This is a genomic window from Dyella sp. OK004 (assembly GCF_900114495.1).
Lineage (GTDB): Bacteria > Pseudomonadota > Gammaproteobacteria > Xanthomonadales > Rhodanobacteraceae > Dyella_D.
The window spans coordinates 1,140,382-1,197,419 of sequence record NZ_FOZI01000002.1 but is presented as its reverse complement, the minus strand read 5'-3'; the positions used below and the strand labels follow the sequence as shown (position 1 = coordinate 1,197,419).

Annotated in this window: 53 protein-coding genes and 1 tRNA gene (2 of these 54 only partly in view); 44 read left to right on the top strand and 10 right to left on the bottom strand. The window is 62.9% G+C overall.

Annotation, left to right across the window (positions count from 1 at the left end; translation table 11 throughout):
• The 4 genes from dusA to BM338_RS11945 all read left to right on the top strand — a co-directional run.
• Positions 1–840, top strand: the 3' portion of a protein-coding gene (dusA, locus tag BM338_RS11960) for a tRNA dihydrouridine(20/20a) synthase DusA (protein ID WP_090451082.1). 177 nt of this gene lie to the left of the window's left edge; 840 of the gene's 1,017 nt are visible here — the last part of the coding sequence; its start codon lies beyond the left edge, outside the window; it ends in the stop codon at positions 838–840.
• 114 nt (positions 841–954) lie between these two features.
• The gene (locus BM338_RS11955) at positions 955–1,251 is read left to right on the top strand and encodes a PepSY domain-containing protein (RefSeq protein WP_255367281.1); all 297 of its coding nucleotides are present in this window, start codon (positions 955–957) and stop codon (positions 1,249–1,251) included.
• Positions 1,251–1,943 (top strand): response regulator transcription factor, encoded by a 693-nt coding sequence (locus BM338_RS11950; RefSeq protein ID WP_090451080.1) that lies wholly within the window; start codon positions 1,251–1,253, stop codon positions 1,941–1,943. Before BM338_RS11955 ends, BM338_RS11950 begins: the two co-directional genes overlap by 1 nt.
• Positions 1,909–3,327, top strand: coding sequence for an ATP-binding protein (locus BM338_RS11945; protein ID WP_090451276.1), 1,419 nt, complete (start codon positions 1,909–1,911; stop codon positions 3,325–3,327). The genes BM338_RS11950 and BM338_RS11945 overlap by 35 nt, the downstream gene beginning before the upstream one ends.
• Before the next feature lie 7 nt (positions 3,328–3,334).
• Here the strand turns inward: BM338_RS11945 and BM338_RS11940 are convergent, their stop codons facing one another.
• Together BM338_RS11940 and BM338_RS11935 are read right to left on the bottom strand one after the other, a co-directional pair.
• Complete coding sequence (locus BM338_RS11940) at positions 3,335–4,102, bottom strand: M90 family metallopeptidase (protein WP_090451079.1); 768 nt, start codon at positions 4,100–4,102, stop codon at positions 3,335–3,337.
• Between the two features lie 8 nt (positions 4,103–4,110).
• Entirely contained in the window at positions 4,111–4,428 is a 318-nt protein-coding gene (locus BM338_RS11935; protein ID WP_255367280.1) for a hypothetical protein, read from the bottom strand.
• Between the two features lie 241 nt (positions 4,429–4,669).
• On the opposite strand from BM338_RS11935, the gene BM338_RS11930 reads away from it, so the two are divergent.
• The 11 genes from BM338_RS11930 to BM338_RS11880 all read left to right on the top strand — a co-directional run bounded on the left by BM338_RS11930 (position 4,670) and on the right by BM338_RS11880 (position 12,178).
• A complete protein-coding gene (locus BM338_RS11930) occupies positions 4,670–5,641 on the top strand; it encodes a biotin--[acetyl-CoA-carboxylase] ligase (protein WP_090451078.1) in 972 nt (323 codons plus the stop codon).
• Complete coding sequence (locus BM338_RS11925) at positions 5,638–6,396, top strand: type III pantothenate kinase (protein ID WP_090451077.1); 759 nt, start codon at positions 5,638–5,640, stop codon at positions 6,394–6,396. The genes BM338_RS11930 and BM338_RS11925 overlap by 4 nt, the downstream gene beginning before the upstream one ends.
• Before the next feature lie 37 nt (positions 6,397–6,433).
• Positions 6,434–7,150, top strand: coding sequence for an SPOR domain-containing protein (locus BM338_RS11920; protein ID WP_090451076.1), 717 nt, complete (start codon positions 6,434–6,436; stop codon positions 7,148–7,150).
• 56 nt (positions 7,151–7,206) lie between these two features.
• A tRNA-Thr gene (locus tag BM338_RS11915) sits at positions 7,207–7,282 on the top strand.
• Positions 7,283–7,363: 81 nt separating this feature from the next.
• Positions 7,364–8,368 carry a patatin-like phospholipase family protein gene (locus BM338_RS11910; RefSeq protein ID WP_177229306.1) on the top strand — a complete coding sequence of 335 codons (1,005 nt, stop codon included), beginning with the start codon at positions 7,364–7,366 and terminating at the stop codon, positions 8,366–8,368.
• A gap of 93 nt (positions 8,369–8,461) precedes the next feature.
• Complete coding sequence (locus BM338_RS11905; protein ID WP_090451074.1) at positions 8,462–8,908, top strand: rhodanese-like domain-containing protein; 447 nt, start codon at positions 8,462–8,464, stop codon at positions 8,906–8,908.
• 22 nt (positions 8,909–8,930) lie between these two features.
• Positions 8,931–9,845, top strand: a complete 915-nt coding sequence (gene rocF, locus BM338_RS11900) for an arginase (RefSeq protein ID WP_090451274.1) — start codon at positions 8,931–8,933, stop codon at positions 9,843–9,845.
• Positions 9,846–9,900: 55 nt separating this feature from the next.
• Positions 9,901–10,131 (top strand): type II toxin-antitoxin system CcdA family antitoxin, encoded by a 231-nt coding sequence (locus tag BM338_RS11895; protein ID WP_090451273.1) that lies wholly within the window; start codon positions 9,901–9,903, stop codon positions 10,129–10,131.
• Positions 10,131–10,448, top strand: a complete 318-nt coding sequence (locus tag BM338_RS11890; RefSeq protein ID WP_090451073.1) for a CcdB family protein — start codon at positions 10,131–10,133, stop codon at positions 10,446–10,448. The genes BM338_RS11895 and BM338_RS11890 overlap by 1 nt, the downstream gene beginning before the upstream one ends.
• Positions 10,449–10,452: 4 nt before the next feature.
• Positions 10,453–11,820, top strand: coding sequence for a tryptophan--tRNA ligase (locus tag BM338_RS11885; protein ID WP_090451072.1), 1,368 nt, complete (start codon positions 10,453–10,455; stop codon positions 11,818–11,820).
• A 31-nt stretch (positions 11,821–11,851) separates the two neighbouring features.
• Complete coding sequence (locus BM338_RS11880; protein WP_090451071.1) at positions 11,852–12,178, top strand: hypothetical protein; 327 nt, start codon at positions 11,852–11,854, stop codon at positions 12,176–12,178.
• 6 nt (positions 12,179–12,184) lie between these two features.
• Here the strand turns inward: BM338_RS11880 and BM338_RS11875 are convergent, their stop codons facing one another.
• Positions 12,185–12,568, bottom strand: a complete 384-nt coding sequence (locus BM338_RS11875) for a VOC family protein (protein ID WP_090451070.1) — start codon at positions 12,566–12,568, stop codon at positions 12,185–12,187.
• 871 nt (positions 12,569–13,439) lie between these two features.
• Between BM338_RS11875 and BM338_RS11870 the strand changes: the two genes are divergently transcribed.
• Both BM338_RS11870 and BM338_RS11865 read left to right on the top strand, forming a co-directional pair.
• Positions 13,440–15,662 carry an ESPR-type extended signal peptide-containing protein gene (locus BM338_RS11870; RefSeq protein ID WP_090451069.1) on the top strand — a complete coding sequence of 741 codons (2,223 nt, stop codon included), beginning with the start codon at positions 13,440–13,442 and terminating at the stop codon, positions 15,660–15,662.
• 162 nt (positions 15,663–15,824) lie between these two features.
• Positions 15,825–18,098 carry a glycoside hydrolase gene (locus tag BM338_RS11865; RefSeq protein WP_090451272.1) on the top strand — a complete coding sequence of 758 codons (2,274 nt, stop codon included), beginning with the start codon at positions 15,825–15,827 and terminating at the stop codon, positions 18,096–18,098.
• A 31-nt stretch (positions 18,099–18,129) separates the two neighbouring features.
• On the opposite strand, the gene BM338_RS11860 is transcribed toward BM338_RS11865, so the two are convergent.
• The 3 genes from BM338_RS11860 to pdhA all read right to left on the bottom strand — a co-directional run bounded on the left by BM338_RS11860 (position 18,130) and on the right by pdhA (position 21,766).
• Positions 18,130–19,524, bottom strand: a complete 1,395-nt coding sequence (locus BM338_RS11860; protein ID WP_090451068.1) for a dihydrolipoamide acetyltransferase family protein — start codon at positions 19,522–19,524, stop codon at positions 18,130–18,132.
• A 172-nt stretch (positions 19,525–19,696) separates the two neighbouring features.
• Entirely contained in the window at positions 19,697–20,677 is a 981-nt protein-coding gene (locus BM338_RS11855) for an alpha-ketoacid dehydrogenase subunit beta (RefSeq protein WP_090451067.1), read from the bottom strand.
• A 3-nt stretch (positions 20,678–20,680) separates the two neighbouring features.
• Positions 20,681–21,766 carry a pyruvate dehydrogenase (acetyl-transferring) E1 component subunit alpha gene (gene pdhA, locus BM338_RS11850; protein ID WP_090451066.1) on the bottom strand — a complete coding sequence of 362 codons (1,086 nt, stop codon included), beginning with the start codon at positions 21,764–21,766 and terminating at the stop codon, positions 20,681–20,683.
• A 215-nt stretch (positions 21,767–21,981) separates the two neighbouring features.
• Here pdhA and BM338_RS11845 point away from each other — a divergent pair, with 215 nt between their 5' ends.
• Complete coding sequence (locus BM338_RS11845; RefSeq protein WP_090451065.1) at positions 21,982–22,830, top strand: tryptophan 2,3-dioxygenase; 849 nt, start codon at positions 21,982–21,984, stop codon at positions 22,828–22,830.
• Positions 22,831–23,348: 518 nt separating this feature from the next.
• Positions 23,349–24,848: a peptide MFS transporter gene (locus BM338_RS11840; protein WP_090451064.1), complete on the top strand. Its 1,500-nt coding sequence runs from the start codon at positions 23,349–23,351 to the stop codon at positions 24,846–24,848.
• Positions 24,849–24,900: 52 nt separating this feature from the next.
• On the opposite strand, the gene BM338_RS11835 is transcribed toward BM338_RS11840, so the two are convergent.
• The gene (locus BM338_RS11835) at positions 24,901–25,389 is read right to left on the bottom strand and encodes a MarR family winged helix-turn-helix transcriptional regulator (protein ID WP_090451063.1); all 489 of its coding nucleotides are present in this window, start codon (positions 25,387–25,389) and stop codon (positions 24,901–24,903) included.
• Between the two features lie 84 nt (positions 25,390–25,473).
• Between BM338_RS11835 and hppD the strand changes: the two genes are divergently transcribed.
• The gene (gene hppD, locus BM338_RS11830) at positions 25,474–26,568 is read left to right on the top strand and encodes a 4-hydroxyphenylpyruvate dioxygenase (protein WP_090451062.1); all 1,095 of its coding nucleotides are present in this window, start codon (positions 25,474–25,476) and stop codon (positions 26,566–26,568) included.
• Positions 26,569–26,619: 51 nt separating this feature from the next.
• Here the strand turns inward: hppD and BM338_RS11825 are convergent, their stop codons facing one another.
• Positions 26,620–27,015 carry a DUF5362 domain-containing protein gene (locus BM338_RS11825; RefSeq protein ID WP_090451061.1) on the bottom strand — a complete coding sequence of 132 codons (396 nt, stop codon included), beginning with the start codon at positions 27,013–27,015 and terminating at the stop codon, positions 26,620–26,622.
• 128 nt (positions 27,016–27,143) lie between these two features.
• On the opposite strand from BM338_RS11825, the gene hmgA reads away from it, so the two are divergent.
• The 19 genes from hmgA (at position 27,144) to BM338_RS11730 (ending at position 50,302) form a co-directional block, all read left to right on the top strand.
• The gene (hmgA, locus tag BM338_RS11820; protein WP_090451060.1) at positions 27,144–28,442 is read left to right on the top strand and encodes a homogentisate 1,2-dioxygenase; all 1,299 of its coding nucleotides are present in this window, start codon (positions 27,144–27,146) and stop codon (positions 28,440–28,442) included.
• Between the two features lie 5 nt (positions 28,443–28,447).
• Positions 28,448–29,044: a lectin gene (locus BM338_RS11815; RefSeq protein ID WP_090451059.1), complete on the top strand. Its 597-nt coding sequence runs from the start codon at positions 28,448–28,450 to the stop codon at positions 29,042–29,044.
• Positions 29,045–29,066: 22 nt separating this feature from the next.
• Complete coding sequence (locus BM338_RS11810) at positions 29,067–30,053, top strand: fumarylacetoacetate hydrolase family protein (RefSeq protein ID WP_090451058.1); 987 nt, start codon at positions 29,067–29,069, stop codon at positions 30,051–30,053.
• A gap of 237 nt (positions 30,054–30,290) precedes the next feature.
• The gene (locus BM338_RS11805) at positions 30,291–30,755 is read left to right on the top strand and encodes a low molecular weight protein-tyrosine-phosphatase (RefSeq protein ID WP_090451057.1); all 465 of its coding nucleotides are present in this window, start codon (positions 30,291–30,293) and stop codon (positions 30,753–30,755) included.
• Complete coding sequence (locus tag BM338_RS11800) at positions 30,752–32,956, top strand: polysaccharide biosynthesis tyrosine autokinase (protein ID WP_090451056.1); 2,205 nt, start codon at positions 30,752–30,754, stop codon at positions 32,954–32,956. The genes BM338_RS11805 and BM338_RS11800 overlap by 4 nt, the downstream gene beginning before the upstream one ends.
• Before the next feature lie 309 nt (positions 32,957–33,265).
• On the top strand, positions 33,266–34,543 hold the full coding sequence (tviB, locus tag BM338_RS11795; RefSeq protein ID WP_090451055.1) for a Vi polysaccharide biosynthesis UDP-N-acetylglucosamine C-6 dehydrogenase TviB: 1,278 nt from the start codon (positions 33,266–33,268) through the stop codon (positions 34,541–34,543).
• A gap of 2 nt (positions 34,544–34,545) precedes the next feature.
• Positions 34,546–35,586 (top strand): NAD-dependent epimerase, encoded by a 1,041-nt coding sequence (locus BM338_RS11790; RefSeq protein WP_090451054.1) that lies wholly within the window; start codon positions 34,546–34,548, stop codon positions 35,584–35,586.
• An 11-nt stretch (positions 35,587–35,597) separates the two neighbouring features.
• Positions 35,598–36,581: a Gfo/Idh/MocA family protein gene (locus tag BM338_RS11785; protein WP_304529041.1), complete on the top strand. Its 984-nt coding sequence runs from the start codon at positions 35,598–35,600 to the stop codon at positions 36,579–36,581.
• Entirely contained in the window at positions 36,578–37,168 is a 591-nt protein-coding gene (wbpD, locus tag BM338_RS11780) for a UDP-2-acetamido-3-amino-2,3-dideoxy-D-glucuronate N-acetyltransferase (RefSeq protein ID WP_090451053.1), read from the top strand. Before BM338_RS11785 ends, wbpD begins: the two co-directional genes overlap by 4 nt.
• A complete protein-coding gene (locus tag BM338_RS11775; protein ID WP_090451052.1) occupies positions 37,165–38,259 on the top strand; it encodes a DegT/DnrJ/EryC1/StrS family aminotransferase in 1,095 nt (364 codons plus the stop codon). The genes wbpD and BM338_RS11775 overlap by 4 nt, the downstream gene beginning before the upstream one ends.
• Before the next feature lie 6 nt (positions 38,260–38,265).
• Positions 38,266–38,757 (top strand): acyltransferase, encoded by a 492-nt coding sequence (locus tag BM338_RS21865; RefSeq protein WP_090451051.1) that lies wholly within the window; start codon positions 38,266–38,268, stop codon positions 38,755–38,757.
• Position 38,758: 1 nt separating this feature from the next.
• On the top strand, positions 38,759–39,973 hold the full coding sequence (locus BM338_RS11765) for a glycosyltransferase (protein WP_090451050.1): 1,215 nt from the start codon (positions 38,759–38,761) through the stop codon (positions 39,971–39,973).
• Entirely contained in the window at positions 39,970–41,406 is a 1,437-nt protein-coding gene (locus BM338_RS11760) for a lipopolysaccharide biosynthesis protein (RefSeq protein ID WP_090451049.1), read from the top strand. The genes BM338_RS11765 and BM338_RS11760 overlap by 4 nt, the downstream gene beginning before the upstream one ends.
• A gap of 25 nt (positions 41,407–41,431) precedes the next feature.
• The gene (locus BM338_RS11755; RefSeq protein WP_090451270.1) at positions 41,432–42,688 is read left to right on the top strand and encodes a glycosyltransferase; all 1,257 of its coding nucleotides are present in this window, start codon (positions 41,432–41,434) and stop codon (positions 42,686–42,688) included.
• Entirely contained in the window at positions 42,685–44,001 is a 1,317-nt protein-coding gene (locus BM338_RS11750; protein ID WP_090451048.1) for a hypothetical protein, read from the top strand. The genes BM338_RS11755 and BM338_RS11750 overlap by 4 nt, the downstream gene beginning before the upstream one ends.
• Positions 43,998–45,083, top strand: a complete 1,086-nt coding sequence (locus BM338_RS11745) for a glycosyltransferase family 4 protein (RefSeq protein ID WP_090451047.1) — start codon at positions 43,998–44,000, stop codon at positions 45,081–45,083. The genes BM338_RS11750 and BM338_RS11745 overlap by 4 nt, the downstream gene beginning before the upstream one ends.
• Complete coding sequence (gene asnB, locus BM338_RS11740; protein WP_090451046.1) at positions 45,083–47,101, top strand: asparagine synthase (glutamine-hydrolyzing); 2,019 nt, start codon at positions 45,083–45,085, stop codon at positions 47,099–47,101. The genes BM338_RS11745 and asnB overlap by 1 nt, the downstream gene beginning before the upstream one ends.
• Complete coding sequence (locus BM338_RS11735; RefSeq protein ID WP_090451045.1) at positions 47,098–48,306, top strand: glycosyltransferase family 4 protein; 1,209 nt, start codon at positions 47,098–47,100, stop codon at positions 48,304–48,306. Before asnB ends, BM338_RS11735 begins: the two co-directional genes overlap by 4 nt.
• 544 nt (positions 48,307–48,850) lie before the next feature.
• On the top strand, positions 48,851–50,302 hold the full coding sequence (locus tag BM338_RS11730; protein ID WP_090451044.1) for a glycoside hydrolase family protein: 1,452 nt from the start codon (positions 48,851–48,853) through the stop codon (positions 50,300–50,302).
• Positions 50,303–50,969: 667 nt separating this feature from the next.
• Here BM338_RS11730 and BM338_RS11725 read toward each other — a convergent pair.
• Both BM338_RS11725 and BM338_RS11720 read right to left on the bottom strand, forming a co-directional pair.
• Complete coding sequence (locus BM338_RS11725) at positions 50,970–51,704, bottom strand: YdcF family protein (RefSeq protein ID WP_090451043.1); 735 nt, start codon at positions 51,702–51,704, stop codon at positions 50,970–50,972.
• A gap of 11 nt (positions 51,705–51,715) precedes the next feature.
• Positions 51,716–52,765 (bottom strand): undecaprenyl/decaprenyl-phosphate alpha-N-acetylglucosaminyl 1-phosphate transferase, encoded by a 1,050-nt coding sequence (locus BM338_RS11720; protein ID WP_255367279.1) that lies wholly within the window; start codon positions 52,763–52,765, stop codon positions 51,716–51,718.
• 359 nt (positions 52,766–53,124) lie between these two features.
• On the opposite strand from BM338_RS11720, the gene BM338_RS11715 reads away from it, so the two are divergent.
• From BM338_RS11715 to BM338_RS11695, 5 genes are all read left to right on the top strand, one after another.
• Positions 53,125–53,418, top strand: a complete 294-nt coding sequence (locus tag BM338_RS11715) for a hypothetical protein (protein ID WP_090451041.1) — start codon at positions 53,125–53,127, stop codon at positions 53,416–53,418.
• 169 nt (positions 53,419–53,587) lie between these two features.
• A complete protein-coding gene (locus BM338_RS11710) occupies positions 53,588–54,688 on the top strand; it encodes a polysaccharide biosynthesis/export family protein (RefSeq protein WP_090451040.1) in 1,101 nt (366 codons plus the stop codon).
• An 11-nt stretch (positions 54,689–54,699) separates the two neighbouring features.
• Positions 54,700–55,374, top strand: a complete 675-nt coding sequence (locus tag BM338_RS11705) for a YjbF family lipoprotein (protein ID WP_177229305.1) — start codon at positions 54,700–54,702, stop codon at positions 55,372–55,374.
• Complete coding sequence (locus BM338_RS11700) at positions 55,371–56,156, top strand: capsule biosynthesis GfcC family protein (RefSeq protein ID WP_090451038.1); 786 nt, start codon at positions 55,371–55,373, stop codon at positions 56,154–56,156. Before BM338_RS11705 ends, BM338_RS11700 begins: the two co-directional genes overlap by 4 nt.
• Positions 56,153–57,038 carry the start of a YjbH domain-containing protein gene (locus tag BM338_RS11695; RefSeq protein WP_343124157.1) on the top strand. Its footprint extends 1,283 nt past the window's final position, so the window shows 886 of its 2,169 coding nt (coding positions 1–886); it begins with the start codon at positions 56,153–56,155; its stop codon lies off the right edge, out of view. The genes BM338_RS11700 and BM338_RS11695 overlap by 4 nt, the downstream gene beginning before the upstream one ends.

The following is a 57,038-nucleotide window of genomic DNA, read 5'->3' as shown; positions in this document are numbered from 1 at the left end:
GTGCGCGGCAAACAATTGCGCCTGCTCGAACACAGTCAGCAGGAACACCCGGTGGCGTTGCAGTTGGGCGGCAGCGAGCCAAAGGAATTGGCGGAAGCGGCGCGCCTCGGTGCCGAGGCCGGCTACGACGAGATCAACCTCAACGTGGGCTGTCCTTCGGATCGGGTGCAGTCGGGCAAATTCGGTGCCTGCCTGATGCGCGAGCCGGCCTTGGTCGGCGACTGCGTGAAGGCGATGCGCGATGCGGTGGATGTGCTGGTGACGGTGAAGTGCCGCATCGGCGTGGACGATCAGGATGATTACGCTGGCCTGCAGCATTTCACTGAAACTATGATCGCGGCTGGTATCGAGATTCTGGCGGTGCACGCACGCAAGGCGTGGCTGCAGGGGCTGAGCCCGAAGGAGAACCGCGAGATTCCGCCGCTGGATTATGAGCGCGTCTATCGGCTAAAGCGCGAGTTTCCGCATCTCACCGTCATCATCAACGGCGGCATCACTACGGTCGAGCAGGTGCAGGCGCACCTCGCCCAGGTAGATGGCGTGATGCTGGGCCGTGCGGCTTATCACGATCCTTATCTGCTGGCGCGGGTGGAGGCGGCGCTCTACGGCGAGCCGCTGCCGGAGCGCGACGAGGTGTTGCGCCATATGCGCCCCTACATCGAGGCCGAGCTGGCGCGCGGCACTTCGCTCAAGCACATCAGCCGCCATCTGCTGGGGCTTTATCAGGGTGAGCCGGGCGCGCGCGGTTTCCGGCGCCTGATCAGCGAAGGCGCCCATCTGCCGGGCGCGGGCTGGGACCTGATCGAGCAGGCCATGGCGCCGAGGCGTGTCGCTGCGTGACAGCGCACGGCTGTCGGGTCAGTATTCAGGCCCGGTTTCATAGGCTGAACGAGCATAGCCGTCCTTAAGGCGTTTCCACGAGGTTTTGTTGTCGAAATGAAGACAATGCTCCGCATGCCGGCCCTTTTGTTGCTCCTGGCGACCGTTTCGGTGGCCGCACAGGCGCTGGAGCCGTCCATGACGCTGGAAGAGGCGGTGAACCAAGTGCAGCACGACACCGGCGGCAAGGTGCTGTCGGCCAGCACGGTGCGGCGCGGGCGCAATGCGTTCGAGCACCGCATCAAGGTGCTCACGCCCGACGGGCATGTACGCGTGGTCACTTTGAACACGGAAGCGGGCAAGGGCCCGGCTTCCTCGGATTCCACCAAGAACTCCGCCGGCGACGGCGAGGGCAACAAGGAGAAACACTGATGCGCATCCTTTTGGTAGAGGACGAGGCGCCGCTGCGCGAGACGCTCGCCGCACGCCTGAAGCGCGATGGTTTTGCCGTCGACGCGGCGCAGGACGGCGAAGAGGGCATTTACCTCGGTCGCGAAGTGCCGTTCGATCTGGCCATCATCGACCTGGGCTTGCCCAAGATGTCCGGCATGGATCTGGTCAAGGCGCTGCGTGAAGCAGGCCAGCGTTACCCCATCCTGATCCTCACCGCGCGCGGCAGCTGGCAGGACAAGGTCGAAGGCCTCAAGCACGGTGCCGACGATTACCTGGTCAAGCCGTTCCATGTCGAGGAACTGCTGGCGCGCATCAACGCGCTGGTGCGTCGCGCCAGTGGCTGGTCCAAGCCAGTGCTGGCCTGCGGCCCGATCAAGCTGGACACCACCGCGCAGACGGTGTCGGTGGAAGGCAAGCTGGTCGACCTCACCAGCTACGAATACAAGGTGCTGGAATACCTGATGCTGCATGCGGGCGAGCTGGTCTCCAAGGCCGACCTCACCGAGCACATCTACCAGCAGGATTTCGACCGCGACTCCAATGTGCTGGAGGTCTTCATCGGCCGTCTGCGCAGGAAGCTCGACCCGGAAGGCACCCTCAAGCCCATCGAGACGGTACGTGGACGCGGATACCGCTTTGCCATCCCTCGCAGCGAAGCCGAAGACGAGTGATCCCAGCCCGCCGCGCCGCCCGTTTTCACTGGCGGCGCGCGCGGCATTGGCCACCGGCTTCGTGCTGGCGGCCTTCCTTGGCGTCGTCGGGCTGACCCTTTCGCGCACCAGCGCGGAAACCGCGGTGAAAGAACTGCAGGACCGCCTGCAGAACAACGTCGTGGCTTACCTGGCCGGTACCGAAGTCGGGCGCTCGGGCAAGGTGCTGCTGCCTGATACACCGCCCGACCCGCGCTTCTCGCAGCCGGGTTCCGGGCTGTATGCGCTGGCTCTCGGCGAGAACGGGGTAAAGCTGGAATCGCCTTCGGCGATCGGCCGCGACTTCAGTTTTCTCAGCCGACTCGAACCCGGACAGAGCCAGTTCGTCGGACCCATCGATACACGCATGGGGCGGCTGTATTACTACGCGTATGGCGTGGCGCTGGACACCTCTGAGAAGAAGTCGGTGAAGCTGACTTTCATGGTGGCGCAGGCCGAAGATCAGCTCGAAGGCCAGAACGCCGTGTTCCGCCGCAGCATGATTTTCTGGCTTGCTTCGCTGGGCGTGATGCTGATCCTGTTGCAGTTGCTGTTGCTGCGTTGGAGCCTGACACCGCTCCGCAAGGTGGCCAGCGACATGAGTCGCGTCGAGCGCGGCGATGCCGAGCATCTGGACAGCCAATACCCGCTGGAGCTCACCGGCCTCACTGAGCGCATCAACGCTTTCGTCGATAGCGAGCGCGAACAGCGCACGCGCTATCGCAATACCCTCGCCGATCTCGCGCACAGTCTGAAGACGCCGCTGGCGGTAATCCGCTCGCGACTCGAATCCGTCGATGGCGGTACGGTGCCCCTGCGCAGCGACGTGCTGGACCAGGTGCGTCGCATGGACGAGTTGGTGGCCTACCAGCTGGCACGCGCGGCCACTACCGGCCGCCAAACCTTCGCTACCGCGATTCCTATCGCCGGTCACGCCGAAGATCTGGTGCAAAGCCTGGAGAAGGTTTACGCCGCCAAGAACGTGTTGTGCGAATTCGACATCGATGACGGCGCCGCTTTCTATGGCGAGCAGGGTGACTTGCTGGAGCTGATGGGCAACCTGCTGGAAAACGCTTTCAAGTGGACCAGCCATCGCGTACTGCTGGTGGTGAAAACCGAGCCGGCTGGCAGTCGCCAGCGTCCCGGTCTGTGGATGAGCGTGGAAGACGATGGCCCCGGCATCGACGACGACAAGATAGAAAAAGTCCTGCAGCGCGGCGTGCGCGGCGACGAGCGCGTGCAAGGCCATGGCATCGGCTTGTCGATTGTGCAGGACATCATCAAGGCGTATCGCGGCGAGCTGGCGGTAGACCGCTCGCCCGAATTCGGCGGTGCGCGTTTCAGCGTGAAACTGCCGCCGAGCTGAGTTGCGCTCAGGTAGGTGCCGACGACGGTCCGTAGTACGCCGTCAGCAGCGCGGCTACACAGGGTTCCGCACGTTGCAGCAGGCCCGGTTGCGACCAGTGCATTTCGCTGACCACAGCGAAAAATTCATCGGCACTCTCGGCGGCGTAGGGATCGATCAAGGTCTCGCGGCCGCGCGCCACATCGTTGGAGAGATGGTCGTAGGCGCGCTGGAACGCCACGATCCAGTCGCGGCGGTTGATCCCGTCGGGCAGGAGCGGCACGCCGTCCGGTGGGCCATCCAGCATGTCGAACTTGTGTGCCATCTCGTGCACGACCACGTTGTAGCCGTCCCACGGTTGCTCCAGGTCGAGCTGCACGTCGGCGAGGGAAAGAATCAGCGGGCCACGTTCCCAGGCTTCGCCGATCAATACATCGTCGGCTTCGCTGACCACGCCGCTGTGTTCGTCGTGATGGCTGCGGCGCACTTTGAATTCGCCCGGATATACCAGCAGCTCGCGCCAGCCTCGCAGGCTGCGCACACCTTGCTCGAGCGCCGGCAGACAAGCTTGCATGGCGATCAGCAAGCGGATCCTTTCATCCAGCACGGCGCCGGCGAGTGGGTGGAAGCGCTTGCGGGCAAGAAAAGCTGCGCTCAATCCGCGCAATGCATGCTGGCGCGCGTCATCGAGACGCCGCGCCAGCGGGCATGAAACCAGAGCGCGGCGCCAGAGTGGGTCGGGAATCGGCAGCGGGTCGAAGCGCGACAGCAGCTGTCGCCACCAGGCCCCCGGCACGGAACGGCTTACTGGATCGAGCCAGGCAGCAGCGACTGCCAGCCCAGACTGATGCGCCGGCTGCGCTGGGCACCCGAGGAGCTACCGCCTGTGGGGCAGTTCTCGCTGCTCGAGCTGGAAGCCGGGCTGGTCTGCGGAGTGGTATCTCGAGACACGCCGAGAGCGTCGCCGCCATTGCCGCTCACATCGTGGCTGACGGCGCTATCGGTGCTGACGCGCTGCATGGAAACGGAGCCCAATTCCTGGGTATCGGCGTCCATGGCCGATGCGGCATTGATGCCGCCGACGCCCAGAACACACGCGAACAGGAACTGCCTAATGCCCATGGCGGCTCAACCCCTTGATCCGCAAACCAAGGTCCGGATCGTCGCAGAATCCCTGGGCGGATACCAGTGCCGCTGCCGCCGTTCAAACGACGGTACCAGTCCCACAAGTACTGGTCCGCGAGCGCCCTGGTCGGCTACTCGCCGCGCGGGCCAGGCTCTAAGATGGCGCAATGCACGCAATCCCTTGTTTCCCGGCGGCCTTGTCCGCGTACCGGGTTCTTTCAATGGGCGGCCTCCGCTGATGCAGGCCCCGCAGTTGCTCGCCCTGCTGGCCGGGGGAGAGGCCGTTTCCGGCGAATGGCTGGCCGAACGGGCCGGGGTGACGCGCGCCGCCATCTGGAAACAGGTCGAGGCCCTGCGCTCGCGCGGTGTGCCGATCGAGGCGCGCGGCGCGGCGGGCTACCGGCTGCCGTGGCCGGTGCAGATGCTGGATATCAAGCGCATCCGCGCCGGTGTACCGGTGCCAGTGCGCAAGCGGCTGGGCACGCTGGAAGTGCATTGGGAGCTCGACTCCACCTCCAGCGAATTGCAGAGGCGCGCAGCGGCACTGGCTGACCTGAGCATGGTGCTGGCCGAGACACAGAGCGCCGGCCGTGGCCGACGCGGCCGCACGTGGCTGTCGCCACCGGGTTTGAATCTGTATCTGTCCTGCCTGAAACGCTTCGATGCGGGCTTCGCCTCGCTGTCTGGTCTGTCGCTGGCGGTGGGTGTGATCCTGCTGCGCGCACTGGAGTCGCTGGGCATCGCCGATGCCGGCCTAAAGTGGCCGAACGACGTGCTGGCGCAAGGCGGCAAGCTGGCCGGCATCCTGGTCGAGCTCAGTGGCGAGTACCAGGGACCTTGCGCCGCTGTGATTGGTGTGGGCCTCAACCTGCGTCTTACCGACACCTTGCGCGAACAGGCCGGCCAGCCCACTTGCGACCTGGCCGCCCTGGCGGGCGGCACCCCGCCGGACCGCAATCAGGTCGCGGCCGCGCTGATCACCGCCCTGATCGAAGGACTGGGGCAATTCGAGCGCGAAGGTTTTGCCGGCTTCGTCGACGAATACGCCCGGCACGATCTGCTGAAAGAGGCACCGCTGCGTGTACACGGCGCCCAAGGCGTACTGGACGGTGTCGGCGCTGGTGTCGATGTGCGGGGCGCGCTGCAGGTGTGGGCCGCCGATGGCCTGCGCAGCATCGACAGCGCCGACGTCACGGTGCGCCGCGCATGAGGCTGCTGCTGGATCTCGGCAACACACGCCTGAAATGGGCGTTGCTGCAGGGCGCCGTGTGGCGTACGCGCGGTGCGGTGGGTTGGGACGAGGATGTCGGCGACGCGCTCCATCACGCCTGGCGCGATCTGCCCACGCCGCGCGAAGTACTTGGCGCGTCGGTGGTGGATAACGCCCGCGAAGCGCAAGTCGCTGCTGTCGCGAAAGCGCTGTGGTCACTGGATAGCTATTGGTTGCGCACGCCAGCTGAAGCCTGCGGCGTACGCAGCGCCTACGCCGAACCACAGCGCTTGGGCGTGGACCGTTTTCTGGCGATGGTCGCGGCGCACGCTTCGGGTCACTCGCCCTGCGTGCTGGCGGGTGTCGGCACAGCGCTGACCCTGGATGCGCTGGCGGCGGATGGCCGCCATCTTGGCGGCTTGATCGCACCGGGTCCACAGCTGATGCAGCAGTCGCTGGTAGGCGCCACATCGCGCGTACGTCCCGAGCGGCCGGGGCAGGTGCTGGACGTGGCCGACAACACCGCCGACGCGGTGGTTTCTGGCTGTTGGCAGGCCGCCGCCGCGTTGATCGAACGCTTCACCACCCGCATGACGCCCGCATTGGGCGGCGCACCGTCGTTGCGCCTCGGTGGCGGTGACGCCGCTGCGCTGTTGCCGCTGCTGGGGCAGCCCGCGCAACTGGCCGAGGATGGTGTGCTGCATGGCCTCGCGGTGTGGGCGAATGCGCATTCGCTATCGGCCCGGGCTTCTTAGAATGTCGCCCTTCGCCTGTGCTTTTCCGGATCGCTGAATGTTCCTGCGCCTGCTGTTCGTCTTACTGATTGCCTTCAATATCGCGGTAGGCGCGTGGCTGTTGCTTGGACAGGACGACACGCACGGCCGTAGTGCCACCGATCCTGGCGTGCCGACCCTGCATCTGCTGTCGGAACGCCCAGCCGCGCCGGCGAGCACCACAGCGGCGGCGAATCCCGAGCCCGTTTCATCTCCCGCGCCGGTTACTGCGCCGGTGCCGGCGTCGACGGTCAAAGCCGCGCCCACCACGCGCTCCAACAGCTACACCTGTATCTCGATCGGCCCGTTTGCGACGCCGATCGATCTGCGCAATGCGCGTGGCGCACTCAGCGCGCAGGCGGCGCGCATGCGTTCGCGCCAGGAGCAGACCACGCAGACGCGCGGCTGGTGGGTCTACCTGCCGGCGAGTGCCAGTCGCGAGCAGGCGCTGGAGCAGGCACGCAAGCTCACCGCCGCCAGCATCAATGACTACTTCGTGGTCGGCTCGGGTGGCCAGCCGAACACCATCTCGCTAGGGTTGTTTAAGGATCCTGCCAATGCGCGCAAGCGCCGTGACGAAGTCGCCGCCGCGGGCTTCCCCGCGCAGATGACCGAGCGCACCGAAACAGTGCCCGAGTACTGGCTGGATCTCGCCGTCACCGACAGTGCGCGTTTCGACTGGCGCAGCCGTCTGCATAACAGCAGCGTGGGCTCGCACAGCACTGGTTGTTTCTGAAAGCGGCGTCCGTGTTCTACAGCCGCGGGCCGGCCCCTGCTAAACTGCGCGACTTCGCCGGCATAGCTCAGTTGGTAGAGCAACCGCCTTGTAAGCGGTAGGTCGTCTGTTCGAGTCAGACTGTCGGCACCACGTCTCTATCGAAACCCGCCTCCTGGCGGGTTTTTGTTTTTAGCCTTGACGCTTCCATGCGAATAGTCCGAAGATCGATTGGTGCAACGCACCAATCATCCTTCCGGTTCCATCCCGGTGAAGCTCGCCCTGCAGGGCGGCGGCGCACACGGCGCTTTTACCTGGGGTGCGCTGGACCGGTTGCTGCAGGTACCTGGTCTTGTCGTCGAATCGGTCTGCGGTACCAGCAGCGGCGCCATGAATGCTTCGGCGCTGGCGCAAGGCTGGGCGCGCCATGGTGCGGCCGGCGCGCGCGAGACGCTGGACACGTTCTGGCTCGACATGGGCAGGCGCAACTCGGCTGTGGATTGGTGGATGGCCAGTTCGCGCAGCCTGAGCGACAGCTTCGGCTGGCCGATGACGATGGCGTCGGCGGCACATCCTCTACGCCCGCTGGTGGAAGAGTTCTTCGACTTCGATGTGCTGCGAACTGGCCCGGTCGCAGTGCACCTGGTAGCCACGCGGATTCGCGACAGCGGACTGGCGATTTTCAGTGGATCACGCCTGAGCGCCGACGCGCTGATCGCCTCGGCCAGCCTGCCACCGTGGTTTCCCGCGGTGGAGATCGATGGCGAGGCCTATTGGGATGGCGGCTTTGCCGGCAATCCCGCACTGGAACCCTTGCTCGAGGGTGGCTGCGACGACCTGCTTTGCGTGATGCTGCAGCCGCTGCGCCGTTCGCTGTTGCCGCGCAGTACCAAAGACGCGGTGGCGCTCTCTGCGGAACTGGCGTTCGGTGGCGCTTTTATCCGTGAACTAAGAGATATCGCCATCGCGAGCGAACGTGCGACGCAACGGCTCTGGCCCAGCGCCACCGAACGCCAACTGCGGCGCCTGCGCCTGCACATCATGGCGCCGGAAGAAAGCCTGGCGGCGCTGGGACATTCGGCCACCGACACACGCCCTCACCAACTGCAGACCCTGCATGACCAGGGTTACGCCACCGCCGAGCTTTGGCTGGCCGAACACGGCGAGGCGCTTGGCCGGCATGGCAGCTTTCCGCTGGTCGAGTGGCTGGATTCGTTCGAGCGCCCGCTCGATACCTGATGGACGACCATCCGCTAGGGCATCGTCCTGGCGGGTTCTTGTAGACTTGCCGGATCGCATCACACGATTCCGCGAGCCATCTTGGCGATTTGCATGAAACTCCGACGATCCGCTGGGTCTGCACCAGTCATTCGCGCTGGCGGCAAGGCGTTCGCGCTAGGCCTTATGCTCGCCGCGTCGATGTTCTCGGCGGCCGCTCTCGCCGCTGACGAACCGCTGGCGGCCGCGCAATTGATCCAGCGCCAACAGGCCGATCAGGCGCCGATACTGCTCGACGTGCGCCGTGTGGACGAATACCACGACGGCCACATCGCTGGTGCCTTGAACATCCCCGTCGAACAACTCGCCGCGCGCTATACCGCACTGGGTGTGCCGCGCGATCAGGAGATCGTGGTGTATTGCGTTTCCGGCCGCCGCGCCGCGCGCGCGCAGGAGATGTTGCAAGCACAAGGCTATAGCCATGTGCGTCTGCTCGACGGAAGCATCAACGCCTGGCGCCAGCAGGAACTACCGCTGGTGCGCGAAGGCGCCACCCCCTGACATGCAAAGCAATCGAGAAAACATGGGCAAGCAGGCTGTATCGCTGATTGGCGTTCCCACCGATATCGGCGCTGGACATCGCGGCGCCTCGATGGGGCCGGAGGCCCTGCGCGTGGCGAACCTGATGGGCCGTCTCGAAGCACGCGGACTCGATGTGATCGATCGCGGCAATCTGCAAGGACCGGTCAATCCGTGGCAGCCCCCGCAGAATGGCTATCGCCATTTGCCCGAAGTGGTGGCGTGGAATCGCGCTGTGTACACAGCCATCTACACCGAACTGACCGCGGGCCGTTTGCCGGTGATGCTTGGCGGCGACCACTGCCTTGCGATCGGTTCGATCACCGCTGTCGCACGCCACTGCCGTGAGCAGGGCAAGCAACTGCGCGTGCTATGGCTGGATGCGCACGCCGATTTCAACACGGCGCAGATCACACCCTCAGGCAACATCCACGGCATGCCGGTGGCTTGCCTGTGTGGCATGGGGCCGGAGGAGTTGACCAAGCTGGGTGGTAACGCGCCGGCGACCGCGCCGGAAGTATTCCGTCAGATCGGCATCCGCTCGGTGGACGAGGGCGAGAAGCGGCTGGTGCGCGAGGCGAACGTGGGCATCTACGACATGCGCCACATCGACGAAGTCGGCATGAAGCGCGCGATGGAAGATGCACTCGCCGACATGGACGACAACACCCATCTCCACGTCAGCTTCGACGTCGACTTCCTCGACCCGACCATCGCACCCGGCGTCGGCACCACCGTACGTGGTGGCCCGAACTACCGTGAGGCGCAGCTGTGCATGGAAATGATCGCCGACACCGGCCGCATGGCCTCGCTCGACATCGTTGAACTGAACCCCGCCTTCGACAAGCGCAACCAGACCGCCCGGCTGGCGGTGGACCTGGTCGAATCGCTGTTCGGCAAATCCACGCTGATGCGTTAACGTGCATAGCATGGAATGCGCATATACTATGCGCATTCCATATGAGGGCATTGTCATGCATGCCGTCACCCGCAAGGCCGCCAATCTAAGTATTCGTAGCGATTTGCTGGAGCAGGCGCGCCAGCTCAATATCAATCTTTCGCGCGAATTCGAGCAATTCCTCTCTGAAGTGGTACGCCAACGCCAACAAGAGCGATGGCGTGAGGCCAACCAGGACGCGATCGACGCCTACAACCGCCATCTGGATCGCGATGGCTTGTGGAGCGATGGATTGCGCTCGTTCTGATGGCTCGCTTCGACGTATATCGCAACGAACATGCTGCGAGCAGCAAGCGCTTTCCCTACCTGCTGTCCGTGCAATCGGAGCTGCTCGAGGATCTGCGCACCTGCGTGGTCATTCCGCTCGGCAAAGCGGCGACTGTTAGCGGCAAACCGATGGAAAAGCTGATGCCGGCGGTGACGCTCGACGGAGACACATGGGTGATGTACACCCCTGAACTCGCAGCCGTACCAGTAGCGATCCTGCGCAAGCGGGTCGGCAATCTGCAAGACCAAAGGCATGCCATCCTCGGTGCCATCGACTTCCTTTTCAGCGGTATCTGACTTCATGACAACTGTGCGCGTACTGACCGGCATCACCACCACCGGCACCCCGCATCTGGGTAATTACGTCGGTGCGATCCGTCCGGCCGTGGCGGCGAGCCGTCGCGCCGAGGTGGATGCGTTCTACTTCATGGCCGACTACCACGCGCTGATCAAGAGTGACGATCCGGCGCGCATCGAGCGTTCGCGTCTGGAGATCGCCGCCACCTGGCTGGCCGCCGGCCTCGATCCGCAGCGCGTCACGTTCTATCGCCAGTCGGATATTCCGGAGATTCCGGAGCTCACCTGGTTTCTCACCTGCGTTACCGCCAAGGGTCTGCTCAATCGTGCGCATGCTTACAAGGCGGCGGTGGACAAGAACACCGAGACGGGCGAGGACGCTGATGCCGGGGTCACCGCCGGCCTGTACATGTATCCGGTGCTGATGGCCGCCGACATCCTGGCCTTCAATGCCAACAAGGTGCCGGTGGGGCGCGACCAGATCCAGCACATCGAAATGGCGCGCGATATCGCGCAGCGCTTCAACCATATCTACGGCCGCGAATTCTTCGTGTTGCCGGAAGTGGTGATCGAGGAACAGGTGGCTACCTTGCCGGGCCTGGATGGCCGCAAGATGTCTAAGAGCTATGACAACACCATTCCGCTGTTCTCCGGCGGAAAGAAGCATTTGCGCGACTCGATCATGCGCATCGTCACCGACTCACGCGCGCCGGGCGAACCGAAGGATCCGGGCAGCTCCTCGCTATTCACCATCTTCCGTGCCTTCGCTACTGAAGCTGAGTCCAACGCGTTCCACCAGGCGCTGCTCGATGGCATCGGCTGGGGCGAGGCCAAACAGGTGATGTTCGAACGCATCGAGGCTGATGTGGCGCCGATGCGCGAAAGCTACGACGCATTGATCGCACGCCCGGCGCAGATCGAGGAGATCCTGCACGAAGGCGCACGCAAGGCACGCGCCATCGCTGCGCCGAAAATCGCCGAGCTGCGCGATGCGATCGGCCTGCGTTCGGGCGCTTCCACCGTCGTTTCCACGGTGGCCAGCAAGGCCGAATCAAAGGCGGGCAAATTGCCGCGCTTCGCCAGTTTCCGCGACGCCGATGGTAGCTTCCGCTTCCGCCTGTTCTCCGCGGACGGAGAAGAGTTGTTGCTGTCGAAATCGTTTGCCGATCCCAAGGCCGCTGGTGTGTTGCAGAAGCGGCTCAAAGGCCCCGGCGTCACGGCGGCCGTGCTGCAAGTGCTGCCGAGAGCGCTGACGCTGGAACTGGATGGTGAATATGTGGCGGCTACACCCGAGTACCGCGATGAACAGGCTCGAGACGAAGCCCTCGCGCGCCTGCGCGAGGCACTGGATCAGCTCGCCGCGCAGGAATAACTGCGCGGCGGGTACTTAGGAGTGCCCGACGATGCGTTACCTCGCCATCCTGCTACTTGCCCCATGGCTGCTTATTCTCGGTTGGGCCTATTGGGCCTTTCCGAAGAGTCTGCCGCGCACCAGCGCGCGAAAGGCCTTCGACCTCGTCGCCTTACTGCTGGCCGCGCTCGCTGCGGTGCAATCTGCCGTGATCGGTTTCGAGGCGGCTACGGTTCCTGCCGTGGGGCAGTTCGGTCCATCCAGTGGCGCGATCTGGCAACAGGTATTGCCGGCGCTGTATGGCTATGGCGCCTGCATCGTTGTGTTGCTAGCCGCGATGCTCGTGCGTCACATGATCTGGCGCTCCAGGCCACAGTGATGCCACTTACTCCCAGCGATTGAGGTGCGGGCCGAAGGCTTCGCGCTGTTTCTGCACCACGCAGAAGCGCTGCCCGCTCGGTGCCTCCATTACCCACCAGCGTCCACGCACCAGATCGATGCGCCTGGCGCCGAGGCTTTCCAGCCGTTTCGCTTCGGCTTCCAAGTCGTCAGTCTCGATATCCAGGTGCACGCGGCTGTCATGATCCACCCGCTGCAGCAAGATGATCGGCTCATCCGCGAGCGTGGCCAGTTCGGCGTATTTCCCGTCGCCGTCCTGGTCGTAGCTAACGACAGGCTTGCCGAGTGCTTGGCTCCAGAAGTCGGCGGCCTGCTTGAGGTCGGCAGTGCGGCAATCGAAAACGAGGGTGCTCAGTCGGCTGTGATGCATGACGGTCTCCGGCGAACAAGCGGGTAGCTCTAGGGTAGGGCCTGCAGGGTGGACATTGCGTCATTTGTGCGTAGGCGCTGACCGGACAGCAATGGCTATTGTCGGATCGATGTCCGCAGCAAACGACGTTCGCTGATGGCCCCCGACTTATCGCCAACGTCGCTGACGTGTCGCGCGAAGTGGCTGGGAAGCGCTATGACGCTCATAGCATCACGGTGATTCGGCCCGATGGAGCCACCACGCATTACGCTCCTGATGCAGACATGGGATGGGATCGAACTCAGTTCGACAAACCCAAATTGTCCAGCAGATGCGACCTGCCGATGGAAGCGATGGCGGGCAAAGTGGTTGCTGGTGTTTGAGCGTATATAGCGGACCGCGCAGGCGACCGACAGGCGATGGTGTGCGAATGGCTATAGATAGCTTTCATCTTTTCCAGGGACGTCGGTAATCATTGTCACTTTGCGTTGATGCAGAGATCGACGCCAGCTTCGCGCGCAATGCCGGCAGACAGGACGCAAGTTCTTCGCGCATATGTTCATGTAGTCGAAGGACGGGCGGGGTAGATGGCTGCATGTGAGCCGGATGAGCTTGTCAATGAAGCTCGCGTCTCTTTTCAGATTACTCCCATAGTCTGGTCCACGTTGGCCTTCATACGATGCGTCTTGCCCATGCGTGCGTTCTCAGTTTCGCGGGCACTCCTTCATAAGCCTTCAATCCGCCACAGCAGAACGTCGTGGCTATCGGTTTGTGATGCGCAGGAACAAATGAGCCTATGGACATCCATCGACCGTGCGAGTGATTCGCAAGGCCCGCATGTGATGCGGGCGCACGATTCAACCACTCGACTGACTTCTAGAGAGCATCCGGCATGAATATTATCTATCGCATCGTTTGGAATACCGCGACCAACCAATGGGCAGTGGCTTCCGAAATGGCCAAGGGCCGCAGGAAGGCGACTCGCAGCATGTCCGCGTTGTGCGTGTCGGCATTCACGCTGCTGATCAGCAGCGCGATGATGTTGCCTTCGGCAGCGATGGCTGCTGATAGTACGGCAACGACCAGTTGCACCAAGCCCGATCTGATCGATCCGAATGTCTGCTTGGACAACAAGGCCTACTCGGTGTTTGCCACGGCGCCGAGTTACGACGCGGGTGGTGGCGTGGCTAGCGGTGAGCCTGGAAATATCGCGATTGGTGCGGGTGCGACCTCGTCCGCGGCGCTCAGCTCGAATACGTTCTCATCGGTAGCGATTGGCCAGAGAGCTTCAGCAAGCGCTAATTCTGCCGTCGCCTATGGTGTCGACACCGTCGCTTCCGGATCGGGTGCCGTCGCCGTAGGCGGTGCAGCAAGAGGGACCGGGCGCAACGGTATCGCCGTCGGTCTGCGTGCCAATGCGGCCGGCCAGGACGCGGTTTCGCTGGGTGTCGACTCTGTCGCGGGTGGGCTCAACGCTGTGGCGCTGGGCTCTGCCACCAATATTGCCGCCACCGTTTCCAACGGTACGGCTGTCGGCTATGGCGCCAGCGTTACTGCGAACAACAGCGTCGCCCTGGGAACGCGTTCGGTGGCGGATCGCATAAACAGTGTGGCGGTGGGCGCCTTCGGCGCAGAGCGTCAGATCATCCATGTGGCTTCCGGTACGGCCAATACAGATGCCGTCAATGTTGGTCAGATCCGTTCGGTGGTCGATAGTCTGGGCGGCACGTTCGATCCCGCCACCGGTTCGATTACCGGCCCGACCTTGATGGTGCAGGGAGCCACGGAAACCACGTTGGCTGGCGCCGTGTCGGCACTCGATACCGCGGTGACCAACAATGCGACCAACATCACCAATCTGACCAGCGACCTCAATAACGGTACCGTTGGCCTTGTGCAGCAAAGCGCCGCCGGCGCGGACATCACCGTGGCTGCCGGCAAGGACGGCACATCGGTGGATTTTGCGGGTTCTGGTGGTGCGCGTACGCTCAAGAGCGTGGCCGACGGTGCAATCAACGCGAACAGTACCGAGGCGGTGAATGGTTCGCAGCTGTTCACCACAAATCAGAATGTAACGAGCAACACTAACGCCATCACCGCGCTGGATGGTCGAGTGACCGCCAACACCACCAACATCACTGCCCTCCAGGGACAGATCGGTAATGTCAGTGCCAGCGGCGTTCAGTACGACGACGCCACCGTCAAGACTCAGGTGACGTTAGGTGGCATCGGTGCCGCTACGGGCGTGACGCTGACCAATGTCGCCGATGGTGCACTCAACGCGACCAGCGCCGATGCGGTAAACGGTTCGCAGTTGTTCAACACCAATCAGAACGTGCAGGTGCTGGATGACCGCATGGCTGTGGCGGAAGGTGACATTACCAACATCAAGTCGGTGATTGGCGACTTGCAGGCGGGCGGCACCACTAACGGTATTGCCTATGACGATGCCAGCCGCGACGTGGTGACGTTTGGCGGCGTGGCTGGCACATTGCTGACCAATATCGCCGACGGCCGTATCGCCTCTGGCAGCAGGGACGCCGTCAATGGCGGTCAGCTGTCGGATATCCGGGATCAGTTGCAAAACCAGATAGGCGATTTGAGCGGTCGGGTCGATGGCATCGAGAACGGTATCGCCGATGGCTCCATTGGTGACGGTGGTAGTGGTGGTGGCCCGATCACCGACAACGGCGGCGCGCCCATCAGCAATGTTGGCGCAGGCACAGCGGATTCGGACGCGGCGAATGTGGGTCAGGTGAACACGCAGGTCAACGAAGCGATTCAGACGGCCAATAACTACACCGACTCCAAGTTCACTGCGTTGAGCGAGACGCTGGATAACTTCAAAGGTGAAGTGAATCAGCGCTTCCAGCAGCAGGACGTCAAGATCAACCGCGTTGGCGCGATGAGCGCTGCGATGTCGCAGATGTCCTTCAGTACACAGGGCATCGACTCGCCGAACCGTCTGGGTGTGGGCGTGGGTACGCAGGGCGGCAAGTCCGCGATCGCAGTGGGCTACTCGCGTTCGGTGGCCCCGAACGTCAGCCTGTCGTTCGGCGGCTCGGCATCGGGCAGTGAAACGTCGGGCGGTGCGGGTCTCGGCATCGGTTGGTAAAACTGGGCCATAACGACAACTCGTGAAGTCCTCTGGCCGGCATCTTCGTGATGCCGGCTTTTTTTGTGATTTCTAAGAGTTCTGGACATAAAGACGAGGCCCGTGTGGGCCTTGTCGCCTATGCTTGGAGCTGGATGCCGCCGTCACAGGAGAGGGATGCTCATGTTCCATCGTGTTTGCCGCCTGATCGCACTATGTGTCGTGACCGCCCCATCGCTGACACTGGCCGATACGGTTTTGGAAAACTCACAGTGGCAAGTGGCGTTGGAGCCCGGCACGCTAGCCATACGCGTAACACCGGCTCGCGGCGCGACGGTCACGGCCTCTGCGGGTGTATCGGCGCATGCCGTATCCCAATTCACCGCCACCACCACGCATGCCGACTGGCAATGGGACAACGATGCTTATCGCATTGAAGTGGCGCTGGAAGGGGGCGATCTGGCGCTGAGCATTCGCGCCAAGGCCACCGGTGAACTGGATTTCCTGCGTCAGCCTGGGTCGGCCATGGGCCAGGGGCTGATCTTTCCACTTGCCGAAGGCCATTATGTGCCGCGTGGCAATGCGCTATGGCAGCGGTTCATGATCGATCGCATGGGCGAGATCAATACCGCACAGGATCTGAGTCTGCCGCTATGGGGTAATGATCACGGCAACTTTTCTCTGACCTGGTTGTTGACCAACCCATTCAACAATCAACTGAAGTTCACCGCCGATGGTGATGCGCTCGCTATCGCGGCAAGTCATCAGTTCACTCGGCTGGATCCCGGCACGCCGCTGACTTTGTTGTTGCATCTGGGGGACGCCGATCCGCTGGCCGGTGCCAAACGGTATCGGCAATGGCTGATCGATACCGGGCGTTTCGAATCGCTTGAGAGCAAGCTCGTCAAGACGCCCGAGATCGACAAGCTGTTGGGCGCAACGCACGTATATCTGTGGGGTAGCGGCCTGCTGGCAGTGAAGGATGTCAAAGACTGGTCGGGCTTGCTTCGTTTGCTGCGTGGAAAGCACGCGTTTGCTGTCGATCTTGCGAGCCACTTCGATGCCGAAGCCAGTGCGGTGCTCAAACAGACGAAGGCAACTCCTGATCGCTATGGGCAACGTGTTCTGGTGACCGCACTCAATCAAGCGCTCAACGCGAAGGCACGCGCCCGCTGGTTTGGCGACGAGCCAGACATGCATGTGCTCGCCGATAGCTATGGTGATGTGCGCCAACAGCTATCCGTTGTCTTCGGCAGCGTGCTTGAGCAGGACGCTTCGCGCTGGGGCAGTGGTATATCTATGGCCACCATGCAGCAACTGCAGGCTGCCGGCTTGTCTCATCTGTGGCTGGGCCTTGGTGAAGGCTGGGAGGGCGGGCTGTGGCATCCCGAAGCCATCGCAGCGGCGGTGCGTGCGGGCTATCTGATTGGCCCTTACGACTCCTACGAGACAGCGCTGTTCAGTAAGAAGGAGAATCCGGATTGGGCCACGGCGCATCTCGGTCTGCATGCCTACAAGAACTGCGCCATCGTGCTTGCGAACGGCAAGCCCAAGGCGGGTTTTCAGCAATCCGGTTACTACACCGATCCGCGCTGTGTGCGTCCTTTGCTGGAAGCACGAGTCACCGCGTTGCTCAAGAAAGTGCCATTCAATAGCTGGTTTCTCGATGTCTATGCCACGGCGATGGTATTCGACAGCTATCGTCCTGGCGCAACGATGACCGAGCAACAGAACGCGGCAGGCTACATCGACAGCATGCGCTGGCTGACGGAAAAATTGCATCTCCCCATCGGTTCCGAAGACGGCAACGGACCGACTTCGCAAGGCTTCGTCTTCGCGCACGGCATGCAAACGCCGGTGATGGGTTGGGGCGATCCGGATCTGGGCAGTGGACCGAAGAAGAACAAGCAGTCGCCTTACTACCTCGGCGATTGGTTTCCCGGTGACGAGCCGACCGTCTTTTTCAAGTCCGTGCCGATGAAAGAGCCCTATCGCACGGCGTACTTCGATCCGGTTTTTCGCTTGCCGCTGTACCAGGCCGTGTTTCACGGCTCGATCATCGCCACCCATCATTGGGTTTTCGACAATCTCAAGCTGAGCAATGTGCATGTCGAAAGCGAGCTGACTCAATTGCTCTATAACGCACCGCCGCTGTATCACCTGAGCGCGGACACCTTGTCAGCACGATTGCCGCTGATGAAGCGCCAGGATGCATTCTTCCAGCCTCTGCATCGTGCGCTTGCCACGCAGGCGCTGACCGGTCTGCAATGGCTGTCGTCGGACCGGCGCCTGCAGCAAACGACGTTCGCCGATGGCACTCGATTGATCGCCAACTTCGCGGACGCTTCGCGCGAAGTGGCTGGGAAACGCTATGACGCTCATAGCATCACTGCGATCCGAACCGATGGAAGCATCACGCGTTACGTTCCCGACGCAGATGTGAAAAAGGCGCCCTAGGCGCCTTTTTCACATCGAGCAATCACCGAACTCAGTTCGGCAGGCCAAGATCGTCGAGCAACGCCTTGAGGAAGCGCGCCGCCTCACCACCCGTCGCAGCGCGGTGATCGAAGGTCAGCGAGATCGGCATGCGGCGATGCACTTCGATACCGCCCATCACCGCGACCACGTCATGGCACAACTTGCCGGCACCGATAATGGCGACCGTCGGCGGCACCACCACTGGGGTGGCGTAGCGGCCGGCGAACATGCCGAAGTTGGACAGGCTGATGGTGTAGCCCGACAACTCGGAGGCCGGGATCGAGCGATCTTCCACCTGCGAGCGCAGGCGCTTGATCGCCGCGCGCACACCGGCGCCGTCGAGCACATCGGCATTGCGCAGGGCAGGCACGAACAGGCCGTCCTCCGTGTCCACGGCGATGCCGATGTCCACGTGCGGATGCAGGGTGCGGGTGAGGTTCTTGCCGTCGAACCATGCATTGAGTGCTGGCACCGTCTTGCAGGCGGCGACGATCGCGCGGATCAGGCGGGCGGTGATGTCCTGCTTGCCGATCCAGGCGTGCAGGTCGGCATCGTCCACCAACGTGGTCGGTACCACGTTGGCGTGGGCCTCGGCCATCACGCGCGCCATATTGCGGCGAACGCCCTTGAGCTGTTCCGGCTGGCCGCTGGCTTGCACGCTCGGCGGCGCGGTGCGCACCGGTTTACCGGCGAGCGACACCGGCGTACGAGCTTGCTCTTGTGGGGCATGGTCCGGCTGCGGCAGTTCGGGGGCGAGGTGGCGACCAGCGGAAGCCGGTACCGAGCGTGCGGGAGCGGCACCCAGTGCAGCCGAACCGTTTGCGGCGGCGTCCTTCACGTCCTTCATCGTCACCACACCATCGGCGCCGGTCGGACGCACGCGGGTGAGATCGACCTTGAGCTTCTTGGCGAGCGCGCGCACCGCCGGCACGGCCTTCACGCCGCCGATGCTGGCAGCTTGTTCGACATGCACATGACTGCCGCTGACCATAGCACCGACCACGGTACCTTCGTCTTCGCGATCGGCCTTGGACTCGACTTCGCCACCCTCGTCAGAAGCGACGACCTTGTTGGCGTTGTCCGGCGCCGGGCTGCCGACACTCTTCTTTGGGCCATGGTGATGGCCAGTGCTTTCGGCCTCGGCACGCTGCTTGGCGTTCGGGTCGGGCTCGAAATCGGCCAGCGCGGAGCCGGTCTCGATAATGTCGCCCGGTGCGCCGTAGAGCTTCTTCACCGTGCCGGTGTACGGCGACGGCACATCGACCACCGCCTTGGCGGTTTCCATCGAGCACAGCGGTGCGTCGAGCTTGATGTAGTCGCCTTCCTTCACGTGCCACTCGACGATGGTGGCGTCGGGCAGGCCTTCGCCGAGGTCGGGCAGGTGGAATGATTTGATGTCGGCCATGAGTCGGTTTCCGGTAATCAGGCTGGAGTATTCGGTTCTTTGGCGTCATCCCGGCGTAGGCCGGGATCCAGTAGCGCAGTGATTGGTTGTCGCGAGAGAGTTCGTGTGCTTCGCACTGCGTATTTCACTGGATTTCGGCTTTCGCCGGAATGACGTTCCGTAGGTTGTGTGTTTACGAAGCGGCCAGAGTGCGTTTGGCGGCGTCAACGACGCGCTCGACGCTCGGCAGGTATTTCATTTCCAGGCGGAACAGCGGGATGTGCGTGTCGAAGCCGGTGACGCGCTCCACCGGTGCGAGCAGGTCGTACATGCATTCCTCGGCCAGGCGTGCGGCGATTTCGGCGCCGAAGCCCGCGGTCTTGGGGGCTTCGTGCACGATCACGCAGCGGCCGGTCTTTTGCACCGACTCGGCGATGGTGTCGAAATCCAGCGGGGTCAGCGTGGCGACGTCGATCACTTCGGCGCTGATGCCCTGGGCAGCTAGCTCATCGGCGGCTTCGAGACATTCCTTCACCTGCGCACCCCAGGTCACCAGGGTCACGTCGGTGCCGTCGCGCAGCACGAAGCACACGTCCAGCGGCAAGGCTTCGCCGTCATCCGGCACCTCTTCCTTGTACTGACGGTAGATGCGCTTGGGCTCGAAGAACATCACCGGATCCGGATCGCGGATTGCGGCTAGCAGCAGGCCATAAGCGCGCGCCGGCGACGACGGCATCACCACGCGCAGACCCGGGATGTTGGTGAACAGATGCTCGTTCGCTTCGGAGTGATGCTCCGGTGCGCGAATGCCGCCGCCCCACGGCGCGCGGAACACGGCCGGCACGGTGATCCGGCCGCGCGTGCGGTTGCGCAGGCGCGCAGCGTGGCAGGCGATCTGTTCCATCATCGGATAGATGAAGCCTTCGAACTGTGCTTCGGCGACCGGCTTCATGCCCTGAGCGGCCATGCCCACGGTGACGCCGGCGATGGTGGTTTCGTCCAGCGGCGTGTCGAGCACGCGCAGTTCGCCGAACTTTTCCTGCAGGCCTTGAGTGGCGCGGAACACGCCGCCGTTGACACCCACGTCCTCGCCCAGCACCACGACACTGTCGTCGTGCTTCATTTCATACGCGAGCGCCTGGGTAACGGCTTCGATAAGAGTGATTTGTGCCATGGCTCAGTGACCCTTGGTTTCGAGCGAGAGGACGTAATCGCGCTGCTTGGCGAGATCGGCGGGGACTTCGGCGAAGGTGTAGTCGAACATCGCCGATACCGGCTGCGTCTTGGTCTCGAGGTAAGCGTTCACCTCGTTATCCATCCACTCGTCGCACTCAGCCTTCCAGGCCTCTTCTTTCGTGTCGTCCCACACGCCCTTGGCCACCAGCCAGTTGCGCAGGCGCTTCATCGGCTCGCGGGCCCAGGCGTCCTTCACTTCCTGCTCGCCGCGATAGCGGCGGGCGTCGTCGGCGGTGGTGTGATCGGCGAGGCGATAGGTCACCGCCTCGATCACGCTGCCGCCTTCACCCTTGCGGGCTCGGTCGAGCGCGTCTTCCATCGCCTTGCGCACGGCGATGATGTCGTTGCCGTCCACCTGGATCGAGAATAGGCCGGCAGCGATGCCCTTCTGCGCGAGCGTGGGCGCGCCGGTCTGGATCTTGCGCGGCACCGAGATGGCCCACTGGTTGTTGACGATCACCGCGACCATCGGCAAGTTCTGCGCGCCGACGATGTTGATAGCGCCGTAGAAATCGCCCTTGGACGAACCGCCGTCACCGATGGTGCACACGGCCACGCGCGGCTCGTTGCGGATCTTGAACGCCAGCGCGGAGCCCGCGGCATGCAGGCACTGCGTAGCGATCGGCACCGACCACGCAAAGTCATGGCGTGCCGGTTCCTTCTGGTAGTCGTTGCCGCGCTCGTCACCGCCCCAGTACATGTAGACCTCGCGCGGCTGCACGCCGCGATACAGCTGCGCGCCGTATTCGCGATAGCTGGGAGCCAGCACATCTTCTGGCTTCATGGCGCTGCCGATGCCGACGTGCGCGGCTTCATGGCCGAGGCAGCTGGCGTAGGTACCGAGCTTGCCGGTGCGCTGCAGGGCGACCGACTTGGCGTCGAACACGCGGGTCGACAACATGAGCTTGTACAGCTCGACCATGTGGGGCAGATCGTTGGCGAAGGCTGGCAGGTCGTCACGGACCTGTTTGCCTTCGGCATCGAGGTACTGCAGATATTCGATTTCGAACTTGGCGGCGATAGACACGACTCGCTCCCGGAGTGAGTGAGGGATGGGTATTGGGATAGCGGGAAGGCGGCGACCCATCCAGTGAGGTCAAGCGCGCGCAAAAGTCCCTGACAAGACCGTATTTGATATCAGGCAGGCATGTTGCGCCGCAAGGTACGGTGCAGCATGCGGGGTGGTACGGGGCAGACGTTAAACGCAGGTAATATGGGGTTTTTCCGCCCCACCGGACCCCCATGACGGACAATCGGCGCGACCTCGAGGCCGGCATCGAGCTGGATCTGAACGGACGACTGACCTATGGCGGCTACCTGCGCCTGGACGTGCTGCTCTCCGCCCAGCAGCCGCTGAGCCAGCCCCCGCACCACGACGAAATGCTGTTTATCGTGCAGCACCACGTGGCGGAGCTGTGGATGAAGCTGATCATCCATGAGCTGAAATCGGCCATTGAACATCTGCGTCAGGATGATCTCGATCCCTGTCTGAAGATTCTCGCCCGGGTAAAACAGGTGCAGCGGCAGCTGTTCGAGCAATGGGGCGTACTGGAGACACTGACGCCGTCGGAGTACCTGGAGTTCCGCGACATCCTGGGCCCTTCCTCCGGCTTCCAGTCCTTGCAGTACCGACAGATCGAGTTCCTGCTGGGCAACAAGAACGCGCAGATGCTGGCGGTGTTCGCGCACGATCCTGCGGCGCAGGAAGCACTGCGCGCGGTGCTGGAAGCGCCGAGCCTGTACGACGAATTCCTGCGCTACCTGGCGCGCCGCGGTCATGCTGTTCCGGCCGAGTTGCTCGAGCGCGACTGGAGCCAGCCGTACCAGCGCAACGAAGCGCTGCTGCCGGTGCTCAAGCGCATCTACGAGAACCGTGCGGAGTTTTGGCCCGAGTACCACATGTGTGAGCAGTTGGTGGATGTGGAGGGAAGTTTCCAGCTATGGCGTTTCCGCCATATGAAAACGGTGGAGCGGATCATCGGGCATCGGCGGGGGACGGGTGGTTCGTCGGGTGTGTCGTTCCTCAAGAAGGCGCTGGAGTTGGAGTTCTTTCCTGAGTTGCTGGATGTGAGGACGGTGTTGGGGAGCTAGGGATCGCCTTTACCGTCTCGTCATTCCTGCGCAGGCAGGAATCCAGAGTGGTGCGCTTCGGTTGTCGCGTCTGCGTGCCCTGGCTCGCCTGCGGCGGGCTTCCGAACCGCTGCCGCGGTCCGGGTCACTTTCTCTTTGCTGGCCCAAAGAGAAAGTAACCAAAGAGAAATGGCCTGAAGAGCGGCGGTGTGCTCTGTAGCTACGCATCTTCCAGTGTCAGGCGTCGGGATGTGTTCTTCGGCTTGATGGTCTGTCCTGCCTTGAAGCGCCACATCTCCCTCTCCCCTTCGGGGAGAGGGTTGGGGTGAGGGGTGGGTGCTCGGTTTGCTGCTTCTACTGAGTCATCTCGGTGTCGGTCGAAGCCCATTAGTGGTGCGCCGCTCGCCATGATTTCCCCGCAAGATGCTGCGCCGCATTTGACGGCTGCGGCCCTGGCCGGTTACATGTCGGCCGTTTGTATCCGTGATCCGCACGCGATGTGCCGATCAGCTCGCCCAGCCAGTATCCAAGGGGACCGCATGACCGACACCACTACGACCACGGCGCCAGCAGTGCCGGATTTCCCGGAGACCCTGGGCCACCCGCGTCCGTTGTGGATGCTGTTCATGACGGAGTTCTGGGAGCGCTTTGCGTTCTACGGCATCCGTTGGGCGCTGGTCCTGTATATCGTCGCCCAGTTCTACCAAGGCAGCGGTACCGGCGAGCAGCCGGCCAATCAGCTTTATGGTGCTTACCTCGCGCTGGTCTACGCAGCAGCGATTTTCGGTGGCTATGTCGCCGACCGGGTGATCGGGTATCAGCGCTCCATCTTGCTTGGTGCATTGATCATGGCCGCGGGCTTGTTCCTGATCGCGGTGCCGAATCAGGAGGTGTTCAAGCTGGGCCTGGCGACGGTCATCGCCGGTAACGGCTTGTTCAAACCCAATATCTCGACGATGGTCGGCAAGCTCTACAGCGTAAGCGATGGGCGCCGCGACTCGGGGTTCACCATCTTCTATATGGGGATCAATCTCGGCGCGATGATCTCGCCGATCCTGACCGGCTGGCTCTCGGACAGGATATTCGGCACCGATGTCATGCCCGCGTACAAGGTGGTGTTCATCACCGCCGGCATCGGCATGATCCTCAGCCTGGTGTGGTTCTGGTTCGGTCGCCGCCAGCTGGTGGGCATCGGCCGTCCGCCGGTCGGCGGAGAGCATCGCGGTCGGGTGCTGCTGACGCTCGTCGGAGCGCTGGTGGCGATCCCGGCGATCTACTTCCTGCTGACCATCGATGCCGAAACCCTTAACTGGTGGGTACTGACGCCGATGTTCGTGGTGCTGTGCGCGCTGATCATTGCCGAGGGCGTGCGCGAAGGTAAGGTGCAGCGCGACCGCGCGCTGGCGATGCTGTTGATCTTCGTGTTCAACGTGCTGTTCTGGATGTTCTTCGAGCAGGCAGGCAGTTCGTTCAACTTCCTCGCGGACAAGATCGTCGACCGCAGTTTCGGCAACTGGACCTTCCCGGTGGCCTGGTTCCAGTCGGTCAATTCGCTGGCGATCATCGCCGTCGCGCCGATGTTGGCCTGGCTGTGGGTGAAGATGGGGCGGGCCAACCCGTCGATTCCGCGCAAGTTCGGCCTGGGCCTGATCTTCAATGGCCTGGCCTTCGCGCTGCTGATGTTTGCCCTGTCCAGCCTGGTCAATGAACTCGGCAAGATCCCGTTCTGGACCCTCTTCATGGTCTACGTGATCCAGTCGGTCGGCGAGCTGTGCCTGTCGCCGATCGGCCTGTCGATGGTGACCAAGCTGGCGCCGGTGCGCCTGGTCGGTTTCGGTATGGGCGGCTGGTTCCTTTCCACCGGCATCGGCAACAACCTGTCCGGCATCTTTGCCGGCCACGTCAGCGGCAAGGGCGGCATGACCGTGACCTCGGCGCTGTCGGGTTATACCTTCGGCTTCTGGCTGTTGCTGGGCGGCGGCGTGTTGCTGTTCCTGATTGCGCCGCTCATCAGCAAGTTGATGCACGGCGTGAAATAAGAAGCCAGCGATAGGTGGGGAGCGAGTGGCTAAAGCAGCCCTCGCTCCTCACTCACTTCTGTCTGACCGGCTGCAGCTTGTCCAAAATCCGCGTTAGCCACGCACGTTCTTCCTGATCCAGCTTCGCCAGCACTTCGCGCTCGCGGGCCCGCGCCATCGGCGCCACTTCATCGTGAACCTGCCAGCCGGCCTCGCTCAGGCTGAGCACCGAGCGGCGCTTGTCGCCGTCGTGGGTGCCGCGGTTGACGCGGCCCGCTTCCACCAGCCGGGCCAGTGCGCGGCTTACCGCCACCTTATCCATCGCCGTGCGTTCGGCCACTTCACGGGCCGACAGGCCGTCGAAGCGGGCCAGCACCGCCATCACGCGCCATTCGGTCACACTCAGGTCGTAGCGTTGCTGGTAGTCGTCGGCGATGGCCTGGCTGACCGTGTTGGAAAGGATCGACAGCCGGTAGGGCAGGAAGTGTTCCAGCTCGATGGGTGCGTGGTCGGGCTTGTGGTCGGCAGACACTGCTGCGTCGCTCCTTGCAAATGGTTTCATATGTAACTATAACGCTGGGCTTATCCGGCTGGTCGCACCCTTGGGGGTATGACCGGCATCGTGCATCGACCTCAGGAGATTCCCATGAGCGCGCAGCCCAATCTTGGCATGCAGGTGACCACTTTCGAGAACCCGATGGGTATCGATGGCTTCGAATTTGTCGAATTCGCCGCACCGGCAGACCGCGGCGGGGAACTCCACGCCCTGTTCCAGCGCATGGGCTTCACCGCGGTGCTCAAGCACAACAGCCGCCCGATCACGGTCTACCGCCAGGGCGGGGTGAATTTCCTGGTCAACGAGGACCCGGATTCCTTCGCGGCCGACTTCGCCGCCAAACACGGCCCCTGTGCCGCCGGTTTTGCCATCCGCTTCAAGAAGACCTCCGCCGAGGTCCTCAACACCGTGCTCGGCAACGGTGGCGAAGCGGTGACCGACAAGGAAACCACCAAGGCGGTGAACGCGCCGGTGGTGAAGGGCATTGGCGACTGCATGCTCTATCTGGTCGACCGCTACGGCGACAAGGGCAGCATCTACGACGGCGACTACGCACCGATCCCGGGTGTCGACCCGAACCCGGCAGGTTTCGGTCTGACTTTCATCGACCACCTCACGCACAACCTCTACTTCGGCAACATGCAGAAGTGGTCGGACTACTACGAGCGCCTGTTCAACTTCCGCGAGATCCGCTACTTCGACATCAAGGGCGCCAAGACTGGCCTGGTGTCCAAGGCGATGACCGCGCCGGACGGCATCGTGCGCATTCCGCTCAACGAATCGAGCGATCCGAAGAGCCAGATCAACGAGTACCTCGACGCCTATCACGGCGAAGGCATCCAGCACATCGCCTGCTTCACCGACAATATCTACGACACGGTGGAAGCGATGCGCGCCAAGGGCGTGGAGTTTCTCGACACGCCGGATTCGTACTTCGAAGTGATCGACCTGCGTATTCCGAACAACGGCGAAGACGTGCCGCGCCTGGCCAAGAACAAGATCCTGATCGACGCCGACCCGGAGACCAAGCAGCGCAAGCTGCTGCAGATCTTCACCCAGAACAATATCGGCCCGATCTTTTTCGAGATCATCCAGCGCAAGGGCAACGAGGGCTTCGGCGAAGGCAACTTCCAGGCGTTGTTCGAGTCGATCGAGCGCGACCAGATGAAGCGTGGCGTGCTGTAAAGCCTGCGCGAGGGTGGCCGCCCGTTGCGGACGGCCACCTTTGACGTCCGGTCAGTGCGGGAAGCCGCCGCTCTTCATCATGGCGGCGAACATCGCGCCAAAGAAGATGACGTACAGCACCATCAGCACGATGCCGACCAGGTACAGCACGCCCTGGATCACGAAGTAGGTTTTCAGCTTGGCCAGCGCTTCTTTCAGTGCGTTGGCGTCGCCGCTGGCCTGGGCTCGTTCGATGGCGCCGGCGGACTGCATCACCAGCACGCCGATCCAGATCGGCAGCCAGGCGATGATGATGCCGACGATGGTGATGGCGGTGAGAGCGCCCTGGATGATGAACATGATGCCCACGAACTTCATCCAGCCGCTGCCAGAGGCGAGCGGTTGGCTGAGTTCGCTGACCGAATGGCTTGAGCTGGCCTGGCCGAGCGAGGCGAATTGATCGGACATGTTTTCCCCTTTGCAATCGTTGCAGTAATTGGATGTCGCCTCAGTCCTTGAGCGAGGCGGGGCCAAGAGTAATAGGATCGGGCGTCGCCGTGCGCGCCGCCGCCAACCCGGCAGATCGTGGAGCTTCCATGTCAGCAAGCAAACAGCAGTATCAATCCGGCTTCGGCAACGAATTCGCCAGCGAAGCGATCCCCGGTGTACTGCCGGTAGGGCAGAACTCGCCGCAGCGGGTGGCCCACGGCCTGTATGCGGAACAACTCTCCGGCACTGCCTTCACCGCGCCGCGCCATAGCAATCGGCGTAGTTGGCTGTATCGCATCCGCCCGGCGGCGGTGCACCAGCCGTTCGCACCGAAGGCGCACGCGCGTTTCCACAATCGTTTCGACGAAGCGCCGGCCACGCCGAACCAGTTGCGCTGGGACCCGTGGCCGCTGCCGGCGCAGCCCGCCGATTTCGTCGATGGGCTGGTGACGCTGGCCGGCAATGGCGGCGCGGCCGAGCAGGCGGGTTGCGGCATACATATCTATGTAGCCAATCGCTCCATGCAGGGGCGCTTCTTCTACGACGCCGATGGCGAGCTGTTGATCGTGCCGCAGCAGGGTCGTCTGAAGCTGGCGACCGAGTTTGGCGTGCTGGAAGTGAAGCCGCTGGAGATCGCGGTGATTCCGCGTGGCGTGCGCTTCCGCGTCGAGCTGCTGGATGGAGAGGCTCGCGGCTACGTGTGCGAGAACTTCGGCGCGCTGCTGCGCTTGCCCGATCTCGGTCCGGTCGGTGCCAACTCGATGGCCTTGCCGCGCGACTTCCTCACACCGCACGCAGCCTATGAAGAGGTTGAAGGCGACTTCGAGCTGATCGCCAAATTCCAGGGCGCGCTGTGGACAGCGAAGATCGGCCACTCCCCGCTGGATGTCGTCGCATGGCACGGCAACTACGCGCCTTACAAGTACGACCTCACGCTATACAACACGGTGGGCTCGATCAGCGTTGACCATCCCGATCCCTCGATCTTCACCGTGCTGACCTCGCCTAGCGACACGCCGGGCACGGCCAATGTGGATTTCGTGATCTTCCCGCCGCGCTGGCTGGTCGCCGAGCACACCTTCCGTCCGCCGTATTTCCATCGCAATGTGGCGAGCGAGTTCATGGGGCTGATCGAAGGCGCCTACGATGCGAAGGCCGGCGGCTTCGTGCCAGGCGGCGCGAGCCTGCACAACTGCATGAGCGGCCACGGCCCGGACGCGGCGAGTTTCGAGAAGGCGACCAACGCCACGGTGGACAAGCCGGACCATCTCACCGGCACCATGGCTTTCATGTTCGAAACGCGCAAGGTGATCCGTCCGACCAAGCAGGCGCTGGAAGCGCCGCAGCTGCAAGGCAATTACTATGAATGCTGGCAGGGGATTCAGAAGCACTTTCACAAGGAGTGACTGGCATGACACCTGATCGCATCCTCGTTGCGGCTCTGCTCGCGTCGCTGCTTGCCGCGTGCAGCGGTGACCAGCCAGGCACGCAGGCTCCGTCGCCGGCGTCCACCGCCACGGCGTCCACTGCGGCACCGCCAGCAGCACCCGCCGTTGATGCACTGGCCATGGCCAGCTTCACCGGCTACGGCGACATGCGCTTCGGCATGGACGAGGCTGCATTCCGCAAGGCCTGGGGCGGCGAGTTGAAAGGCCAGCCGCCTGTAGCAGGCTCGACCTGTACCTATCTCTATCCGAAGTGGGTCAAGGCACCAGCCGAGATCGGCTTCATGCTCGAGGGCGGCCACTTCGTGCGCTACGACGTGACCACCGCCAAGGAAATCGCGCCGGGCGGCGGCAAGATAGGCATGGACAAGGCACAGCTGCTGGCGCTGTATGGCAGCAAGGCGCAGGAGCAACCTGACAAATATGTACCCGACGCGAGCACGTTGCGTGTCGAGGGCGACAACCACGGCATCGTGCTGTTCGAGCTCGGCGCCGATGGCAAGGTAAACAAGTGGCGGGTGGGCGTTCCCCCGCAGGTCGATTACGTCGAAGGCTGCGGCTGAGCGCAGCACACGGAGCAGATAGATGAAGCTGGGCAGTCTTAAGGAAGGTGGTCGTGACGGCACCCTGATCGTGGTCAGTCGCGATCTGCAGCACGCAGTCAAGGCATCGGGCATTGCGGCGACCATGCAGGCCGCGCTCGACGATTGGTCCAACGTAGCACCGCGCCTCAATGCGCTCTACGACGAACTCAATGCCGGCAAGGTGAGCGCTGCGTTCGCGCTCGACATGACTGCACTCGCTTCGCCGCTGCCGCGCGCCTACGAGTTCGTCGATGGCAGTGCCTATCTGCCGCATGTGGAACGCGTGCGCCGCGCGCGCGGAGCGGAAGTGCCGGAGTCGTTCTATGTCGATCCGCTGATGTACCAGGCGACCAGCGCCGGCTTCCTCGGTCCGCGCGATCCGGTAGTGGTACCCAGCGAAGACTACGGCATCGATCTCGAAGCTGAAGTGGTCGTGGTCACCGACGATGTGCCGATGGCGCCGACACTTGAGCAGGCTTCCGCGCATATTCAACTGGTGGGGCTGGTCAATGACGTCTCGCTGCGCGGACTGATTCCGGGTGAACTCGCCAAGGGCTTCGGCTTCCTGCAATCGAAACCGCGTTCCGCGCTGTCACCGGTGCTGGTGACGCCGGACGAACTCGGCGATGCATGGCAAGGCGACAAGCTGCATCTGCCGATGCGCACCTGGATCAATGGTCAGTGGTTTGGCGAGGCCGAGTGCGGCGTCGACATGCAGTTCAGTTTTGCGCAGCTCGTTGCACATACCGCAAAGACGCGTCCGCTTACCGCGGGCACTATCGTCGGCTCAGGCACCATCGCGAATGAAGACACCAGCAAAGGTGCTTCCTGCCTCGCCGAACAACGTACGGTGGAAACGTTGCGCGACGGCAAGCCGAGCACGCCGTTTCTCAAATACGGTGATACCGTGCGCATCGACATCACTGATACGCACAACGTGTCGATCTTCGGCGCGATCGAGCAGGAAATTGCGCCATTGCGTCGATAAACCCTTGCGTCATCACGATGTGAATATTTTTTCGCCGCGTCGCAGACCCGTACGCAATCCCTAACGCGGGCTGTACGGCAACGCGGTTAAGACAATTCGGGATGGAAATCTCGCCACAGCGTCCGATTCTTCGTCTAACATGCCCGGGCTTTCGTCCGGCAAGGCAGTTCGACGAAACAGGGGGATGTCGGGTTTAGGCTGTTCGCAGCCTCCACATCTTTGCAATCAGGCAGCGCTGTGTTTCAGAGCATATTGCTTGTCTGTGTGGGCAACATTTGCCGTAGCCCCACAGCCGAATATCTATTGAGGCAGCGGCTCCCCGCTGCCCGTGCCACTGTATCGAGCGCCGGCCTCGGCGCCGTCGAAGACAGTCCCATGGATGCCATCGCGGCTGCATTGCTGCGTGAGCACGGTATCGACGGCGGCGCGCATCGCGGCCGTCAACTTCTACCCGACATGCTGCGCCAGGCCGACCTTGTGTTGGTGATGGAGAAGGCGCATGCCGCACGCATCGCGCGCGTCGCGCCCGAAGCCAGCGGCAAAGTATTCCTGCTGGGCAAATGGCAGGGCGAACGGGAGATTCCAGATCCTTACGGCCAATCGCGACCAGCCTTCGAGCATGTCTACGCGTTGATCGACCAGGGCGTCTCGCACTGGTTGCCGTATCTGTATGCCTCACCGCCCGGAGTATCGGCTGCATGACCCAACTCACCAACGTCAACGTTGCGCGCAATGAAGAAGAACTCGACCTGGGAGCAATGCTCGGCACGCTGGTCGACAACCGCTGGCTGATCATCGCCATCACCGGTTTGTTCCTGGCCTGCAGCCTGGCCTATGCACTGCTGGCGACGCCGATCTATCAGGCCGACGCGATGGTGCAGGTGGAGCAGAAAGTGCCCGAATTGCCGGGCATCAGCGCGCTGAGCCAGACGCTGGGCGCATCCAATTCGCAGGCAACCACTGAGATCGCGCTGATCACTTCGCGCACGGTCATCGGCAAGGCGGTGGACGATCTCAAGCTGGATATCTCAGTCGCACCGAGTCACTTCCCCATGATCGGTGCCGGCATTGCGCGACGCTATGGCCTTGCGCATCCCGGCGAGCTGGCGAGTCCCGTCCTGGGCCTTGATCGTTACGACTGGGGCGGCGCGAAGATCGACCTCAAGCAGATCGACGTGCGCGACGACTTGCTCGGCAAGACGCTCACTTTGATCGCCGGCGACAACGGCGACTACACGTTGCAGGACAATCATGGCGATCTTCTGCTGCAGGGTACGGTAGGGCAGGTGGCCACCGGGCATGGCGTGACCTTGCTCGTCGCCACCTTGAAGGCTAACCCCGGCATGCGCTTCGACGTGCGTCGCGAACGCGCGCTGACCACTATCAACAATCTGCAGCAGGCGATCCAGGCCACCGAGAAAGGCAAGGATTCCGGCATCATCGCGCTGTCCTACCAGAACGCCAGCCCGCGCATGGCCGCGGCGCTGCTGGATCGGGTCAGCGAGTGGTATGTGCATCAGAACGTGGACTGGAACGCGGCGGAAGCAGCCAACAGCCTGAAGTTCGTGCAGGAGCAGCTGCCCAAGGTGCGCGTCGATCTCGACAAGGCGCAGGCCGCGTTGAACGCGTTCCAGATCCAGGCCCGCTCGGTCGACATCACCATGCAGACCAAGGCGCTGCTGGATCAAAGCGTTGCCATCGAGGCGAATATCCAGCAGCTGCGCATGCAGCAGGCGGATATCGAGCGACGCTTCACGCCGCAGCATCCGGCGTACAAGGCGCTGATGCAGCAGATCGGCCAGCTCGAAGGCCAGAAGTCCAAGATGGACAAGCAGGTCGACGACCTTCCCGATACGCAGCAGGAATTGCTCAAGCTCACCCGCGACGTCGAAGTAAGCAACCAGACCTATACCGGCCTGCTCAACCAGGCGCAGCAGCTTGATATCGCGCGTGCCGGCAAGGTCGGCAATGTCCACGTGGTGGATAACGCGCAGGTCGACGTCACCAGCCCGGTCAAGCCGAAAAAGGCGATGGTGGTATTCGGTGGCACCTTCCTCGGCGCCTTCCTCGCCTTCGGCATCGTGTTCGTGCGGCAGATGCTCAACCGCGGCGTGGAAGAGCCGTCGGTGATCGAACAGCTCGGCCTGCCGGTATATGCCTCGGTGCCGGTCAGTCCCACGGAAAACCAGATTGCGCTCACCGAGCGTGCGCGCGGCGATGGCCGACATCATCTGCTGGCGATCAGCGCACCGGCGGATCTCGCCACCGAAGCCATGCGCAGCCTGCGTACCAGCCTGCATTTCGCCCGGATGGAAGCCAAGAACAATATGCTGATGATCTCGGGCTCCAGCCCCGAGGCCGGCAAGACCTTCGTTTCAGCCAATCTCGCCGCGGTGATGGCGCAGGCCGGCCAGCGTGTGCTGCTGATCGATGGCGATATGCGCAAGGGCTCGCTGCATAAAGTGATGGGAGGCAAGCCTACCGATGGCTTGTCCGAATTGATCTCGGGGCAGATCGAGCTGTCCAAAGCCATCCGTCCGCTACCCGCGCTGGAAAACCTGCACTACATAGCGCGTGGCAAAGTGCCGCCGAATCCTTCCGAGCTGTTGATGAATCCGCGTTTCAACGAGGTGATTCAGCAACTGCTGCCGCTTTATGACCTGGTGCTGGTCGATACGCCACCGATTCTCGCTGTAACGGATGCGTCGATCATCGGCCATATGGCTGGCACCAGCCTGCTGGTGATCCGCTTCGGTCTGAATCAGGCGCGCGAGATCGCCCTCGCGCGGCAACGTTTTGCGCAGAACGGCGTGGAGATAAAGGGCGCCATTTTTAACGCTGTCGAGCGGCGTAGCAGTGGCTACTACTCGTACGGCTATTACGAATACAAGACGGCGCACTGAGTAGTGCAAACGTTGTGTGACAAGCGGCTCGACAGAGTCGCTGGGTGGCTTTTTGCGCTTTTTTTGCGGTGTCTTTCACGTTTCTGTCAAGTTATGTAGCTATCGTTTGGACGTATAAATGTCCAAATAGGATGTGCTTCTCAAAATAAACGAGGTGAATGAATCAAGCTGTCACGCTTCAGCGGGCAGTAAAGAAACGCTTGCCAGATTAGAAAGCCCGAATGCATCGCGGAGTCGCGACGCTTCCCACTCATGGTCCGATGCGCGCCCCCGCAGCAAGCCATCGACCCGCCATCACTGGAAGATCGGATGCAGCAAGTGATCAATGCCAAGATTGCCGTCATCGGCCTCGGATACGTCGGCCTGCCGTTAGCGGTGGAGTTCGGCAAGAAGTACGACACGGTAGGTTTCGACATCCGCGCCTCGCGCGTGGATCAGCTGCGCCAGGGTCGCGACAGCACGCTCGAGGTCGAGCCAGAGGAACTCGAAGCGGCCACCCGCCTGCGTTACAGCGCGGAGCTGGAAGACATCCGCTCCAGCACGGTCTACATCGTCACCGTGCCCACCCCGATCGATACGGCCAAGCGGCCGGACCTCACCCCGTTGATCAAGGCCAGCGAGAGCCTGGGCACCGTGCTCAAGCGCGGCGACATCGTGGTGTACGAATCCACGGTCTACCCCGGCTGCACCGAGGAAATCTGCGTGCCGATTCTGGAGCGCGTCTCGGGCCTGCGCTTCAACAAGGATTTCTTTGCCGGCTACAGCCCGGAACGGATCAACCCGGGCGATAAGGAACATCGCGTCACCAACATCCTCAAGGTCACCTCCGGCTCGACACCGGAAGCGGCAAGTTACGTGGATGCTCTCTACAGCAGCATCATCACCGCCGGCACGCATAAGGCCAGCAGCATCAAGGTGGCGGAAGCCGCCAAGGTGATCGAGAACACCCAGCGCGATCTCAACATCGCCCTGGTCAACGATCTGGCCATGCTGTTCAACAAGCTGGGTATCGATACGCTGGAAGTGCTGCAGGCGGCGGGTACCAAGTGGAACTTCCTGCCGTTCCGTCCCGGCCTGGTCGGCGGCCACTGCATCAGCGTCGATCCGTACTACCTCACGCACAAGGCGCAGGAAGTCGGTCATCACCCCGATGTGATCCTGGCCGGCCGCCGCACCAACGACGGCATGGGTCCGTACATCGCCAGCGAGGTGGTGCGCCTGATGGTGCGCAAAGGCATCAACCCGGTGCGTGCGCGTGTGCTGCTGCTCGGCCTTGCCTTCAAGGAGAACTGCCCGGACCTGCGCAATACGCGCGTGGTCGACATCGTGCATGCGCTGCGCGGCTACAACGCAGATATCGATATCCACGATCCATGGGTTGATGCGGCCGAGGCCGAGCATGAGTACGGCCTGTCCACCCTCGGCGAGCCCAAGCACGGCGACTACGACGCCATTGTCGTAGCGGTGGGTCACCGCGAGTTCGAGGCACTTGGCGGGCACGGCATCCGCGCCTACGGCAAACCGGAGTCGATTGTGTACGACGTGAAGTATGTGCTGCCGCGCGAGGCGGTGGACGGGAGGCTGTGAGCATGCGTGTACTGGTTACCGGAACGGCCGGCTTCATCGGCTCGCATGTCGCCCTCAAACTGATCGAGCGCGGTCATGAGGTGATCGGCTTCGACAACCTCAACGACTACTACGACGTTGAACTGAAGCGCGCGCGCCTGGCCCGTTTCAGCGGCCACGCGGCTTATACCCATGTCTACGGTGACCTCGCCGACCGCAACGCGATGGACGCGATGTTCATACGCTATCGCCCCCAGCGTGTGGTGCACCTGGCTGCGCAGGCCGGCGTGCGCTACGCCGCGCAGAACCCCCATGTGTATGTGAGCAGCAATGTCACCGGCTTCCTGCATGTGCTCGAGGGCTGCCGTCAGACCGGTGTAGAGCATCTGGTGTTCGCGTCCACCAGTTCGGTCTACGGCGCCAATACCGACATGCCGTTCTCCGAGCATCGCTCGGCCGAGCATCCGCTCACCTTGTACGCGGCGACCAAGAAGGCTAACGAGCAGATGGCGCACAGCTATGCGCATCTGTACGGCATTCCGTGCACGGGGCTGCGCTTCTTCACCGTCTACGGTCCGTGGGGCCGGCCGGACATGGCGCTGTTCCTGTTCACCCAGGCGATCCTGGCGGGCGAGCCGATCAAGGTGTTCAACCACGGGCGGCACAAGCGCAGCTTCACTTATATCGACGACATCGTGGAAGGCGTGCTGCGCACGCTGGATGCGGTGCCGGCCAAAGACGCGCACTGGGACAGCCTGGTGCCCGACCCCGCCTGCAGCGGCGTGGCGCCGTACCGACTCTTCAACATCGGCAACGAGCGCCCGGTGGAACTGCTGAAGTACATCGAGGTGCTGGAGCAATGCCTCGGCCGCAAGGCCATCATGGAGATGCTGCCCTTGCAGGCCGGCGATGTGCCGGACACCGAGGCTGACGTTTCCAGCCTGATCGAGGCCGTGGGCTACCGGCCGAAAGTTTCGGTGGAAGAGGGCGTGCGCCGCTTCGTGGAGTGGTATCGCTCCTATCAGGTACCCGTCGCGGCCGTGGCGAACGGAGCGCTGTCATGAAGGCCGATGCCATGAAGACCACTCTCATAAAGAACTTCGCGCTGATCGGCGCCGCCGGCTACATCGCACCCCGCCATATGCAGGCGATCAAGGACACCGGCCACCGGCTGGTGGCCGCTTACGACCCGAACGATTCAGTCGGCGTGATCGATAGCCACTTCCCTGAAGCCGATTTCTTCACCGAGTTTGAGCGCTTCGACCGGCATGTCGACAAGATGCGCCGGGCTAATCACAACCATCGCATCGACTATGTGTCGATCTGCTCGCCGAACTACCTGCACGACTCGCATATGCGCTTCGCCCTGCGTTCCGGTGCGGACGCGATCTGCGAGAAGCCGCTGGTGCTCAATCCGTGGAATATCGACGGCTTGAAGGAGATCGAACAGGACACCGGTCGCAAGGTCAACACCATCCTGCAGCTGCGCGTGCATCCGGCGATCATCGCGCTGCGCGACAAGGTACGCAGTGGCCAGCACAAGGCCAAGCATGAAGTGGACCTGGCCTATATCACCTCGCGCGGCCACTGGTACCTGCAGTCGTGGAAGGGTGATGCCAAGAAGTCCGGTGGCATCGCCACTAATATCGGCGTGCATTTCTTCGACATGTTGCATTTCATCTTCGGCGACTTGCAGCGCAACGTGGTGCACCACGCATCGGACACCAAGGCGGCCGGTTTCCTGGAATACGAGCACGCCCGCGCGCGCTGGTTCCTCTCGGTGGACGTGGAAGACGTGCCGGACGCGCAGCGCACAGCAGGCCAGCGTACCTACCGCTCGATCACGGTGGATGGCGAGGAGATCGAGTTTTCCGGCGGCTTCACCGACCTGCACACGCGCAGCTACCAGGAAATCCTTGCCGGCCGCGGCTATGGCCTGGAAGAGAACCGCTGCGCGATCACCACGGTGTCCGAGATTCGGCAGGCCCAGCCGGTCGGCCTGCACGGCGACTACCACCCGTTTCTTCGCAGCACTCCCTTACTGAGCGAGCCGTCATGAGCTACTACCAGCATTCCAGTGCCATCGTTGATGACGGCGCCCAGATCGGCGAAGGCTCGCGTGTATGGCATTTCGTCCACGTCTGCGGTGGCGCGCGGATCGGTAAGGGTGTGTCGCTGGGCCAGAACGTGTTCGTCGGCAACCGGGTCAGCGTCGGCGACCACTGCAAGATCCAGAACAACGTGTCGGTGTACGACAACGTGACGTTGGAAGAGGGCGTGTTCTGCGGCCCAAGCATGGTCTTCACCAATGTCTACAACCCGCGCTCGCTGATCGAGCGCAAGGACGAATACCGCGACACCCTGGTCCGGCGCGGCGCCACTCTTGGCGCCAACTGCACCATCGTCTGCGGCGTCACCATCGGCGAGTTCGCCTTTATCGGCGCCGGCGCGGTGATCAACAAAGACGTGCCGGCCTATGCGCTGATGGTTGGCGTGCCCGCGCGACAGATCGGATGGATGAGCGAATTCGGCGAACAGCTGGATCTGCCGCTGAGCGGCGACGGTATCGCGGTGTGTGCGCATACCGGCGCGCGTTACGTGCTGCATGGCGACCACGTGGAGAAAAAAACGGAGGCCGCCGCATGATCGACTTCGTCGACCTCAAGGCCCAGCAGGCGCGGATCAAGCCGCAGATCGAAGCTGGCATCCAGCGTGTGTTGGCACACGGCCAATACATCCTGGGTCCGGAAGTGGCGGAACTGGAGCGACAGCTCGCCGCGTTTACCGGAGCCACGCATTGCATCACCTGCGCCAATGGCACCGACGCGCTGCAAATCGCACAGATGGCGCTCGGCATCGGCCCTGGCGATGAAGTGATCATGCCGGGCTTTACCTATATCGCCACCGCCGAAACCGCGGCGCTACTAGGCGCCAAGCCGGTGTACGTGGATATCGATCCGCGTACCTACAACCTTGATCCGAACCTGCTCGAAGCGGCCATCACGCCGCGCACCCGCGCCATCGTGCCGGTGTCGCTGTACGGCCAGTGCGCCGATTTCGACGCGATCAATGCGATCGCCGAACGGCACGGCATTCCGGTGATCGAAGACGCCGCGCAAAGTTTTGGCGCCAGCTACAAAGGCCGACGCTCCTGCAACCTCAGCACGGTGGCCTGCACCAGTTTCTTCCCGAGCAAGCCGCTCGGCTGCTACGGCGATGGCGGCGCGATCTTCACCAGCGACGATGAGCTGGCCACGGTCATGCGCCAGATCGCGCGGCATGGGCAGGATCGCCGCTATCACCACGTGCGCGTCGGCGTGAACAGTCGCCTGGATACCCTGCAGGCGGCCGTGCTGCTGCCCAAGCTGCAGATCTTCGAGGAAGAAATTCAGCGCCGGCAGCAGGTCGCAGCGGACTACGCGCGACTGCTGGCCCGTGTAGGCATCGACGCTCCGCCCTACATCGAGCCACACAATGTCAGCGTCTACGCGCAATACACCATCCGCGTGGAAGACCGCGAGGCCTTGCAGGCGCGCCTGAAAGAGGCCGGCGTGCCCAGCGTGGTGCATTACCCATTGCCTCTGAACCGGCAGCCGGCAGTGGCCGACCCGAAGGCGCAGCTGCCGGTGGGCGATGCGGCGGCGGAGGAAGTGTTGAGTCTGCCGATGCATCCCTACCTGGCGACGGCGCAGGTGGGGCGGATCGTGCACAACCTCGCCGCGGTACCGGTGAAGTAGGCGCTTATGCTCGATCTGCTCGCCCGATGCATCAGCGGTTCGGTCGACTGGGCCCAGCGCCGCAGTCACACGCGCCGCCTGCGCGGTTATCCGGGCATCGCGGCCGACGCCAGTGTGGGCATGGGTTCCAAGTTGATCGGGCCCAGGGAGAACTTCCGCATCGGTGCCCACAGCTACCTCAATCAGGCGCATCTGTCGTGCGGGCCGGGTTCGCGCGTGGTGATCGGCGACGGTTGCGCGATTGGCTACAACGTGTCGATCAAGGCGGTCACCCATGACGCAGACAAACCCACCCGCAACGCGGCCGGACCGATCCGGCACATCGAGCGCGACATCGTGATCGGCGACGACTGCTGGATCGGCGACAACGTCTATATCCGCGAAGGTGTGGTGCTGGGTGCCAACACCATCGTGGGCGCCAACTCGGTGGTCACCAAATCGTTTCCGGGCAATCAGGTGATCGCTGGCATTCCGGCCAGGGTCATTAGAGAGCGCTGACGTGCACGTACTGATCATCCCTTCTTGGTATCCAAGTGCGCCGGGCGACATCAACGGCAGCTTCTTCCGCGAGCAGGCGCTGGCCCTGCACCGGCATGGATGCGAAGTGGGTGTGATCTATCCGCAGCTGAGTTCGTTGCGGAGTTGGCGCGGGCTTGCCGGCGGCAAGCGCGGCGTGGTGCGGGAAACCGACGAGGGCATGCCGGTGCTGCGCCTGCATGGCACCAATACCTTCCCATTGCTGCACAGCGCTGCCTCCCGCTGGTGGGTCCATCACGGGTTGACGCTGTACGCACGCCACGTGGACGAGTTTGGCCAGCCGGATCTGGTGCATGCGCATTCGGCGCTCTATGGCGGTGCGTTGGCGCAGGAGCTGTGGCGGCGTGAAGGGCTACCCTATGTGCTGACCGAACACAGTTCGATGTATCCGCGCGGCCGGGTGAGCCGCGCGCAGATCAGGATCGCGCGCCGGGTGGCGGAGGACGCGCGCCGCAAGTTCGCGGTGAGCGAGGCCTTTGCCGGTTTCCTCGATGGTTATTTCGGTGGCCGCGCCGCTGGCTGGGACGCGATGCCCAACATCGTCGACAGCGCCTTTGCCGAGCGGCTGCTGCAAGTGCCGGTCGATGACGGCTACTTCGCCTTCATCAGCATCGGCGTGCTGACCGAGAACAAGGGCATTCACCACCTGCTCGCAGCCTTTGCCCGCGTGCGCGAAGCGAACCCCGACGTGGTGCTGCGCATCGGCGGTGACGGGCCGGAGCGGCCGCGCCTTGAGCGCCTTGCCGAAACGCTGGGTGTTGCCGGTAGCGTCGAATTCCTTGGCGCGCTGACGCGGGAGCAGGTGGCCGAGCAGGTTTCGCGCGCACAGGTGCTGGTGCATCCCAGCCAGTACGAAACCTTCGGCGTGGCGATCATCGAGGCGCTGGCCCTGGGCAAGCCGGTTATAGCGACACGTTGCGGCGGTCCAGATGCCATTGTGACGCCGCACGATGGCCTGCTGGTGCCAGTGGGCGACGAGCAGGCGCTCGCCGACGCCATGCGAACGATGTGCGAGCGCATCGGCGATTACGACGCGGCCGGTATCCGCCGCGCCTGCCTCGCTCGTTTCGGTGAACGCGCGGTGGTCGAGCGCCTGACCCAGGTCTATGCAGGTGTCATTGCCGAGAGCACCAGCCGCCGGACGGCGTTGGCGCTGCCGGGAGGTGTGCGCCCATGAACAAGCGCAAGATTCTCGGCTTCGCGCTGGGTCCGCTGGGTTCGGCCCTGATCGGCTTTGCCACCTTGCCGATGCTGGCCTGGTTCTTCAGCGCCGAGGACATCGGCCGCATCTCGATGCTGCAGGTGGCGAGCAACTTCGCCGTGGTGCTGTTCACCTTCGGTCTCGACCAGAGCTATGCACGCGAGTACCACGAAACCCACGACAAGCCGGCGCTGCTGAAAGCCGCCGCCGCGCCGGGTCTGCTGGCGCTGAGCCTGTTGTTGATCGTATTGCTGGCGGCTTCGCCGGGACTGCTGTCGCGTGCACTGTTTGAACTCGACAACACCACGCTGAGCGTCGTCGCCGCGCTGTCGATCTTGGCCAGCCTGGTATCGCGCTTCCTCTCGGTGATCCTGCGCATGGAAGAGAAAGGCTTTGCCTTCTCGATGAGCCAGGTGCTGCCGAAGGCGCTGTTCCTCGCGGTGGTCGGCGTCTATGCGCTGCGTGCCACGCAGTTCCATTTCGCCATGCTGCTTGATGCGTACACCGCTTCGATCGTGGCGGTGATGCTGGTGTATGCGTGGAATACGCGGCATGCGTGGTTGCCGGCGTTGTCGGCATCGATCGGGCGCGGCCACCTGGGCCTGCTGTTGAAGTTCGGCTTCCCGCTGATCTTCGGCGGTGTCGCCTCGTGGGCGCTGATGGCGATGGATCGGCTGTTCCTGCGTCAACTGTCGAGCCTGACCGAGTTGGGCATTTTCTCGGTAGCAGCGAGCATTGCTGCGGCGGCGGGCATTGTGTCCGGCATCTTCACTACGGTGTGGGCACCCACGGTGTATCGCTGGGCGGCCGAGGGCGACGCGCAAGAGAAGATCGACGCAGTCACCGAGCATCTGCTGGCGGCAGTGGTGTTGATCTTCGTGCTGACCGGCATGTTGTCCTGGGTGATCTCGTACGTACTGCCGGCCACCTACGACCGCGTGCAGTACATCGTCGCCGCCAGCCTCGCGCCGCCGCTGCTGTATGCATTGTCGGAGTGCGCGGCGGTCGGTATTGGCCTGGCGCGTAAAAGCATGTACTCGATGCTGGCCTCGTTCATGGCAGCGGCTTTCAACGTAGTGGGCAACTACCTGTTGGTGCCGCGCCTGGGCGCGGGCGGCGCGGCGATTTCGACCGCGGTGTCGTTCCTGCTGTTCCTGATCGTCAGAACCGAGTTCTCGTGCCGGGTATGGCATGTCGTGCCGCGCGCGCGGTTGTACGGCGCAACCAGCGCCGTGACCGCGGCGTCCGTGGGCTTTGTGCTGTTCGGTGAGCAGCACCGCGGGTTGTTCATGGCTTTGTGGATGGCGATCGGCCTGATGTCGATCGCCTTGTTCCGTCCATCGCTCACCCTGGTGATGCAGTCATGCGCTCAGCTATGGCATGGCCGCCGCCTTAAATGGTCGAGCTGAGCAGGGAACCCCGGAACGGATGGTGATGAAGAAGATCAATGTGTTCCTGTTCGCGGCCCATCATGCGTCCGGCAATGTCGCGGCGCAGCGCTTCAAGGGGCTGCTGAAATACCTCGATAGCAGCAAGTATCGGGTGTACGTGTTTGCGCGCGGAGATCAACCGGTCGCGCAGGATGTGCAGGATGTGGAAGTGATCGCGCTGCCGGGACATTGCGTGGGCAGTGAATCCACGCCTACGGCATCGGCGTTCACTCTGTTGTCGGCTTTCGTGCGGCCGTTACCGTTCCTGTTAGCCGGTGGCGATGCTTCGGCATCGCGCCCCTGGCTGGTCAACGCGCTGGGCGCAGCGGATCGCCTGTGTCGCCGGCACTTGGCGGAAGGTGAGCGCTGTGTGGTGATTGGCACTTACTCGCCGATCGATGCCTTGATCGCTGCCGCCAGCTTGGCGACGCGACACCGGCTTCCTTGTTTGCAGGACTTCCGCGATGGGTTGGTGTTCGAGCCCTTGGGTCATCCTGGCCGCCTGCGCGAATTCGTGCGCACGTTGATCGAGGCGCGCGTGGTGGCGGCGGCGACACTGGTGACATCGGTGAGTCGCGCCTTGGTCGACGATTTTGCGCGGCGCTATCCGGGCAAGCGCACCGGCTTGCTGCCGAACGGCTACGACCCGGCGGACTTTGTCGGGACCAGCGCCGACGACAGCGAACAGGCGGCAGTGATCCTTTCGCAGCAGGTGCCGGAAGGCGCCTTGCTGATCGGCCATTTCGGCCGCATCGGTGCCAGTGATGGGTCGGCCTCGAAGAGTCTTGATGCTTTCATCGAGCAGATGAATGCGCTCGACGGCAAGACCGGACCCAAGCACGTGCTGTTCGTCGGTGAATTGACGCCGGGTGAACTGGACTCCATCCGCAAAGCGCGTTTCGGCGTCAGTGTGATCAAGCCGGTGCGGCGTGCGTTGGCGCTGCAGTTGATGAAGCGTTGCGACAAGCTGTTGCTGCTGACTGGTAACCGCGTGTGCTGCGCCACCGGCAAGCTGTTCGAATACCTTGCCGCTGGCGCCGAGGTGGTGTGTGTTTCGGGTGTCGAGAATGAGGCCTCGGCGATCCTTGCCGAAACCGGCAGCGGCCACACCTTGCTGACGGAAAGTGTGGCCGCGGAAGCCCTGGGTCGCGCGTTGTCGAGCACCCCGGCGGCTGATGCAAAGCGTGACATCGCGGCCTACAGCAAGACGCATCAGGCCGGTGTACTCGATCGCTGGCTGACAGACATGGTGACTGCATGAGCGCGAGCGCCGCACCCGCACCGCTGCCGCCGTCGGCACCGCTGTCCGCGATACCAGTGAGCGAACGGCGACTGACGCTGCGCCATTGTTTTCTCGCCAGCGCGATGTTGTTGCTGTTCCTGACCGTGGTGGTGCCCAACTCGCTGCCGGTGCCGACAGCAGCAATGATGGGTATCACCACGCTGATGGCATTGCCCGGGCTGCGCCTGGGGCGCGGCTTCAAACGGCTGCTAGCACTGCTGATGTGCTCGTCGATGGTCACGGTGATCTATATCGCTGTGGGCTATCTCAACGACGCGCCTCCCGTAGCGGCGGCACAGGTGCTGGTGATCTACATCCTGTCGCCGCTGTTGTGGATGGTGATCAGCGACGGCCTGGTGCGCTGGCCGGGCTCGGCGCGGCTGGTGGACTGGTTCGCCTGGCTCAGCGTGCTGGCTTGCATCAGCGTGGGCCTGTATTTCTATCTGTACCTGACCTACGGCGCGGCGGCAGTGTCGTTCTTCTTCAAGGGACAGGCCAACGTCAACCTCAACGAGGGGTTCTCCGGGGCGATCATGCATGTGTATGGTTCGCTGATTTTCCTCGCCGGCGGTTTCTTCAGTTCGCCCGAGTTGATCAAGAGCCGTCTGCTGCGCCTCACCGTGCTGGCGATGTTGCTGGTGTGCGCGCTCACCTCGGGCCGCTCAGCGCTGATCCTGGCGATTCCGGTGGGCTGGATGCTCGGCCAATGGCTGACGCCGCGCACGGTCGGTTATCAGCGCAGTATCCGCACGCCGTTGACCCGTCTGGTCAAGGTCGGCCTGCCCACGGTGTTTGCCGTCGCGCTGGTGGTGGTGCTGCTGGAAAGCTACACCTCGGTCCGCTTGTCGGTGATCTACGACAGCTTTATGGACAAGATCAGCTCGGGCGGCGGCAGCTCGCGCGTGGGGATGGCCGGTTCGCTGTTCGAAGGCATTCTCGACAACGGTGGCATTGGCGCCGGTCATGGCATCGGCGTCAGCTTTGTCAGCAGCCAGGAGTATCCGTGGCGCTACGAGCTGGTGTGGCTGGCAACGGTGTACCGCGTTGGCCTGCTCGGCGCGGTGGTCTATGCCGCGCCGTTCGTGCTCTACATCGTGCGCGTGCTGCGCATGGCGGCGGTGCGGAAGCTGCCACCGCAGCACAAGTTCCTGTTCTGCGCTTTCGTCGCGGCGTTCATCGCCTCGAATACCAATCCGTATATCGAAGCCTTTGCGTTCCAGTGGATGTACACGATTCCGGTACTGGCGCTGTTCGTCGAATACCCGACGGGGCTGGAGCGTGCCAGCGCATGAAGCGACTCAAGGTGACTTTGTTTTCCCGTTATTCGCGTTTGGGTCCGAGTACGCGGCTGCGCAGCCTGCAATACCTGTCCGAACTAGAGAAGCGAGGGATCGACGTGGAAGTACGAGCACTGTTTCCCGACGCGTATCTGGAGGCGCTGTATGGCGGCAATCCGCAGTTCGCCAAGTACAGCGCGTGGAGGCACTACGGCCAGCGCATCAGCGAGCTGTTGCGCGGCGACGGGCACGATCTGGCCTGGATCGAGGGCGAGCTGTTTCCGTATCTGCCGTACTGGCTGGAGTCGATGCTGGGCCGCAGTGCGCGGCCCTACGTGGTCGATTACGACGACGCGTTGTTCCACAAGTACGACCTGTCGCCGAGCCCGGTGGTGCGCGGCGTCCTCGGCCGCAAGATCGATCGCGTGATGGAGCATGCCGCCTGCGTGATCGCCGGTAATCCGTATCTCGCCGCGCGAGCGGAACAGGCGCGGGCCGACCGTGTCGAGATCATCCCGACCGTGGTGGATGAGCAGCGCTATGCCACCGTAAGTCACGACGGTCGCGAACAGCCGGTGATCGGCTGGATCGGCTCACCCGCCACCGAGCATTATTTGCTGGATATCGGCGACGTGCTGCTGCAGGCCTGCGCCGGTGGCAGGGCGAAGCTGCTGTTGGTCGGCGCGCGACCGGAGGTGGCGGAACAGCTCGCAGGTATCGATGTGGAAGTGGTGCCATGGTCCGAAGACAGCGAGGCCGACCAGATCGCGCGCATGGACATCGGCGTGATGCCGTTGCGCGACGGTCCGTGGGAGCGCGGCAAGTGCGGCTACAAGATCATCCAGTACATGGCCTGCGCACTACCGGTGGTGGTGTCGCCGGTCGGTGTGAATGCGGACATCGTGCGCCACGGTGACAACGGGTTTCTCGCTGCCGAAGCGCGGGACTGGCTGGAGAGCTTGCAACAACTGATCGAGAACCCGGGGCAACGCGCGCGCATGGGTCAGGCCGGACGTGAGCGGGTCGAGCGTGAATACAGCCTGGCGTCGCAAGTGCCGCGCCTGGCCGATGTGTTGTGGCTGGCGGAGCGCTGCTGATGTGCGGCATCGCAGGCTTCTGGCGACTGGGTGGTGCGCCGCGCGAATCACTGGAGCGGCAGGTGAGAGCCATGTCGGCGCGGCTACTGCACCGTGGGCCCGACGATGGCGGCCAGTGGTGCGATGACAACACCGGCATGGCGCTGGCGCAACGGCGCCTGTCGATTCTCGATCTGTCGCCCGCCGGGCATCAGCCCATGCACTCCGCCTGCGGTCGCTACGTAGCGGTGTTCAATGGCGAGATCTACAACCATCTGGAACTGCGCGGCCGGCTCACCGCGGAAGGCAAGGCACCTGAGTGGCGTGGGCACTCCGACACCGAAACCCTGATGGCGTGCTTCACCGCCTGGGGCGTGCCGAAGACCTTGCAGGCGAGTATCGGCATGTTCGCCATCGCCCTGTGGGACCGCCAGCAGCGCACGCTGTCGCTGGCGCGTGACCGGCTCGGCGAGAAGCCGCTGTACTACGGCTGGCAGGGCGACACGTTGTTGTTCGGTTCCGAGCTCAAGGCGCTGGCTGCGCATGACGCGTTCCGTGCCGATATTGATCGCGACGCGCTGGCTCTGTTCCTTCGGCATAACTGCATTCCCGCGCCGCACAGTATCTATCGCGGCATCCACAAGCTGCGGCCGGGACATATGTTGCAGATCGTCGGCGCCGCGCCGCGGATTGCGCGGCCGGTGCCTTACTGGGAGTACAACGACGCGGTGCATGCCGGGTTGGCCAATCCTTTCGTCGGCAGCGACGCGGAGGCGACCGATGCGCTGGAGGCGCAGCTCGGTGCGAGCGTGCAGTCGCAGATGGTGGCCGACGTGCCGTTGGGTGCCTTCCTCAGTGGCGGTGTGGACAGCAGCGCCATCGTGGCGCTGATGCAGAAGCACAGCCATCGCGCAGTGAAGACCTTCACCATCGGTTTCGGCGAAGGCGGCTACGACGAGGCGGTGCACGCCAAGGCGGTGGCGAAGCACCTCGGCACTGAGCACACCGAACTCTACGTGCGGCCCGAGGATGCGCTATCGGTGATTCCCAGGCTCCCGTCGATCTATTGCGAACCCTTCGCCGACAGCTCGCAAATTCCCACTTTCCTGGTCAGCCAGATGGCGCGCCAGCATGTCACCGTAGCCCTGAGCGGCGATGCCGGCGACGAACTGTTCGGCGGCTACAACCGTTATCTGTCGGCGCGCAAGGTGTGGGCGCGCATGCAGCGCCTGCCGCCCTTTGCGCGCCAGGCAGCGGCCGGTGCACTGCGCGCGGTGCCGCCGGCCACCTGGGATCGCTGGTTCGCGCGTGCCAGCCGGGTGCTGCCGCGGCGCCTTCATTTCGCCACGCCGGGTGACAAGGCGCAGAAGCTGGCCGATGTGCTGACGCTGTCCAGCGGCGAGGCGTTCTTCCATCAGCTCACCAGTCAATGGAGTGATCCGGCAAGCATCGTGATCGGTGCGACGGAGCCAGTCACCTTGTTGACTGATTCGCACGCATGGCCCGAGACCGATGGACTCGAGCACTGGATGATGGCGATGGATGCGCAGGCCTACATGACCGACGACATCCTGGTGAAGGTCGATCGCGCGGCGATGGCCAACAGTCTGGAAACACGCGTGCCACTGCTCGATCCGCGCGTGGTGGAACTCGCCTGGCGTATGCCGCTGCATCTGAAGATTCGCCACGGCCAGGGCAAATGGCTGCTGCGCCAGGTGCTGTACCGGCACGTGCCAAAGCAGCTGATCGAGCGGCCCAAGATGGGCTTTGGTATTCCGCTCGATAGCTGGTTGCGCGGACCGTTGCGCGACTGGGCGGAAGCCTTGCTCGACGAAGGACGTCTGCGGCGCGAAGGTTTTCTGCGGCCCGAGCCGATCCGGCGCGTTTGGAACGAACACCTGAGCGGCAAGCGCAACTGGCAGCACCAGCTGTGGAACGTATTGATGTTCCAGGCGTGGCTGGATGCCGGCATGAGCGATCACAGCAGGGGGAACTCGTATGAAGAACGGTCTCTATCCCCAGCCCGCGTGGATCTATGAAAATTGTCCTCTTCGCCAATACCGACTGGTATCTCTACAACTTTCGGCGTTCGCTCGCACTGGCCCTGCGCGATGCCGGGCATCAGCTGCTGCTGCTGTCGCCGCCTGGACCCTACGGCGAAAAGCTGCAGGCGCTTGGCCTGCGCTGGGAGCCATTGCCGATGGAACGGCGCAGCCTCAACCCGCTGCGCGAAATAGGCTTACTACGACACCTGGTGCGTGTGCTGCGCCGCGAGCGGCCGGCGCTGGTGCACGGCTTCACCATCAAATGCGCGGTGTACGGCTCGCTGGCCGCACGCATGGCCGGCGTACCGGCGCGCGTCAATGCGGTTGCCGGTATGGGCTATGTATTCACCAGCTCCGATCTGAAGGCGCGCCTGCTTCGTCCGGTCGTGCGCGGCTTGCTGCGGTTGGCGCTGGATGGTGAGAGTGCGCGTCTGATCCTGCAGAACTCGGACGATATTGCGCTGTTTGAGAAGGCGGGCCTGATCGATCCAGCGCGTATCCGTTTGATCCGCGGATCGGGCGTGGATTGCGCGCGTTTTACACAGCGTAGCGGTGTGCGTGCTGCTGGCCCGTTGCGGGTGCTGCTGGCGGCGCGCCTGCTGTGGGACAAGGGATTGCAGGAATACGTCACGGCCGCACGGCAATTGCTGACGGAAGGCAGAGCTATCCATTTTCTTCTGGCGGGCGATCCTGATCCGGGCAACCCTGCGGCGGTTCCCGAATCGACGGTACAGTTCTGGGTAAACGAAGGTCTGATGACCTGGCTCGGACATGTAGACGATATGGTCGGGCTATTGAGCTCGGCCGATGTGGTGGTGCTGCCGAGTTATCGCGAGGGCTTGCCGAAGACGCTGATCGAGGCGGCGGCATGTGGTCTGCCGCTAATCACAGCGGACGTGCCGGGTTGTCGTGAGGTGGTGACGGATGGGGTGGATGGGTTGCTGGTGCCGGTGCGGGATGGCGACGCCTTGGCCGATGCAATCCGGCGCTTGCAGGATGATCCGGCGTTGGCGCGGAGGCTTGGCGAGGCGGCGCGGATGAAGGCGCATGCGGAGTTTGATGAGCAGATAGTGGTGCGGAGGACGGTGGATGTTTATCGGGAGTTGTGTGGGCCGGTGGCGGTGCCTGTTTTGAAGGTGGATGCGTCTCGCGGTGGCGCGGTGCTTTCTCCGTCTCCTTCCGGGAGAGGGCTGGGGTGAGAGTTCGGCTCTTGCGAAATCCCCTCCTACTTCGTCATTCCGGCGAAGGCCGGAATCCAGTGGCGTTATCGCACGGTTGTCGCGTCTGCGTGCCCTGGCTCGCCTGCCGCGGGCTTCCGAACCGCTGCCGCGGTCCGGTCACTTTCTCTTTGCTGGCCCAAAGAGAAAGTAACCAAAGAGAAATGGCCTGAAGAGCGGCGGTGTGCTCTGTAGCTACGCATCTTCCAGTGTCAGGCGTCGGGATGTGTTCTTCGGCTTGATGGTCTGTCCTGCCTTGAAGCGCCACATCTCCCTCTCCCCTTCGGGGAGAGGGTTGGGGTGAGGGGCGGGTGCTCGGTAAAGCGCTGCTACTGCGCAACTAAAAAAGCATTTCTTTGCAGCACCGTTTTATCTAACTGATCTGCGCCGTTTCTTGCGAACGCTCTACTGATTCACTCGCGATTAAAACGCCCGCTTCGCACATGGATAGACTCGACGATTCAGGGGATCGGTTCGTCATGTAGTCACTACACAAGCGTGTTCCGTCCACTGTAGAGGTTCTCTCATGCCAGTTTCCACCAAGCAGGCGAATGTGCTCGATTTCCTTCCGGAGGCCGAGCGTGCGGCGATTCGTGCCGGGAAGAGTCGTTATGACTGCACGGCCGGGATTCAGAAGGCGATTGATACGTCGAGTCGGGTGTTTATTCCGGCGGGGGTTTATCCGGTCAAGCAGATCAATTTGAAGTCGGGACTGGAGTTGTACGGGGAGGGGCAGGCGAGTGAGTTGCGTGCCTTTGATGATTCGCTGGCATGTGAGTTCATGCTGGCGACGTATGTGAAGGATGGCGGTAGCAAGAGCGTGGCCGACAATATGCGCGGCATCCATCTGCACGATTTCAAGCTCAACGGGCGAGTGGGTGAGTTTGCATACTCGCAGTTTTTCTACTTGCTGGCGGTGAATGCCACGTCCGATCTCACCGTGGAGAAGGTGACGTTCTACGGGTTCCGTGGCGATGGGATGTATGTGGGGTCTGGCACGCTGTCGCAGACGGAGCGGCATAACGAGCGGGTGACGGTGCGCAACTGTCTGTTCGATGGCGCGGTGAAGGACAATCGCAACGGGTTGTCGGTGATCGATTGCGATGGGCTGACGGTCGAGAACTGTGTGTTCCGCAATATCGGCAATGCCAAGCTGTCGCGCTCAGTGGGAGGCATCGATTTCGAGCCGGATCACAACTGGAGCGTGTACCGCAACGTGGTGATCCGCGGTTGCAGTTTTATCGATATCGACACGGTGAATACCGCCGGCATCACGTTCTTCAACGGCCATCAGAACGGATCGAATATCCATGACTGGATGGTGGCGAACTGTCAGTTCAAGAACTGCTTCTGGGGCATCGACAGTTCGACACGGCAGAAGACTACGGCGGATATGGCGGACAACTTGACGGTGGTGAATTGCCATTTCCTGAATTCCGTGCGCGTGGATGTTGCGCTGAAAGGTTTGAGTGGTGCGCGGGTGATGGGCTGCACGTTTGAACGATCACCGCCAGGGTCGGGGCCCGGAGGCGATGCGATACGGCTGGGGTCGATCGCTTCGGCCACCAGCCGCAACGCCGTGAATGCTGTGATCACCGGCAATACGTTTCTCGGGATACGGCCGCAAATGGGGGCCATCGGTGTGCTCGGTGTGAGCGGCCTGGTGTGCGCGGGCAATACTTTCGTCGACATCTTCGGCACCTGCATCAACTTTTCCGAGGATGAGTCGGCGGATAGCGCGCGGCATATCGATACGGTGGTCATCTCCGGCAACGCCGTGCGTCGAAGCAGTCGCCTCGCGTCCGGCAAGGCGGTGCCGATGGCCTTCCTCAGTACAGGCAAGAATCTGCGCATCAGCAAAGGGCAGATGTCGCTGGATGAGCGCTCGTTCGAATACAACAACCAGATCGATGCTGGGATTCCGCGTGTGGCGAATGGAGCGACGATTGAGTTTCAGGGGAGGGTGCGGTCGTCGTGAGGGTTGTTCTTTGTGTTCGCGACAATCGATGGGTTGTCGCGACCTGGCCGCTTATGCAGCGGGCATTTCGGACGCCTGCCGGCGCCCGAGTCACTTTCTCTTTGCTGACCCAAAGAGAAAGTAACCAAAGAGAAATGGTCGGAAGAGCGTCGCGTGCTTCGTAGAAGCGCATCTTCCAGTGTCAGACGCCGGGTTTGCTCTTGCCCCCTCCCCTGCTCGCAGGGGAGGGTTGGGGAGGGGTGAGTACTTGAGGAAGCGTTCCGGGAGAGGTTTTCGCAAGGGCTTACCCCCTCCCGGCCTCCCCCTGCGAGCAGGGGGAGGAGAAAAGTGCGCGTGGCTCCGACACGACGCTAATCAGATCCAAAGGAAAGAGGCTAGGAAGAAAAGCCCTCCAGACATCTGACACTGGAAGATGCGCAGCTACCAAGCCCACCGCCTGCTCTTCAGGCCATTTCTCTTTGGTTACTTTCTCTTTGGGCCAGCAAAGAGAAAGTGACCCGGACCGCGGCAGCGGTTCGGAAGCCCGCCGCAGGCGAGCCAGAGCACGCAGACGCGACAACCGTGCGATAACGCCACTGGATTCCGGCCTTCGCCGGAATGACGAAGTAGGAGGGAATGGCACAAGGCCGAACCCTCACCCCAACCCTCTCCCCAGGAGAGAAGGGCTTCAAGCCCAGCCGCGCAAGCGATACACCCAAAGCCCGATGTACTCATGCATCGCCTGCGACGCATTCCACAGCACCGCTCGCCGCGGCGCCCACAGATCGCGCACCGGATGCTTCGACAGCGGCATCATCGCCGGAGCCGGAATCACCTCGAGCCCCTGCTTTTCAAAACTGGCGACAGCGCGCGGCATGTGCTCCGCCGAGGTCACCAAAAGAATGCGATGTATCTCGCCCTGCCGCAGGATCGCCGCCGAGTTGCGCGCGTTCTCGTAGGTGGTTCGGCTGCGGCTTTCGACGTGGAGTGCATTCACCGGGACGCCCTGGTGCTCGAGCATGCCTGCCATGCGCAGGGCGTCGCCCTCGCCACCGGACAGTAAAACCACGGGAGCGCGTTTCGCCTTGAACAAGAGATAGCCGAAACCGACGCGACTGGCGGCGACGTCGGCATCTTCGTCATCCCACCGCGCCTGTTGCGGATCGCGCTCGCCGCCGAGGATGACGATGGCGTCGGCCGACGGATAGGTCGACGCGGCCTGGGCCGGATACTGGTTTGTCAGCGTCCGCTGTAGCGCCGAGGCAAAAGCTGGCGTGGCGCACAGTGTGAGCCACACTGGCACCAGTGCGATGACGCACAGCCCCGTGCGGTAGCGGCGGGCCATGACGCATAGCAGGCCCACGCCTGCCAGCAGCAGTGCCTGGGCGATGGGATGGCTGAGGTTGAAGAAGTAGCTCGGCATGTCTCCCGGATTTACTGACCGCGTTGCTGTACCGCCTGGCCGGTGATGATCGGCCAGCGTCGGGTGGCGAACAGGATGTAGGTGACCAGCACGGAGCAGAACATCGCCAGGCTTACGCCTTGCCCGTACTGATGCACGATGTTGCCGATGAAGGCCAGGCAGATCGCGACGATCACCAGCACCAGCAGGGTCACGCGCGGACTCAGGCCGAGCTGCAGCAGCATGTGATGGACGTGCCCGCGATCGGGCTTGAACGGCGACTGGCGGTTGCGCATGCGGCGATACATCACGGCCAGCGTGTCGAGCGCGGGCAAGGCCACGCACCACAGCACGTCGACCGGTTGCAGATCGGAGCTGCCGCTCTGGCTGAGCTGGATCAGGGTCCAGCCCAACAGGTAGCCGAGTGCCATGCTGCCGGCATCGCCCATGAAGATTTTCCGGCCGAAGAAGCCGAGATTGGCGGCGAGATACGGCAGCATGCCGGCCGCGAGCATGGCGATGAGTATGGTCACGCCGGGCGAGATGTCTTGATGGTGAAACATGAAGATCGTGCCGATGCTGACCAGGCCCATGCTGCCGGCAAGGCCGTCGATGCCGTCCATCATGTTGAACGCGTTCAGCAGTCCGATGACGGCGATCAGGGTGAGTGGAATGCCAATGGGCCCCAGCTGAATCTGAACGCCGTTGATGATGCCGAGCGTTCGGATATAGACGTCTGTACTGCCAATCACGATCAGTATGGCGGCGGTCTGTATGAGCAGTCGTGCGCGTACGCTGAGACCTTGCCGATCGTCCAGCGCGCCCATGATGGTGAGTGCCGCCGTAGTGGTCAGCAGGATGCGGTTGAAGGGTGTGGCGTCGCCATACCACCAGGCGCCGACTACGACGCCGCAGAAGACCGCCAGGCCGCCTACAAGCGGCACGCTGCCGACGTGCTGCTTGCGTGCGTCGGGCCGGTCGAGCAGCCCCAGTGGCGCCGCCAGGCGGCGCAGGACGACGATCGCGACTGCCGTTGTGAAGAGTGCCGCGGCGCAGGCGATCATCGTTCTTGTGTCGTGCATTTCGTCGCTTCCTCGAGTCAATCCTGACGATGGCGGGCATCGAATAAACCGGGCGCGAGACACGCATCGTCGCCAACTTATGCGAAGAGGGTGTGACAGCGCTCGGTTGGATCGGAGGAGATGGCGCTGACCTGAAAAGGTTGCGCAACATCACAGTCCTGATGCGTCGAATGAACTACTGCGTATGGAAGTCTTTCCACAGCGAACGGGAACTCTAAGCGATCTCAGTGAATGTCTTGTGGAATCTTCCACACGCAGGTTGGTATTGGTTCAGTCATGCGCTCTCAAGTGACGCTACAGTCCGGGGCGTTTCTCGTTTGGCGTCTCTCACTTCCACGCGATGATCAAGAGGAAGCTCCATGAAGATTCTTGTCGCCACCACACTTGCATTGGCCATCACGGGTTCGGCATTCGCACAGACTGCTCCGCAGCAGCCGACGACTGTGAATCAACTTATCGAAAAGCAGCAGGCCAAGCCTGCGACGCCTGCGCAGATCACCACGCCTGCGCGTGCCAAGGCCGCGGCGCACGGCAGCATGAAGGCCGCACATCCGGGTCCTGGTGCTGCCGCAGCGGCAGCCGTGGCTGGTACCGGTGGTACCGGTGGCACGGGCGGTACAGGTGGCACCGGCGGTACCACCGGAACGCACTGATCGTTCGATCAAGGGTTTGATCGGTAGATAGCGCCCACCGTGTTCCGGTGGACGCGGATGGGCTTGCCGCGGTTCGGCGCGCAGGCCGGGTAACACTCACGTCATCGGTAGGGGGCCGACGATCCAATCGCCGTGTAGCGGCGTTCGCGTATCTCGAAGGGCTCGACTGATGAACAAACGGCAGGCGTTGGTAATCGCATGTGCTGCCCTGGCGTTGCATGCCTGCATATGGGCGCCTGGACAGCATCTGAGTTCAACCGATCTGACGCGCCAGGGCTCGCTGGAAGGGGCGCGCTATCAATTGGTGCCGATCACGCCGAAGTTGCTGGCGATGGACAAGAGCACTGCCACACCGGCGACGGTGCCGACTGAGCTGTCCACCTTCAAGCCCGAGCCCTATCGCATCGGCGTGGGCGACTCGCTCTACATCACGGTGTGGGAGCATCCCGAGCTGACCTCGCCCGCCGGCTCGCAACAACAGCCGAGTGCGAATGGACGTCTGGTGCGCGCGGACGGCACTCTGTTCTACCCCTACGTAGGTTTGCTCAAGGCCGCCGGCATGACGGTGGAAGAATTGCGCGCTGAACTCTCGCGCAGGCTTGCGGCGTATGTACAGCAGCCGCAGGTGGATATGAGTGTGATCAGTTACGGCAACCAGCGCATCACGTTGCGCGGTGCATTCGTGAAAACCGATCCGCTGCCAGTGACGGTGACGCCGATGAACCTGGAGCAGGCGATCGGTGCGGCGCAGGTCAATGCCGATCAGGCGGATCTCTCCGGTCTGGTACTGACACGCGATGGTCATGACTATCACCTCGATCTCGAAGCCTTGAGCCGCGCGCATGGTCTCGGCGAAATCTGGCTCAAAGCCGGCGACCAGATCTTCCTGCCCTATGGCGATCGCAAGGAGGTCTATGTGCTGGGCGAAGTCACGCGCCCCGCAGCGGTGCCGTTCAAGACGGGCGACATGATGCTGTCGCAGGCCATTGGCCGCGTCGGCGGACTCAACGAGGTCACGGCGAAGGGCAACGCGGTGTATGTGATCCGCGGCGTGGAAGATATGGAGAAGACGCCGGCGACGATTTATCAGTTGAGTGCGCAGTCGCCGACGGCGTTCGCCCTGGCTTCGCAATTCCCGGTGCGTCCCGGTGACGTGGTCTTTGTGGGGCCGGCCGGCGTGACGCGCTGGAACCGTTTCCTCTCGCAGCTGTTGCCTTTGTCGGGGCTGATCAGCAACGCGGCCTCGGCTAAGAGCAACCTCAATAATTGATGCCTATGTGCATGATGCTGACGCCGCGGCGGGGCCTGTACCGCCTCGCGGTCGTGACCGGTGTGCTGTGCCTGATGAGCGCGTGCACCGACGTGTCTATGGGCAGCCTGGAGACAGTGAAGCAGGCGGTGCATGGCGGCACCAGTGTGCATCCCACGGCGGAGTCGGTCGCGGCCGAACCGTATTACCAATTACAGGTTTCCGCGCCGGGCGGTGAGGCGATCCTGCTGCTGGCCAGTGTGCAGGGCGATCTGCTCGGCTGGTACGGACCGGAAGGACAGGCGGTGTTCCTCAAACATGGTGTGCTGGTAAAGACGCTGGGCCTGACACGGAATCTGGATGCCATGCAGCTGGACGGTGATCCGTTCGCGAGCGGCTTGCAGCATGTGCAGGCGCCGGTGACCTATCAGCGCGTGATGGACTGGTCGCCGGACTATCACTACGGCATCCATGTGCAGGCGCAGTTGCAGCCGATGGCGATGGAGAACGTCGATATTCTCGGCACCGTGCATCGCCTGCGCCGCTTCGATGAGCATTTGCGCGCGGTGGAAACCGGCTTCGATGTGGTGAACCGGTATTGGGTCGATCCAGCCGATGGTTTTATCTGGAAGAGCCGGCAATACGCCGCGCCCGGACAGGCGCTGGAGCTGATCCAGTTGCGTCCCTATCGAGGGCCGCAAACATGAGGCCGGCGCGCATGGTCATGGTGTGGGTCAGCCTGCTGGCGTTCTGCGGTATCGCGCAGGCAGCGACTTCGGTCCGGGTCACCGGCGAAGTGGGTCATCCGGGCGTGCAGGTACTCGGTTCATCGCAACGCCTGGTGGATGCCACCACGGCGGCCCAGGTAAATCCAGGCGCCTACATGCTCGGCGCGCTCTGGTCGCAACAGGCTTTGATGTTGCCGCAGCGAAGACTGCAGGCCGGCCTGTTGTACGAACTGGGTGCCGTGCGCGATCAGGCCTTGCGTGGAGGTAACACGACATTGGCCACGCTCAGTGGCAACTTGCGCGACGGGTTGCAGGCGATGCCGGTGACCGGCCGGCGCATCGTACACACGCTGGACCCCGCGGCGCTGGCGGCGAGCGATGCCGACAATTTCCCGGTCGATGATGGCGATGCGTTGGTTTATCCCGCGCGTCCGGCAACGGTGCGCGTGGTGGGTGCGGTCGCCAAACCATGCGAGGTGCCGCATGTCGCTTTGAAGGCTCCGCGCGACTACGTAGCCGCTTGCCCGACCCTCATGGCCGATCGTGATCTGCTGTATGCGATCCAGCCCGACGGCCAGGTATTCGAGTTGGGCATCGCGTTGTGGAATCGCGACGCGCCGATCTCGCTGGCACCTGGTGCGATCGTCTATGTGCCGCTCGACAAGCGCGTGATCCAGGGCGCGGTGGATGCGCAATTTAATCGCGATATGGCGGACTTTCTGGCCACCCAGCCGCTCGATAACGCCGGGGTGCCGCCTTGACCGCCGCCCGTTCGCGTTCCTGCAGCCGGATGATGCTGCCGGCCAGCTTATTGCTGGCGCAATGCATTGCCGGCGCGCTACATGCGCAGGACGCGCCTGGCTATACCCATAACGATTTTGGCGAGATCGGTCTGCTGCAGACGCCGACCGCACGCATGGCCGATGAGGGCGATCTGGCTTTCGTCGCGACGCGCACCTATCCGTACACGCACTACAACTTGTCGTTGCAGCCGCTGCCGTGGATGGAGGGCACCTTCCGCTATACCGCGGTGAGCAACCGCCTATACGGCCCGGTGGGATTGAGCGGACACCAGAGCTACAAAGACAAATCCATCGATCTGAAAGTGCGGCTGTGGGACGAGACGCGCTGGTGGCCGGCGGTGGCGGTGGGTGGGCGCGATATCGCCGGCACCGGCCTCTTCAGCAGCGAATACGTGGTCGCCAGCAAGCGCTTCGGACCGGTCGATCTCACCCTGGGCATGGCCTGGGGCAACATGGGTGCGCGCGGCGACATCAAGAGTCCGCTGGGATGGTTGTACAGCGGCTTTGACAATCGCGCGGGCAACACCAATCAGCAGGGTGGCGAGTTCAATACGCTGCGCTACTTCCGTGGTCCAGCCGCGGTTATCGGCGGCATCGAGTACCAGACACCGCTGGACAAGCTTCGCCTGAAGGTGGAGCTGGACGGCAACAACTACAAGCACCAGGGACTCAACGACAACCTGCGCCAGCGCTCTCCGGTCAATGTGGCTTTGCTGTATCGGGTCAATCGCAACGTGGATGTCACCGTCGGCTACGAGCGCGGCGACACGGTGATGGCGACGCTGAGCCTGCATTCCAATCTGGCGCAGCATGCGGAGCCGAAGAAGACGCTGGACCCCA

Coding starts and splice junctions, on each gene's coding strand:
- BM338_RS11955 (WP_255367281.1), top strand. CDS start 955: ATGCCGGCCCTTTTGTTGCTCCTGGCGACCGTTTCGGTGGCCGCACAG.
- BM338_RS11950 (WP_090451080.1), top strand. CDS start 1,251: ATGCGCATCCTTTTGGTAGAGGACGAGGCGCCGCTGCGCGAGACGCTC.
- BM338_RS11935 (WP_255367280.1), bottom strand. CDS start 4,428: ATGGGCATTAGGCAGTTCCTGTTCGCGTGTGTTCTGGGCGTCGGCGGC.
- BM338_RS11930 (WP_090451078.1), top strand. CDS start 4,670: ATGCAGGCCCCGCAGTTGCTCGCCCTGCTGGCCGGGGGAGAGGCCGTT.
- BM338_RS11925 (WP_090451077.1), top strand. CDS start 5,638: ATGAGGCTGCTGCTGGATCTCGGCAACACACGCCTGAAATGGGCGTTG.
- BM338_RS11920 (WP_090451076.1), top strand. CDS start 6,434: ATGTTCCTGCGCCTGCTGTTCGTCTTACTGATTGCCTTCAATATCGCG.
- BM338_RS11905 (WP_090451074.1), top strand. CDS start 8,462: ATGAAACTCCGACGATCCGCTGGGTCTGCACCAGTCATTCGCGCTGGC.
- rocF (WP_090451274.1), top strand. CDS start 8,931: ATGGGCAAGCAGGCTGTATCGCTGATTGGCGTTCCCACCGATATCGGC.
- BM338_RS11895 (WP_090451273.1), top strand. CDS start 9,901: ATGCATGCCGTCACCCGCAAGGCCGCCAATCTAAGTATTCGTAGCGAT.
- BM338_RS11890 (WP_090451073.1), top strand. CDS start 10,131: ATGGCTCGCTTCGACGTATATCGCAACGAACATGCTGCGAGCAGCAAG.
- BM338_RS11885 (WP_090451072.1), top strand. CDS start 10,453: ATGACAACTGTGCGCGTACTGACCGGCATCACCACCACCGGCACCCCG.
- BM338_RS11880 (WP_090451071.1), top strand. CDS start 11,852: ATGCGTTACCTCGCCATCCTGCTACTTGCCCCATGGCTGCTTATTCTC.
- BM338_RS11875 (WP_090451070.1), bottom strand. CDS start 12,568: ATGCATCACAGCCGACTGAGCACCCTCGTTTTCGATTGCCGCACTGCC.
- BM338_RS11870 (WP_090451069.1), top strand. CDS start 13,440: ATGAATATTATCTATCGCATCGTTTGGAATACCGCGACCAACCAATGG.
- BM338_RS11865 (WP_090451272.1), top strand. CDS start 15,825: ATGTTCCATCGTGTTTGCCGCCTGATCGCACTATGTGTCGTGACCGCC.
- BM338_RS11860 (WP_090451068.1), bottom strand. CDS start 19,524: ATGGCCGACATCAAATCATTCCACCTGCCCGACCTCGGCGAAGGCCTG.
- BM338_RS11855 (WP_090451067.1), bottom strand. CDS start 20,677: ATGGCACAAATCACTCTTATCGAAGCCGTTACCCAGGCGCTCGCGTAT.
- BM338_RS11845 (WP_090451065.1), top strand. CDS start 21,982: ATGACGGACAATCGGCGCGACCTCGAGGCCGGCATCGAGCTGGATCTG.
- BM338_RS11840 (WP_090451064.1), top strand. CDS start 23,349: ATGACCGACACCACTACGACCACGGCGCCAGCAGTGCCGGATTTCCCG.
- BM338_RS11835 (WP_090451063.1), bottom strand. CDS start 25,389: ATGAAACCATTTGCAAGGAGCGACGCAGCAGTGTCTGCCGACCACAAG.
- hppD (WP_090451062.1), top strand. CDS start 25,474: ATGAGCGCGCAGCCCAATCTTGGCATGCAGGTGACCACTTTCGAGAAC.
- BM338_RS11825 (WP_090451061.1), bottom strand. CDS start 27,015: ATGTCCGATCAATTCGCCTCGCTCGGCCAGGCCAGCTCAAGCCATTCG.
- hmgA (WP_090451060.1), top strand. CDS start 27,144: ATGTCAGCAAGCAAACAGCAGTATCAATCCGGCTTCGGCAACGAATTC.
- BM338_RS11815 (WP_090451059.1), top strand. CDS start 28,448: ATGACACCTGATCGCATCCTCGTTGCGGCTCTGCTCGCGTCGCTGCTT.
- BM338_RS11810 (WP_090451058.1), top strand. CDS start 29,067: ATGAAGCTGGGCAGTCTTAAGGAAGGTGGTCGTGACGGCACCCTGATC.
- BM338_RS11800 (WP_090451056.1), top strand. CDS start 30,752: ATGACCCAACTCACCAACGTCAACGTTGCGCGCAATGAAGAAGAACTC.
- tviB (WP_090451055.1), top strand. CDS start 33,266: ATGCAGCAAGTGATCAATGCCAAGATTGCCGTCATCGGCCTCGGATAC.
- BM338_RS11790 (WP_090451054.1), top strand. CDS start 34,546: ATGCGTGTACTGGTTACCGGAACGGCCGGCTTCATCGGCTCGCATGTC.
- BM338_RS11785 (WP_304529041.1), top strand. CDS start 35,598: ATGAAGACCACTCTCATAAAGAACTTCGCGCTGATCGGCGCCGCCGGC.
- wbpD (WP_090451053.1), top strand. CDS start 36,578: ATGAGCTACTACCAGCATTCCAGTGCCATCGTTGATGACGGCGCCCAG.
- BM338_RS11775 (WP_090451052.1), top strand. CDS start 37,165: ATGATCGACTTCGTCGACCTCAAGGCCCAGCAGGCGCGGATCAAGCCG.
- BM338_RS21865 (WP_090451051.1), top strand. CDS start 38,266: ATGCTCGATCTGCTCGCCCGATGCATCAGCGGTTCGGTCGACTGGGCC.
- BM338_RS11760 (WP_090451049.1), top strand. CDS start 39,970: ATGAACAAGCGCAAGATTCTCGGCTTCGCGCTGGGTCCGCTGGGTTCG.
- BM338_RS11755 (WP_090451270.1), top strand. CDS start 41,432: ATGAAGAAGATCAATGTGTTCCTGTTCGCGGCCCATCATGCGTCCGGC.
- BM338_RS11750 (WP_090451048.1), top strand. CDS start 42,685: ATGAGCGCGAGCGCCGCACCCGCACCGCTGCCGCCGTCGGCACCGCTG.
- BM338_RS11745 (WP_090451047.1), top strand. CDS start 43,998: ATGAAGCGACTCAAGGTGACTTTGTTTTCCCGTTATTCGCGTTTGGGT.
- asnB (WP_090451046.1), top strand. CDS start 45,083: ATGTGCGGCATCGCAGGCTTCTGGCGACTGGGTGGTGCGCCGCGCGAA.
- BM338_RS11735 (WP_090451045.1), top strand. CDS start 47,098: ATGAAAATTGTCCTCTTCGCCAATACCGACTGGTATCTCTACAACTTT.
- BM338_RS11730 (WP_090451044.1), top strand. CDS start 48,851: ATGCCAGTTTCCACCAAGCAGGCGAATGTGCTCGATTTCCTTCCGGAG.
- BM338_RS11725 (WP_090451043.1), bottom strand. CDS start 51,704: ATGCCGAGCTACTTCTTCAACCTCAGCCATCCCATCGCCCAGGCACTG.
- BM338_RS11720 (WP_255367279.1), bottom strand. CDS start 52,765: ATGCACGACACAAGAACGATGATCGCCTGCGCCGCGGCACTCTTCACA.
- BM338_RS11715 (WP_090451041.1), top strand. CDS start 53,125: ATGAAGATTCTTGTCGCCACCACACTTGCATTGGCCATCACGGGTTCG.
- BM338_RS11710 (WP_090451040.1), top strand. CDS start 53,588: ATGAACAAACGGCAGGCGTTGGTAATCGCATGTGCTGCCCTGGCGTTG.
- BM338_RS11705 (WP_177229305.1), top strand. CDS start 54,700: ATGATGCTGACGCCGCGGCGGGGCCTGTACCGCCTCGCGGTCGTGACC.
- BM338_RS11700 (WP_090451038.1), top strand. CDS start 55,371: ATGAGGCCGGCGCGCATGGTCATGGTGTGGGTCAGCCTGCTGGCGTTC.